This is a genomic window from Rhodohalobacter mucosus (assembly GCF_003150675.1).
GTDB lineage: Bacteria > Bacteroidota > Rhodothermia > Balneolales > Balneolaceae > Rhodohalobacter > Rhodohalobacter mucosus.
This window is the reverse complement of record NZ_QGGB01000005.1, coordinates 461,370-517,931: the sequence shown is the minus strand read 5'-3', so window position 1 is coordinate 517,931 and position 56,562 is coordinate 461,370. Positions and strand designations below refer to the sequence as shown.

Sequence of the window (56,562 nt, the reverse complement as noted above, 5' to 3'; positions counted from 1 at the left end):
TTGTTAAAAAAATTGCGCAGCAGAAGGAGTATTTTTGATTCATCTAAGGGCGTAGGTCATCTGTTTATGTAAGAATGTTGAGTTCTTGATTTATAACGGTTTGGCAAATAAGCGGCACGGCTAAGTATTTGAGCGTAAGGCACTAACCGCAAACGTGTCCGCTTGATTTGCATTGTTATAACAAAAAAAGCCCAGAATCAGTAAAGAAACCAGGCTTTTTTAAAATTATAATACACGGCTACAATATAAATTTATGTTGCATTGAGTTTATTTTTTATAAAAAGAAAATAAACTGTAAAACCCAAAATTATAGTAGTTATTCCAGAAACAATTGTTGCTTTTAATATACTTAACTCAACATAGTATATATTGATTAAAAGCAAGGCAACAAAAGCAAATATAATTTCTATTATAAAATGAACTTTCATGTCTACGAATATTAAAGTTTTAGTTAAAACCAGCTTAACACAATTGATGCAGCTGATGCTCCCACAGAACCTGCTATACCACCACTTACTGCGCCAGATACGGCTCCAGGCAAAGCACCAACACCTCCTGCTGTTGCTCCGGCAATAGCACCAGCTCTGGCTCCCATTGCACCTCCAACTATTCCACCTCCGATATCTGCTCGAACGTGTGTTCTCCAAGAACTGGATGACGAATTGGCTGTATGCAAACTTTTTGTCATGGAATTTCCGTCATCAAAATGCAGTGCTTCCCAATCGTCATTATTGTATGTCCAGTATTCATTTGAATAATAAGCAGTATAAGCTCCTGTGAACAACGCTATTTTTTCTTCTTCAATTATAGAAGAAGATTGGACAGACATTACGAAATTCTCAATAGAGAAATATAGTTGACTTAAGCTATTATATGAGTCATGAATTTCAGACAATTCAATGACAAAATTTCTTGCAGTTGAAGAAAATTGATTCCATAATGTATCTGGAATCAAGCCTGATGGGTCTGATATTGAATTAGCCGATAATAAGTCAGTGCTTTTATCATTGTCGAATTTTTCATCGACAAAATTAATTGTCGACAAAGATATAACATTAAGATCAATAAGAGGAAGTGTATTAATTTCCTCATCAATGTTACTTGAAAGCACAGATAACTCATTAATTTTATTGATGAGTTTATCGCGATCTCTTAGGATATCTCTATTTTCACTAATGTAATTTTTAATTAAATCTAGCCCTTCATTATGAATTACTCCAACTTTTTCAAAGTCAGCAAAAGATAGTTCGAAATCAGTCTTTTTGTCATCTGTTTGAAAAATATTGCAAGAAACTATGGTTAAGGTTAAAAGTAATACCGTAATTGTAATTGATAAATACTTTCTCATGGTTTTCATAATATTAGTTAATGTTTTAGCATTACACATGTTTTATCCCTGTGCGCCTTTACATTACTTAAAAATTATCAAGTGGATAGAGAAATAAGTATTGAATTTTTTATTGAAAAATGCATCTATTAATTCCTCTGAAAAGCTTTCGTGAATGTAGATGGCTTATCATACCCTACTAAAAATCCGATTTTTGCCTTAGAGAGATTTATTTCATTAGACCTTAATATTAATTTAGCAGCTTGAATCCGATGGCTTGATAAGTATTTCATTGGTGATTTGCCCACATAGTTATTAAATCTAGATGAAATATTTTGTTGTGATATTCTGCATTTTTCTTTCATGTCTTTAACGGTAGTATCTAACTCAAAAAGATTTTCATTAAGATAATTAAGTGCTCTTATAATATCATTAGGCCAATTTTCATTAGGTTTTGTTAAATTCAATTTTTTATACTCTGATAATAGCTTTTGTGCAATCTCTGTATCTTTGTCAAACATTATTTAAATGATGAAATGAATAAGAACTAAAGTTATAACATATATATTAGCAACATTGCTTATGGATGATAATGTCAAAATTTTCATTTTCATACAACTAAATAGAGCTTAAACAGCGAAATCGGTCATAGAATGTTCGATAAGAATCTTTGATAACTGCTTTCAGTTTTGGACTGTTATCGAAGATCTGTTTACAAGGGATTCACCATTTCCGGTTCAGCCAATGAAAAGTATGATGAGCCGCCTTCCTGATTCTCTGAAAAAATGCCGGGCACAGGGCTTATGACTGTAAAACGGGACAAGCCTCTCAAATCCAACCTAATCCGGACCATGCTCTGTGTGTAATTGTGCAGGTTGGTGTTGCAACTATCTCCTGGGTTCTGATTATTGCTCTTATGCAATGATGCTTCAGTCACGTTGCCTGCGGCCGGAGAAACAATTGGCCCGGGAAGTCTCTCATCTCATTCCAATTCAATTCAATAAACATACCATTTCGGTATTGTTGAAACCGAAACGACTCAGAAATTCTGAACCGTTATAGCTGACAGCTGATGGCTGAAAGCTGACGGCTCACAAGCAAATAATAGCCCGACAGGATTTCGTCCCGCCGGGCATGATTTAAACTATTGACATGTCAGTCGTCGTCTGTGTATCCGTTCCCGGTTCCATTCGGGACGGATTTTTTGCTTGGTTGATTGCTAAATCAGGAGCATCCGGTTGTTGACCCGCAGGTAATGCATTTCAAACATGTACCGTTGCGGATCATGGTCATGCTCCCGCACTCGGGGCACGAGTCGCCTGTATAGCCCAGTTGTTTAGCGCGGTCGTAGTCGGACTCCGCTTCGTCGGCAGCCTGTTGCTGCTGCGCCGCTGCGGCGGTCACCTCCTCACTAACCGGCTTCACCTTTTTTTTTGTAACCCGCCGCGCTACCTCTTCAGCAATTTCATCCTCTTCGGAGGGACGCAGTTTGCGGGTCAGAATATCTTCGGGGGCAACGTGGGCCAGGTCTTCACGCTCCAGGTAGGTTACCGCCAGCTCGCGGAAGATGTAGTCGATCACCGAGGTGGTCATCTTCACGTGCGGGCTGCCGCTTACCATGCCGCTCGGCTCAAACTTGGTGAACACAAACGCATCCACAAACTCCTCAAGCGGCACACCGTGCTGCAGGCCGAGGGAGATGGAGATCGCAAAGCAGTTCATCAGGCTTCGGAATGCCGCGCCCTCGCGGTGCATGTCGATAAAGATCTCGCCCAGCTGGCCGTTGTCGTACTCGCCGGTTCGCAGGTACATGCTCTGTCCGCCGATCTTCACCTTCTGCGTGTAGCCGCTTCTGCGGAACGGCAGACGCTGACGGCGCGCCACATACTTGTGGATGATCTTCTCGGCCGTCTGCACCACTTTGTCCTGCGCGGCCGCGGTCATCTCGTCATCCTCCTCCTCGATCTCCTCGAGCACGTCGCTCATCGAGTTGAGCGGCTGACTCAGCTTGGAGCCGTCGCGGTAGAGCGCATTGGCTTTCAGCATGTGCTGCCAGGAGAGCATGTACGCGTCTTTGATGTCCTCAACCGTAGCCTCGTTGGGCAGGTTGATGGTCTTCGAAATGGCGCCGGAGATAAACGGCTGTGCCGCGGCCATCATGTTGATATGGCCTTTCGGAGAGATGTACCGGGTTCCGATGCGTCCGCACTTGTTGGCGCAGTCGAATACGGCCAGGTGCTCGTCCTTCAGGTACGGAGCGCCTTCCACGGTCATCGTGCCGCACACATAGTCGTTGGCTTCCTGGATCTGCTCCCTGGAGAAACCGAGATAGCGCAGCATATCGAAGTTAAAGTCGGAAAGCTGCTCTTCGGTGATACCGAGCACCTCGGTGCAGAACTCTTCGCCCAGGGTCCACTGGTTAAAGGCGAACTTGATGTCGAAGCTTCCGGGCAGGGCCTCTTCAACCGCCTTGATCTTCTCTTCGGTGAATCCTTTCTCACCCAGGCTTTCGGGATTGATATGCGGACAGCCTTCCAGCGATCCGTGACCCTTGGCGTACTTGATAATCTCGTCGATCTCTTTCGGCTTGTAACCCAGGTTCTTGAGAGCAAGCGGCACGCTCTGGTTGATAATCTTGAAGTATCCGCCACCGGCCAGTTTCTTGAACTTCACCAGGGCAAAGTCAGGCTCAATGCCGGTGGTGTCGCAGTCCATCACCAGCCCGATGGTTCCCGTCGGGGCGATCACGGTGACCTGCGCATTGCGGAAGCCGTGCTCCTCGCCCATTTTCACCGCGTTGTCGCTGTCTTCGCGGGCTGCCTTCAGCAGGTAATCGGGACAGAGATTGGCGTCAATTCCTTTCGGTTTGATGGTGAGGTCTTCATACTCTTCGGGAGCTACATTCCAGGCGGCGCGCCGGTGGTTTCGCAGCACGCGCTGCATGTGTTCGCTGTTTCGCTCGTACCCTTCGAAGGTGCCCAGCTCATCGGCCATCTCCGCACTTGTAGCGTACGACTTCATGTGCATCATGGAGGTGATGGCTCCTGCAATGGCGCAGCCGCGCTCACTGTCGTACGGTACGCCCTGCACCATCAGCGCTGCACCCAGGTTGGCATAGCCGAGGCCCAGCGTACGGAAGATGTAGGAGAGCTCCGCGATCTCTTTTGATGGGAACTGCGCCATCAGAACGGAGATCTCGAGGACAACGGTCCAGATGCGTGTGGCGTGACGGATGGAGGCAACATCAAACTCCTTGCCGGTCTCATCCGTAAAATATTTCATCAGGTTGAGCGATGCCAGGTTGCACGCGGTGTTGTCGAGGAACATGTACTCGGAGCACGGGTTGCTCGCCTTGATCTCGCCGTCTTCGGGGCAGGTGTGCCATTCGTTGATGGTGTCGTGATACTGGGTACCGGGGTCGGCGCACGACCATGCCGCATAACCGATCTGATCCCAGAGTTCACGCGCCCGCAGGGTGTGCATCGGCTGCGGATCACGGTTCTCCTCTTTCGCTTTCCGCTTCTCGATGCGGCCGTACAGGTTCCACTCCTTGTCGTCGATCACCGCCTGCATAAAGCTGTTCGGGATGCGAACGGAGTTGTTGGAGTTCTGACCGCTCACCGTATTGTAGGCTTCCGAATTCCAGTCGGTGTCGTAGGTATCAAATTCAAGGTCCGTAAAGCCCTGGGCTGCAAGCTGAATGACGCGCTCGATGTAGTTGAGCGGTACCTGCTCGCGCTTGGCGCTTTTGATGGCCGTTGCCAGCTCCTTGTTTTTAAGCGGATCGCGGCTGATGGCGCCGTTGTACATCTTGCCCTCGATCTCGATCGGCTGGTGGCAAAGGCTGATGATATTCTTCAGGTGCTTCTGTACAACCTTGGAGCCGGCCACGATGGCGGCCACCTTCTGCTCCTCCTTCACCTTCCAGTTGATGTAGGCTTCAATGTCGGGGTGGTCCAGGTCAAGGGTCACCATCTTGGCCGCCCGGCGTGTGGTTCCGCCCGACTTGATGGCGCCGGCTGCACGGTCGCCGATCTTGAGGAAACTCATCAGTCCGGACGATTTACCGCCGCCGCTCAGCTGCTCTCCCTCTCCCCTCAGTGCGGAGAAGTTGGAACCGGTTCCGGAGCCGTACTTGAACAGGCGCGCTTCACGCACCCAGAGATCCATGATGCCGCCTTCGTTCACCAGATCGTCGTCGATGCTCTGGATAAAGCAGGCATGAGGCTGCGGATGGGTGTAGGCATCCTTTGATTTGGTGAGCTTGCCGGTCTTCGCATCTACATAGTAGTGCCCCTGTGCAGGACCGTTGATGCCGTAGGCCCAGTGCAGTCCGGTATTGAACCATTGCGGACTGTTGGGTGCCGCCATCTGGTTGGCCAGCATGTAGCAGAGTTCCGAGTAGAACGCTTTGGCGTCCTCTTCGGATTTAAAATAGTCGTGTTTCCATCCCCAGTAGGTCCAGCACCCTGCCAGTCGGTGGAAAACCTGACGGCTGTCAATTTCATGGGAGTACCGCTCCTCCTCATCCAGTTTCTCAAGTGCTTTGGTATCCGGCTGAGAACGCTGCAGCCATACCGGAACGTCTTTCTCCTTCACCTTTTTCAGCTTCGCAGGTACGCCCGCTTTCCTGAAATATTTTTGCGCGATGATATCCGTGGCAACCTGCGACCAGCTGCTGGGCACGATCACATTCTCCATCTGAAAGATCAGCGAACCGTCAGGATTCTTTATTTCAGATTTTCGCTTTTCAAATTTGATTTTACCATATGGATTCTTCCAGTCAGACTTGGTGTAGAGACGTTCAAATTGCATAAATCGGGTTAACTCTTAAAAGGTGATAAAAATAACGTTTTGGGGAGGGCAAATGGGTGTGCCCGAAGCGTAATATTGTGCCTTGCAATATATCCGAGAGAGCAAGAGACAGCAAGAAAAAAAATGAATACTTTTCCACAAAAAGCCTTAATTATCCACACCGGCTCTTCAGCGCGGCTCAGGGTCAAACTGCAACCTGTTTCACCCTGATGAACGGACACCTTCCAGAGCCCTCCGGCCACTCTTTCAGATCGGGCAGAAAAAGCCTTCAGGGCTCAAAATCCCCTTCAAATGTGCTAAAATCGGGGATTTCGATAAGGGACGTCAGTTATCCACAAATTCCCGATGTTATCCACAAAGCACTGGATCAATACCTTCTATAGCTTAAAAATCATTTCATTTTGAACGTTAATTTAAAGGTGTTTTCCATCTTTATATCCACTCCGGCTTTTCGCCAGGCTCCACTGTGAATCCCATTTTTATCCCCTTATCCGCCTCTCGGTACCTTCAGGAGCCGCTTCAGTCAGCGAACACCTTTTTTCAAGTCGCTTCAAGTTCGTTATTTTCCCCGTCGCACCACCGATCCACTCTTTTTTTATATTAACACCGATGAACCACGACAACTCTCTGCAGCGTGAATACACCGTACCGTTCAAAGTCCGCTCTTATGAAGTGGACGACCGCGGACGGGCAACCACTGCGTCTATCTGCAACTATTTTCAGGAAGCGGCCGGCATTCATGCCGATCATCTGCAGTTCGATATTTCACAGCTCCGTAAAGAGGGGCTCACATGGGTACTCTGGAAAATGAATATTCATCTGTACCGGTACCCTTCGAGGTGGGATGAGGTTATTGTAAAAACACGTCCGTCAGAGGGTGACGGCCTTCGCGCGATGCGGGATTATGAACTGCTCGACCCGGACGGGCAGCGGCTGGCAGCAGCGGTAAGCCAGTGGATGGTGCTCAATCTGAAAACCCGCCGGCCTGTACGTTTACCGGGAGAGATCCTGAAGCTGGGACTTAAAGAACCGTCCCATATCGTCGAGCCCGACAAAAAACCGCTTAAAACAGTTCCTCTCTCACCTGAAGAAGAAACCACGCCGGTTACGTGGGTCGGGAAGCATCATCTTGACATGAACGGGCACGTTAATAATGTGGCGTACATCAGCTGGTTTACCGGCTATCTTTCAGACAGCGCAACCAACGGACGCGCCTGCAGAGAGCTCAACATACAGTATATGGCAGAATGCGTTGAGGGAGACGAGATCTATATCGCACAAAAGGCAGAGCAGGCAGACAGCGGCGTGAACGTATCCCAGACGCTCTACAAAGGTAAAGGTGACGGTGAGAAATTTGAGCCCATTTCTGCCGCAGTTTCTGTCTGGCTATAGGCTTTCATCGTCATCGTCAGACACAATTTTGGGGTCTGACGTCCTGTCCAGTCTGTATGACTCCGGATGATCATACATCTCGCCGAACTCTTTAAAGGTGAAGAACAGGCCGATTCCTACCAGGATAACGACGATAATACCGGATGAAAACAGAAAAGGAATGCTCATAATTTACTCCTGTACTGAATAATTTTAAAATAGGCGCCAAATCCCAGGATAGAGGGGACCCAGATTCCTACAAATAGTCCGGCATCCTGCTGGCCGCTGAACCATAAATAGATCGAGAGGATCATGGATGCAAGTGCCGCAGAGAGTATGAGGTAATCTGATGTTTTAAGCATGTGTGATTCAATTATTAAATGTTGTTCAGTTAATACTATAAAAATCAGATCCGCAATATCGTTCCGCAGCGCCTTGCAGCGGAGTTACGTGACAGGCGCTAAACGGATGCCCGGCGTTGCATGCATATCGCATTCAGCCTGGTCAAAAGACCCTTAAAGCCTTTTTATACAGGTACGTGTAACCCGTTATCGGCACATGCCCGAAGGTTCACGATCCCCAGTCGGGAGCAAAGCTGGGGTTGACGAGGCGCCGGTTTTTTTCAATCTCATCGATCGTTTCAAACTGCTCATCGGTCAGTTCAAAATCATAGATATCAAGATTCTCCTTTAGATGATCTGCACTCGATGCTTTAGGTATGGCAATCACATTTTCCTGCTCAATAAGCCAGCGAAGCGATACCTGTCCGGCAGTTTTGCCATGCTCTTCACCGATTTTTTTGAGCGTTTCATTCTGGAATACCTCACCCTGGGCAAGCGGACTGTAGGCCGTAATCAGAAAATCATGATCGTAGGAATAATCCAGCAGATCGAACTGGGCCAGAAAGGGGTGATATTCAACCTGATTTGTAAAGATCGGTATCCGCAGGTCTTCAACCACTTTACGCGTCAGATCCATTGGGAAATTGCAGATGCCCACGGCTTGTGCCTTGCCTTGATCACGGAGCACCATGAGCGCTTCCAGTGTCTTTTCGAGAGGATACATTTTATTCGGCCAGTGGATCAGCAATAGGTCGACATAGGGGGTTTGAAGCGCCCTCAGGCTGTCTTCCACCGTCTGAAGCACATCATCGTGTTCCAGGTTGGTGTGCCATACCTTGGTTGCCAGAAACAGGTCCCCGCGGTCCACTTTTGAAGAACGGATCGCATCCCCGATCTCCTGTTCGTTTTTATACATTTGAGCCGTATCGATATGCCTGTAGCCCAAATTAATTGCTTCAGTAACGACCCTCTTGCATTCTTTTCCGTAAAGTTTATAAGTACCAAGCCCTATTTCAGGGATATCTAACCCCTGAGCTGTTTTAAACTGCATTGAAGAGTAAAATAGTAATTGAGTTTGAAATTAAATGACGATGTGATATTACATCCGTAAGATTCAGGTTTCTTCTTACTTAATCAATGTTATTTTTCGGGTAAATACCTGATTTCCGGACTCAAGCTGAACTATATAGATTCCGCTTGGCATGTCGGATGCATTCCATGTTGCTGTATGCTCTCCGGCGCTCATTACTTCATCGACCAGCGTAGCCACCTGCTGCCCTACAACATTGTAGACCCCGATCTTTATCTGCCGGTTATCCGGTATAAAATAGACAATATTTGTGGCCGGATTAAACGGATTCGGATAATTCTGCCTCAGTTCAACGCTTCCCGGCTGCTCAGCCTCTTCCTGCAACCCCAATGGCGACTCATATGGACTGATCAAAATACTGAACCGGTCGTCTGACTGCGGCGGCAGCTGCAATACGCTAACCGGTGAGCTTCCCTCAGCATCTTCATCTGTAACAATAAGATCCCCGGCTGCGTGCCTGTACCGGTAACTGGACTGCCCGCGCATATCGATCTGCTGGCCCGTAAAGCGGTCTGTTAGCGTAATCTCCCATTCGTCGGGTATTTCATCTGTCAGCGACCATCTTAATACCGTCTGCATACTGCGCTTTGTTGAACGGAGATCTGCGCTTATCCTGTAATCCTGAGAAGGCTCAAATGGAAGGTGGGTAAAACTGTTTCCCTGCTGGTTGCTTTCCGCATTCCTCAGATAAAAGAGCGAGATCTCCTTGTCACCGGCGGACTGAACATCTGCTGAGAGCGGCAGAAGTTTCGGCAGGTCGTACCTTCGGCCTGATTCGGTCCAGTAGCCGGGCATAAACGTAAGATAACTTTGATCCCGGAGTATTTCGCTGCTACCGTCTTCCTCGTACAAGCTGAATGTAATCATTCTCTCAAGCGGCGCTCTCGAGGCTGTACCCGTCCTGGCCTCCAGAGGCTGCGGCACATTCTCATTGATGATCATTGCATTCCAGCTGTTGAGTTCGACATCATCAGAGTAGATTACATCAAACCGTTCTTTATCCGGATCCCAAACCTGTACTGCGGGCACAACCGGCTGACTAAATTCATTTATCAGTCCGGAAAGCGTGAGTCCCGTAACAGGCGGAAGCGTCAGAAAGGAGTAAGCACTGTTTCCCTCTGCGGTTTTTAGCGGCCCTCCGGAGTAGAGTGCGGCAGCCGACTCTTCAGCAAAAAGTCGAATCTGCTGAGCGGTTTGCCCTGACCGGAAAAGGTAGGGCTGCCCGGGAAGCATGTCACCGGGCCTTACAGCTTCACCATCAAGGTTCAGGATTTGCGCTTCGGTATACAGCAACCGGTTCATACTTTCGGGCAGCAAACCGGGTATGGATGCAAGATATGGATGACCTGCCTCCAGCATAGTGGAAAAGTGACGCACGGAATTGCCACGGTACCCGGGCGACCCGTTCATCCCGTTACCCAGGTCAGACATCGACGAATTGAAGTCCTGCATGCTGGAATATCCATCAAAACCGCTGATCGTCCGGCCCAGCTCTACGGAAGAGAAGGGTTCGGAGATATCGTAAGCGGCCCTGGCCGCCTCCTCGCCGCCCATATAAAGTTCAATAAAACCGCTGCCTGAGCTCAGAATGCGTCCATAGTAAAGGTAGCGGGGTGTCGATTCCAGGATCGGCTCCATTCCCGATTCGGCGAGAACATAGTAACTGTAGGGTTTTACCTCCTCGTCTCGCTGTACCACAAACGAATTGTCACCCGAGCGGACGCTGAGGCCTGTCAGCGATACACTGCTCGCGGTGGGATTATAGAGCTCAATATATTCGGAGCCATTCTGGTCGGGCCCGGCAAAAATTTCGGTAATAATCAGGCTGCCCGGCTCGAGCGGTTCGGAAACGGTTGTCTCCGCCCGTACTTCTATCGCCTGGATCACAAGAGGCAATGGTGTGCCGGGCGCAGAATCCAGAACCCATCTGAATTCAATTGAATCCCCCTGCCGGGTATAGATATTGTCGATGGTTGTCTGAATGGAGAACGATTGCCATTCATCGGGTCCGTCAGACGACAAATCCGAGAGCCTCGTTTTGCTGCCGGCCACATCCAGCCACGGACGGGTTCCCGTTTTCACCTGGAGGGTCAGCTCTCCCCTCATTTCGTCATTTGCGCGGTAGAGAAAATCGAAAGCGGCATTGAGTCCGGACAGGGCATAGTCCGTTTCGTTTATAAGGGGAAGGTATGCATATACATTGTTATCTGTGGCAGTGCCTGACGGATTGAGCGCAGATACCGCAACCCTGCCGTTTGCCAGCTCCAGGTAGAAGTAAGGCGGGAGTTCCGCTTGCCGGGCCGGGCCGTTCACATTTACATAGCTTAAGGACGCATCGGCTTTCGCCATGTCATCAACCGAAAGCACGGCCCTTCCGTTATCCGTCATCGTCTCACCCAGAGTAAACGACACCCGGAACAGCGATGCATCGGTGAGAGCAACCTGTGCCTGTAAGTTCCCTGAAAAAAAGATCGATAAAAGGACCGTAGTCAGTGCAGCTATACGTGTAAAACTGAACGGTAGCATTACCCCCATAGGCGATTTTCTGTAGTGAAAAATACCATATGTGATTTAATAAAAAACCGACAAAAATTGAACCTTTCAGAGCGTTTTCTAATGTTAATCAGCCATGCCCGATAACTCACGAATCTTTTCACTGCTGAGGCTTCGTATTCTGCCGAAACCGCTGTTATTCATCTGAGTAACATCTTCGTAAAACGCGATCGCCTGATCAATGTTGCCGGCATTCTCATGAATTTCAGCCGTTTTATACCTGAATATGATATTTCCGGGAAATTCATTGGTCAGCTTCTCTGCATATTCAAGCGATTCATTAAATCTCTCCTCCTTGTTGTAGAGGTACATAAGCATCATTTTGGCGTCGATGCTTACGTGGCTGTCACTTTCGGCCGCCCTTTTCAGTTCATCAAATCCCTGTTCCGCATCCGCCCTGAACCCAACCATGTTGCTTGCCCACCGCATTTCTCGCGGTATGCTTCCCACCATGTAATAGAACATGCCGCGTCCGATCCGGGCATCCGGACGATCGGAGCCCAGCGAGAGCAACTTGCGCGTGAAGTTAAATCCTGCAAGACCGCTGCTGATAGCAACCCGGTATTCACTCTCCCCTGCAGCTACAAGACTGCGGTAGCCGTGCAGTCCGCTGAGCAAAAGCACCATTGTTGTATCGCTTGGCTGGCGGTCTAACTGCTGTTCGCTCAGCTTGACGGCTACTTCGGACTCTTCCAGAAACTCTGCCGCATTTTCCGGCGTCTGTTCAATAAAAAAATACTCCCAGAACGGCATCATGGACGAAAAAAACCAGGGCATCGGGTCGTCGGGGTGTTCCTTCTTAAGCTCGCTGAAAACGGAATCTGCCGTTTGCCAGTCTGTTCTGTAAAAGGCATCCACGCCTTCATTAAATCTGCTGTCGGCTAGCAGAGTGGTTGTGCTGTCTGATGGTGTTGATTCATGCTGCGCAGTGATCGCTGCGGAGCTTTCAACACCGCCGGCAAACAGCAGTAATCCAAGAACTACAGTAGGTAACATACGTGTAAAAACCGGTTTGATCAGATAATTGGATTTAAGATATCAGGTAGTGATAACTCCTGAAGAGCTCACTTGTTTCATTCATCGTCAGGAAATTCATCTTCTTCATCGAAGTGGAGAGCTCCCAGTTTACCTTCCGTATGGGCAACTGCAACAGATACCGCCGCATCACCGGTGATATTTACGGCCGTACGTATCATGTCCAGAATTCTGTCGACACCCAGTATCAGCGCTATTCCCTCAACGGGCACTTGTATGGCCTGAAGTACGATAACCAGCATGATAATTCCGGCGCCCGGCACCCCGGCTGCCCCGATCGATGCAAGTGTGGCGGTTATTACAATGGTTAGCTGCTGGGCGATCGATAAATCCATGCCCAGAGCCTGTGCAATAAATACGGCCGCCACCGCCTGGTAGAGGCTCGTGCCGTCCATATTGATGGTGGCTCCCACGGGCAGTACAAAACTGGAGACCTCTTCTTCAACGCCCAGGTTCTTTTCCACTCTCTCCATGGTAACCGGCAGGGTGGCTGCACTCGAACTGGTACTGAACCCAAGAAGTACAGCAGGCTGTATGGCCTTGAAAAAGTCACGCAGCTTCATCTTGCTGAACACTTTGAAGAGACTTGAGTAAACAATCAGCACGTGAAGAAAAAGCCCGATCACTACCGCCAGACAGTACCAGCCCAAGGCACTCAGCAAATTCAGCGCCTGCCCCAGGTCATCGCCCGCCAGATCAACAATGACAACCGCCATAAGTGCAAATACACCATAGGGAGCCGTTTTCATAATGAGGTCCACGATCTTGATGATCACTTCATTCAGCGAATCAAACACATTGATAAGCGGTTCCCCCTTCTGTAAGGGGATGTTGACAATACCAAGCCCCAATAGAATCGCCACAAACACGACCTGAAGCATATTCCCGTTGTCGGATGCGGCCTCAAAGAAATTTTCCGGCACAATATCGACGATAAACTGCAGGTTACCGCGATCAAGGACTTCCTGAGCGGCCTCACCCCTGTCGCCCACATCCTGCGTATAACTCTCCATCAGGCTGGTCCGCGTCTCCAGCGGCAGGGTTTTGCCCGGCTGCATCACATTCACCACGGTAAGCCCGATCACAATAGCCAGGGTTGTCGTGATCATATAAATTCCGATCGTTTTACCCCCCATCCTGGACAGTTTAGACATATCATTCAGGTTGGAAATACCCACAACCAGTGATGCAAGAACAAGCGGAATGGCGATCAATTTCAGAAGTGTGACAAAAATATCTCCGAACGGCCTGATATACTCGCTGGTGAACTCATTGAGCCCCGCAACGCTTGAAAATAACCCCCAGATCAGACCCAGCACAAGGCCGATAATAATTTGCCAATGAAGTTTTTTATACCACTTCTTCATAAAGAGATGATGTTTAGGATTATGAGTGTGAGAAGACCTCCGGTTCCGGTGGCAACCCAGTTTACTAAATTGTTCCGCTGTACTTGCGGAGATCTGGAGAAATGCCCGCCAGACTCCTCAAGCTCGTTCTCTTCCCTGTTCTGATACACAGCGCCAACCATTGAATCGATCAGAGACCCGAGAAAGCCGGATACAAATACGATGGTCGCCGTTATAACGATATACCCGAACACGGGAAGAATAAAGAGTGCCGTCGAAAAACTGCCCAGCAGTGCAGCCAAAATGCCTTTGAAACTGATGCCGCCATCCGTTCCGGGCTCAACAAGCCTGAAGGTATCGATACGGCGGGTTTTTCCGGGGCGGATGGTGCCTATCTCCGTCGCCCAGGTATCGGATGTTGCGGCGGCAATGACCGCAAGTGAAGCAATCCAGAACGTGTCTATACCGGTAAGAAACCAGACTGTTACAAATGTGGCAAGCCAGAAGCCATTGGCCCAAACCTGGAATCCGTCTCTCCTGTAGTCAGGCGCAGACGTGGTTCCGGGAGTAAAGTCGAGTTCCTCTTCAGGATTCAGCCGTTTCCGAAGCATGGAGAGCAGGCTGCTGCTCAGGAAAAAGTATATCAGTGCAAGTGCAAGCCACCATCCCCCGAACCCCAGGGTAACCGTACCCAGTATGATCACGGGTTTTACGGCGTCAAGTGTAATCCACTTCAGCAGAAAAGCCAGGTATGCAATAACCATGGACAGGCCAAGGCCGGTCAGAATCATCAGATGATCGTTGGCTCTCCCCTCCATGATGAACAGGTAGATAATCAGTAAACCGAAAAAATAGTTGGTCAGTCGGTCCAAGAATCAGAATCAGGTGGTAGCGTTTTCGGATGGCTCGTCAAGCTTGTGGTCTTTTTTCAATATGGCATAAATTACGGTAATGTAACCGGCCAGGATAACCACGGGCGAAATATAAAGGGATATCAGTCCATATACTTCATTTTCAAGTTTCATTGCCGTAAAGCCGGCGGCTATCAGCATAACGCCGAGTCCAATCAATTTATAGTTGAGAGGAGAAAAGAGCATCGGTTTGGCATCCTGATTTTTGGTTTTCCTGGCTGACATGGTATCCGTTTGATCTGTTACTTATTGCCCGGCAGCAGTCGATTCTCCGCGAACGGCACCGGAATTCATTTTAAGACATTCCGCCTGCAGATATCTGCAGGCACTAACTGCAAAAGCAGTGACTGGAATAAATTCTGTTTACTGATGGTCAACGATTCGTTAAGTTATTCAATTCTTTGAATAACAGAAAAAATTCATCTGTAACGTCAGGCATTTTATGAAAATCATACTTGCATCGGCAAGCCCCAGGCGGGCTCAGCTATTCAGGCAGATGAACCTTGAGTTTGAAACAGACCCCTCCGGTCTGGATGAAGTGATTGACCCGGCCCTCGCTCCCTCCGACATCGTCATCTCTTTGGCGGAACAGAAAGGCAGGGATGTCTCAGCCCGGCATCAAAACTCGCTGGTAATAGCCGCAGACACAATTGTGGTGGCAGGCTCCGATATTCTGGGGAAACCCGTCTCTGAAAAAGAAGCAGCAGAGATGCTGTCCGGGCTTTCCGGCAGCACGCACGAGGTGTTCAGCGGAGTCTGGGCAGGGACGCTTGGACATAACGGTGCAATCGAATACTCCTTTTCTCTGTTTGAGAGAACAAAAGTAACCTTTTCACCGTTAACGCAGGAAGAGATCGCTTTCTATGTACAAACCGGCAGTCCGATGGATAAAGCAGGCGCATACGGGATACAGGATGATCTTGGAGCCCTCTTCATACGTGAAATTTCAGGCGATTATTACAATGTGGTAGGTTTCCCGATGAACGCTTTCTACCAAAAATTAAAGGCGGAGATGCCTGCTGTTCATAAAGAGATATTTTTGCATCTGATAACATGAAAACCCTTACACCCAAAACGGCACTTGCAGTTGTTCTGCTGCTCCTTACAGCCACCGGCCTGCAGGCCAGGCAGGATACCGGGTCTGATTTTCAGCAGGCTAACCGCCTGATGCAGCAGGAAAATTATGATGAGGCCTTGCCTATCATGAGAAGCCTGCACCAAAGCAATCCGGATGCATTCATCTTTTTTGACCGCTATATCGAGTGCCTGGTTGCACTGAACAGACTGGATGAAGCGGAGGAAACGGCACGCGGACAGCTCGAAAACGATCGCCTGAGGCTTCAGCCCTCACTGCGGCTGGCTGAAATTTTGCATATGAAAGGCGAAAAAGAGGAGTCTTTCTCTATCTGGAACCGGGTTCTGGAAGAGAATCCGAAAGACATTCAGACCTACTATTCCGTGGCATCGTCCATGAAGAACCGGCGGGAGTACGGCAGCGCCGCCGAAACGTATCTTGCAGCGAGGGAGGAGATGCAAAACCCCACTCTTTTCCTCAACGAACTGGCAAACAGCTATATGCAGGCCGGCCGGTTCGAAGAAGCCGTAAAAGAGTTTTTTCGCCTCGTGATCGAAAATCCTGACCAGATAGCGATGGTGCAGCAGCGTTTTTTGAGGAGCCGTGACCAGAGCCTCTACCAGATCGCGGCAATGGAGCTTGAGGATATGCTTCTCGAGGCAGACATCACAACCACTTCATACTCCCAGCTTTATCAGCTGCTCACATGGTTCCTGCTGGAAACCTCTGAATATGAGAGGGCACTTAACTTTGCCAGGTATTATGAAGAGCAAACATCCTACACCATCTATTCACTCATGTCGCTCGGCCATCAGCTGAAGTCTGCCGGACAGTATGAGTATGCCGCAGAAGCCTACACGTATTATGCTGAAAATGACACCGGCATCAACAGGTTCCGTTCGATGGAGGAACTGGCCTTTACCTACTATCAGTGGAGCCGTGATCTCCGGCAAAATAACACTGCGGTTGCACAGATGGTTGAAGAACGTACCATGCGCGCATACCAGACCGCCGCTGCGCTCATTGAAGATGCACCAAACTATGACCGGGCCGACAGGGTTTTTGCGCTGCTGATCGATATCTCCCTCGATCAATTTAAGGATCAATCGCTGGCAAGTGAATGGTACAACAGAATGACCGGGGTTGTTGAACCCGACGACGACTATGCCTACTATGCCGAGGGCCGAATTGCATTGTTTGAAAAGGATTACATAAAAGCGCGTCAGGCGCTCACCCGGGCCGACCGCAATACAGAATCATCCGATTTATCCGAACGGGCGCGGTATTATCTTGGGCTGGCCGATTTTTTTGCGGGCGATTTCGAGTTTGCGGAAATTCAGCTGCGGACGCTGGAGCGCCGTTATACGTCTTTTTATGCAAATGACGCCGTAAAACTGCGTATGTGGATTAAAAACGGTATCCGTGCCGACTCAACCGGTTCGCTTCTTGCCTCGCTGGGAAAATCGATGCACGCTTTCCACTCAGGCGAATACAAAGAGGGGCTTTCCGTTATTGAGCCTGTTCTTGCAGTTCCCGGCAATCCACTGGCCGACGACCTTGTGGCTGAACTATCAACGCTGCTCCCTGCGGAGTACGATCCGCTTACGCTTTTGCTTCTGGAGCGGCAGATTGAATCACGGCCCTACTCACCGCTTCTGGAAAAAATGATGTGGGATCGCGCGCTCATTGCGGAACAGCTTCTTGACCGCTTGATAGCAGAATCTATTCCGGAGCCGCCCTTTTTATACGATTTTATGCAAACCTCATACCGCGACCGCCTCAACCGGATCTCATCACAACTGACGCCCCAATATGTTGCGAACCTCTATGAGGAGCTGGTCATCAGGTATCCGGATGGCCTCTATTCATCCTACGCCAGGGAAAAACTCCAGACTTTTGAATCCATAGCGTTATGAACACACTGAAGCGAATTTTTCTTTTCACTCTGTTCACTGTTTTCTTTGCAGCCGGCTTGCTCGCACAGAGCCGTGTCCTTATTCCCATGGATGCCACTCAGACCAATCACCTCAAGGCGTATGGAATTATCTTTAACCACCTTGGTGAGGGAGAAACCGGACAGTGGCTGCTCAACTACAGGGGCGGCAGTTTCCTGACGACCAACACGGCGGATATTGTTCGCAAAGCCCGCGTCAGGAATGTGCGAATCGATGTGATATCCGAGCTTGATGCTGCAGGTATCGTGAATGAAGTGGAACAGCCGAATGTGAACATGGCAGCCATCAATCTGGAGGCAGCTCCATCCATTGCCGTCTATACCCCGCCCGATGCCCTGCCCTGGGATGATGCGGTGGTGCTTGCACTCGATTATGCCGAGATCCCCTACGATCGCCTCTACGATGAGGAAGTGCTTCGGGGCGATCTGGAGCAGTACGACTGGCTGCACCTTCACCATGAAGATTTTACGGGACAGCACGGCAAGTTCTGGTCCATTTACAGGAATGCTCCCTGGTATATCAGCAGCGTACAGAAGCTGGAACAGCTTGCGGAGAGCCTGAACTACGACTCCGTCAAAGAGCTGAAGCTCGATGTGGTCTACGAGATACGCGATTTTGTTGGCAACGGCGGATTTATGTTTGCGATGTGCTCAGGCACCGATACGTTCGATATTGCCCTTGCGGCAGCGGCACTCAATATTGTACCGCCTGAAATCGGTGGAACCGCCCTGTCTGCCGATATCAATGAGAGGCTGGACTTCACCTCCACATTTGCTTTTGAAAACTTTGAAGTTTTTCTGGATCCCTACCTTTACGAGCACTCCTCCATTGACATCGAAGTGGATATCAACCGAATCAGTGAGAGCCTGGATTACTTTACGCTGTTCGATTTTTCAGCCAAATGGGATCCTGTTCCCACCATGCTTACACAGAATCATGTGAGCAGCATCCGTGGATTTTACGGTCAGGCAACCGCCTTCCAAAGCAACACTGTGAAGAACAGTGTGGTTGTGCTGGCTGAATCGCCGGGGCGCAATCAGGTAAAGTACCTGCATGGCAATCACGGTCAGGGTACATTTACATTCTATGGAGGACACGACCCCGAAGACTATACGCACAGAGTGGGCGATGCACCTACGGATCTGAGCCTGCACACCAGCAGTCCAGGATACAGACTGATTTTAAACAATGTTTTATTCCCCGCAGCAGAGAAAAAGAAACGCAAAACCTGACAGACGATTTCCGGTAACTGAATGAAACCATCATCACAATTTGAAGACCTGGTAAAGCTGATCGCCATTCTCAGAAAAGAGTGTCCATGGGACAAAAAACAGACCCATCAATCCATTAAAGACAATCTTATTGAAGAAGCGTATGAAGCTGTTGAAGCCATTGAAGAAGAGGATTTTCCGGAATTAAAAAAAGAACTCGGCGACCTGCTTTTGCACGTCATTTTTCAAAGTAAAATGGCTGCTGAAACGGATACGTTCACCATCGATGACGTTATCTACTCCATCTCTGAAAAACTGATTCGGCGTCATCCCCATGTATTTGACGATACCCATGCCCGCGGTGAAAAAGAGGTAGCCACAAACTGGGAAGCCATCAAGCTTAAAGAGGGCAAAAAGTCTGTACTGGACGGCGTTCCGCGCCATCTTCCGGGCCTGATCCGCGCACAGCGCATGCAGGAGAAGGCATCAAATGTGGGATTCGACTGGACCGAATGGGAGCTTGCATGGACAAAACTGAATGAAGAGATCGACGAATGGCGCGAAGCTGTGGAAAATCAGTCTATCGCTGAACAGAAAGATGAGTTCGGAGATTTACTATTCAGCCTGGTCAATGTAGGACGCTTGCTGGGTCTTCATGCGGAAGAGTCTATACGCCTTGCCAATAAAAAATTTGACACCCGTTTCAGGTATATCGAAGAGACGCTCCGCACTCAGGGCAGATCCATTGTGGAATCCAACCTGGATGAAATGGATAAACTCTGGAACGAAGCCAAAGAGCTAAAGCTCTGAGAGCTTACGATTCTTTACAGGATACGGGTTGAAATTACTTCTAATTTCCCCGTCTGTTTTGTATTTTTTCTGTTCTGTAAAGTTTTTCATTTCTGCGTAAAACATATCAGAACGACTGCAATCCGGAACCGATAGGATTTCATAAAAATCTGCCCCCTATCTGCTTCTGCAGCGTTGCCTTTTGAGCGAGGCGGTTTATAGAACACGCAGTGGCAGGGATAAAAAAATTAACTATATAAAAGACAGCGAATACGAATGGCGCAGCACAACCTGGAACAAATTGACAAAACCGAGTATCCCCATATCAACAAAGGCCTTGACGGCATTGTGGCCTTCTCGACAACCAAGAGTTTTATTGACGGTAAAAGCGGAGAACTGATCTACTCCGGCTACAATATTGATACACTTGCAGAAAACGCTACGTTTGAGGAAGTCTGTTTCCTTTTATGGAACGACAGGCTCCCCAATCAACAGGAGCTTGAGAACCTCAAAAATGAACTGATCTCGCAACGCGAGCTGCCATCACCTGTTCTTGAATACATTAAAACCACAAGCAAGGATGCAGAACCCATGGCTGTGCTGCGATCAGCCGTTTCCATGCTGGCAGATTTTGAAAAACCGGATACCGGATCCGGCGATGAAGAATCAATACACCATGCGGTTTCAATTACAGCGCAGATGCCTACAATTATTGCCGCATTTGACCGCGTTCGCAATGGCAAAGACATTATCGCTCCCAAAAAAGAAGGCAGTACGGCATTCAATTTCCTATACATGCTGAATGGCGAAGAGCCGGGCGAAGCGGCGGAAAAAACCATGGACCTATGCTTGATTCTCCATGCGGAACACGGCATGAATGCTTCCACATTTACGGCAAGAACCATCTGTGCAACAGAGTCCGATATGTTTTCGGCGATCACAGGAGCGATCGGTGCCCTGAAAGGCCCTCTCCACGGAGGTGCCAATACGGCTGTCATGAATATGCTTCTGAACCTGAAAGAGCAGGGAGAAAAGGCCGACCCGGTGGCTTTCACCAAAGAAAAACTGAGCCGCAGGGAAAAAATCATGGGTTTCGGGCACCGTGTATACAAAACGTTTGACCCCCGTGCGTTTCACCTTCGAAAAATGTCGAAAAAACTTTCTGAGGAGACCGGTCAGCAAAAGTTGTACGAGTGGTCTGAGGCCATGGTTAAAACCATGAAGGAAGAGAAGGATATAGATCCGAATGTAGACTTCTTCTCTGCAACGGTGTACTACAGCATCGGGATCAAACCGGACCTCTATACCTGTATTTTTGCCATGAGCCGTATTTCGGGCTGGTCGGCGCACTACATGGAACAGGCAGCCAATAACCGGCTTGTTCGTCCGCGGGCACTCTATATCGCTGAGAAAAACCTGGATTGGACCCCGGTCGAAGACCGTTGATACTATCCATTATCAGAGAATCCGGCTTTAAGCTTGCCCAGGCAGACTGATACCTGGTGAGTTCTCTCTATTCCGGTATCGCAACACAGTAAAGCGGCCTTTCACGGGCGTCACCTATTCCGCCCGGAAAGACCGCTTCCCGTTGAGCTGCCCTAATCTCAAAGTCCGGTGTTATTTGATCAACACCATAGACCTTGTCTTTGTAAAGTTCTGCGTTTGCAGCCGGTAAAAGTACACCCCGCTCGACAGGCTCGATGCATTAAACGGAACAACGTACTCACCCGCCGACTGAGACTCCTCTACAAGTGATGCCACTCTCCTGCCTGCTGCATTATAAATGTCGATACGCACCTGAGAAGGTACCGCCAGCGTATATCGGATGTTGGTGGCTGGATTGAACGGATTCGGAAAATTCTGCATCAGCAGGGTTTTTTCAGGTATTTCGGTAACTGGACCAACTGAACCGCCGTCACGGGTCTCACTGATCGTTACATGCTCAAGCGGTGTCATCTCCCTCCCGTTCAGGGCGGTTACCCTTATCAGCTCTGCGCGCGCCCCCTGATGCAAGTCACTGAGAGCCCTGATTCGGATTTCCGCCAGAAGGGACACCGGCTCATCTGAACTCATAACACCGCGATATGCCACCGAGGAGGAGATTCCTCCATCATTCTTCAGGGTAAACTCCATAAGTTTACCGCTTTCTCTCCATTGCCGGCTCCATTCTGCCCCTTCTGCCTGTACAACGTCCCAGTCCTCTTCTGCTGCATTGCCAAGACGAAGCCTCACAGACACCCCGCTTACGGGAATCGGTTCGTCAGAAAATATGAAGAAGCTTTTCTCCTCACCGGCATTCAGTTCTCCAACTTCCAGCGAAGCCATGGGCGTACCCTGTAAAGATTGATTTCCCCCAATACGAGACTCTCCGAAGTGCAGGCCAATGGGTAGCAGGTCGTTCTGATTAACAACACCATCGCCATTAGCGTCCGCATAGGTGGCCTCTATGGGGATCCAGGCTTCTGCATCCCTGCCAGTCCATGCACGTGTAGGGTAAACGGGTAGCGGACCCCTGCTGTTCCAATAGGCTGACAGGGGAAGAACATCCTGTTCGTCAACCGTCTGGTCGTTATTTGTATCGCCGGCCCAAACCTCTGTCCGGGCTGCACCGGGATTTGTACCCGATATTCGAATATCATCGATACGGTTCGACCCGGTTGTCACGATCGAATCACCATCAACCCTGAAATCAGATGTCTGAAGCCAGCGAACATACAGGTCGGGTGCATTATCGGCAAAATCTGGAAGTGGTAAATTTTCGACTGCAGCGTCGTTAAAGCTGGTGGTCATGGTAAGGGATCCCCCCGGTACGTCTGACCACAGAGTACCGTCAGTACTCACCTGAATCTGAAAGTCGCGCGGGCTGCTTGACGTACCCGCGTGTTTCGAGGAAAGCTGAATATCATCCAGCCCTTCCGTTGATACCCGGATAAGCCAGTACTTCGGGTTTTCCGGATCATACCCGCTCCACCCGCTTGCGCTTGCCGCCCTTCCATCCGCTCCGGCTGCAAAGCCCGGGCTTCCGGCACCCGTTACCGAGATCGCAGATCCGTCATTTTGAGGTATTGACTCAGTTACAGTCAACCTCTCATCGTCAAAATTCCATGCAGCAATGGTATAGCGAAATGGCGGCTGATCGAAGAGAGTAAGTGAAGCGGAGGGGTTGGTCGCTGCATTCCAGAAATCCCCGATACCTCCGTAGAAAAACTCACTGTTTGTATCCAGCTCGGCTCTTGCAGCCACATAGTAGGTGCCAACGGGTGTCAGCAGCGCTGCCTCCGCCTCGTATTGATAGAACGACTCTGCCGAACCCGTATACTCCATGATCCGCCAAACCGATTCATCCCATCCGGCAGGATCCGTATCTTCACTGTTCAAACCGATCCATACAGTCAGTCGCCCTTCATTGCCATCCGATGAGGTTATACCCGAGGCAAAAAGCTCGGCAGTCGCAATAAACGAGTCACCTTCCGTAACCTCAATTGCAGCCGGAGTGGTCAACCTCACGTGTGAAATTACCTCTTCAACGTCAACAGAGGCATCGGCAATTGCATTGTGATCAATCAACTGATCCAGGGAGTTCACAAGCTCGGAATTTTCAAACCGAATCAGTGTCTCACCCGAAGCTGAATACCTGTTAACTTCAAAGAGAATGCTCATCATCTCACCCGGTGCAGCAGCTGCAAGTGGTGAGGTTCTTACTGCCGATGCCCCGATCCGGCCGGCAGACAGCTCATTCGAAATACTAAGGCCGTCTGAAAAAATACCGGTATGGCTGGCACTGATAAAAGTAAGAACATCCGGATCGTATACGATTTCAGCAGAGAAAAAATAGGCATCTTCCGGACTGTCAAGAGATACCAGTACCTCAACCTGTTCACCCGGTCTGTATAGCGGTTCTGAGACATTAGCTGAAACAGCCGCCTGCGCATAACAAAATGCCGGCATCAGAATTGTCACTGCCGGCAGAATCAGATATAAATATAGCTTGTACCCCATATAGATCACCTCTTGTTTGATTGTTTGAATTGAATATGGATTCTCTCTTAATCTTGTTTAAAATAGCGCCTGTAACTCGTTGTCACTGTTCATCATCACATAAAAAAGCTCTAAAATTTCGCATCAGACCTGCTGGCTGCTGCCACTCATACCGAAGCCCGGGACGTGCCCGGTTTCATAGTTTTCCGATTTTGTTGCATTTTCGGTACACGCAGGTACTCCTATATTTCAAAAAACACACTCTATGAGCCGCAAAGCCACATCCGGACATGCCGCAACAAGCCTCTTCAACCGAAAGCACCTAAAACAGGTGGTACGGAAAAAGCCGGGCGGCGTGCCGGGCACCCCCGTCCATACTGGAGCGAAGCGGGTCGAAGACATTCAGATGATTGTTCATGACTTTGATGAGGATTTCTACGAAGCCATTCCCATAACCAAAATCGAAAAGTCTGAACCGTACCTCACAAGTAAATCAAAAACATGGATTCAGGTGAACGGACTGCATGATGTTGATAAACTGAAATCCGTTTGGGAGTACTTCAGCCTGCACCCTCTTGTTCAGGAAGACATTGTAAGTACCACGCAGCGCCCCAAGACCGAACTCTACCCCGATCATATGTACATGGTACTCAGGCTGATAACAGACAAACAAACTGCCGATGGGCCTGTTGATCTCCACACAGAGCAGATCAGCATCGTCCTGGGTACCAACTATGTTCTCTCATTTCAGGAAACGGATGAACCCGTTTTTGCCCCCATACTGAAAAGGCTTGAAATGTCGACAACCCGCCTTCGCAGATATGGTACGGATTACCTTGCATATGCGTTAATTGACGCGGTTGTTGATCACTATTTCAATGCTCTGGATCATATTGGTGAATCCATCGAGCAGACCGAAGATCTCATTATTTCCGGTGACACTGACAGACAGATCCAAAGAATTCATTCTCTCAGGCATGACCTCGTTTTCTTCAGAAAATCCGTATGGTCCCTCCGTGATGCGCTGAATTCACTAATCCGTGACGACGTACCGCTCATTTCTCCCGAGGTTAAACTTTTTATTCGCGATGTATACGACCATGCCTCCCAGGCCATTGACAGCATCGAAACCAACCGCGAAATGGTATCCGGCCTGTACGAAATGTATATGTCTACACTCAGCAACCGGATGAATGAAGTGATGAAAGTGCTCACCATGATTGCAACCATTTTCATCCCCCTAACTTTTATTGCCGGAATTTACGGCATGAACTTCAATACGGACATGAGCCCGTATAACATGCCCGAACTGAACTGGCAGTACGGATATCCATTTTCCATTGCACTCATGGCCGCTGTTACACTGGGACTTATTTACTTCTTTCGGCGGAAGAAATGGCTTTAACCCGGCAGGCTGCGGCTCCATTTGCGACTACGGTTGTTACGTTTCGCAATCAGGCCGGAATTCTGAACTGATCCTCCGTCGGGTAGCTGTTATCCTTGTCACCGTTAGCCTTTATGATCTTTTCAAACAGAAAAGAAAGGGCCGACTTCGCCTGCAGGATTTCAGCCGCCGGATACTGCTCATCTTTTTTCAGGTTAGCGATGAAATAATCTGCCTGCCAATCCATAAGCTGCCGCGAATGCGTAATGGATAACTCTTTCAGAAATTTTTTCACCCACTGCCGTATCGCTATTTCCGTTCGATACTCTGCTCCCTTTCGTCTTAGCTCCACCCGTAAGGTGGACAGGATCTGTGATCGGTTCATCTGATATCTCCCCTTTTATTTGTATGATCCCAAAAACAGAGATTCCTTACAGAAAAGATTCAATTTTTTTATTTCATGCGGGGAAACTATCGCCCAGAGGACGCGGCGGGGCTATGACCCTTTCGGGGAACGCGGCTTACGGTACACCGGCACGTTGGAACAGGCTTCTCCGTACATTAGTTTGGAGACATGGGGAAGGAGTTGCTTGGTGGCTTTCATGTAAATGGAGGGGGGCACATTGATTTTACTGCAGCCTTTTAAAAGTACAAATTTGTCACTGTATTGAGACCAGTCGAATCTGTCAAGGCGCTCTTTTAATACGGTTTCCGTCACATCATCCCGGGTACCGAAAAGAACGTCGGCCGCCAGGTTCTGTAGACTGCTTACCACAAGCATGTACGCCCACTTGGGAATGATTGCATCGGTTGAGCAAAAAACCGCAACATAGCTGTCTTTATATTGTTCCCAGTCATGATTTGAGATATTCTCCCGGTACTCTTTCTCTTTGAGAATCATTCCGTGGAACAGGAAGTCCTTTAGGTCGAGCTCCTTCACTGAAATATCTGAGGCAAATTTTTCAAGATCCACCGTTTCCAGCCTGGACTGTTGAACTTTATTTACTATTTCAGACATTTTTTAAAGTAGTGAGTCGTGTGTTTTGGGTATCGGGAAGTTCATTGCTGAAGAATCGGCTGAATGTGATTTTGAGTACAAGCATTTCATCTCAATACTCAATACCGGAATCTCGATACCCGATACTGGGTTTACAGAGAAAACGATTCGCCGCATGAGCAGCTCCGAACCGCATTCGGATTGTGAAAGTGAAAACCCTGGCCGGTCAATCCGTCGGTATAATCCAGATTTGTGCCTGCGAGATACAGAAAGCTTCTCATGTCAACAACCATTTTGACGCCATGATCTTCAAACTGCTTATCCTCTGCAGTGATCTCCTTTTCAGAGTCAAAATTCAGGTCGTATGTGAGTCCGGAACAGCCTCCGCTTACAACGGACACACGCAATGGAGTATCAGATGAGATATTCTTCTCTTTCCTGATTTCTCCAATCCGTTTGGCTGCTCTTTCGCTGATTGTGATAGACATGAATGATCCTGCTTGCTGCTGTTGCTTGGGTTCACATTACGTGGTGAATATTCCTGCTATACAGAGATAACCTGAATTTCAGGGTCTATTCGTTTTACCATGCTTTCAATGGCATAAAGTGTACCGGAAGTAGCCGTAGGACAGGTTCCGCAGGCGCCCTGGTAGTGCACTTTCAGACGATTGCCATCCAGGCCGATTATTTTCAGTCCTCCGCCGTCGGCAAGCAGATACGGGCGTACCTGTTCATCAAGCATTTGATTTATCTGCTTCAGGCGTGGATCTGAAGTTTCCTGAACTTCCCTGGTGGCATGTACCTCATCATCTTCTGCAACATCAAGCTGCGGAGTTGCTTCACGGATTGGCGGAGCAAGTTTTCGGAGCAGTTCGCTCCAGACAGCACCGCCGTCCTGCGTTACAGTGATATACTTGTCAACATAATAGACGTTGATCACATGATCGATGCTGAACAGTGCTTTTGCAAGCTCATCATGCTCTGCTTCCCCGCTGTTCTCAAATGAGCGGGTTACACCGTTGGTCAGAGGTTCGGCCAATACAAAGCGCATGGCGTCCGGATTCGGTGTTCGTTCGATTTCTTTTATTTTTGGCATAATACGTTGTCTTTTTTATTCAAAGAATGACTTGGCATAGTGGATGCCGTCAACCAATCTGTCAATATCCTCTGTTGTGTTATAAAACGATACAGATGCCCGTGTTGTTGCCGGCACGTTAAATCTTCTCAGGATTGGCTGCGCGCAGTGATGGCCCGTTCGCACAGCGATTCCGCGTTTATCAAGAATTGTGCCCAGGTCGGACGCGTGAATGTCATCAAAAACAAAGGAACAGACTGACGCACGATTTGATGACTCGCCTATCATCTGCAGCCCTTCAATTTCTCTGAGCCTTGATACGGCGTAATCCACCAATTCGTATTCACGATTGGCGATCTGTTCCATACCGATCTCATTCAGGTAATCAATTGCGGCGCCGAGGCCAATACCTGCAGCAATGGGAGGCGTTCCCGCTTCAAACCGAAATGGAACCACATTGTACGTCGTCTCTTCAAAGCTCACTTTGTCGATCATGTCGCCCCCACCGCGATACGGTGGCATTTTGTCGAGCAGGTGTTTTTTACCGTACAATATTCCAAATCCCGTGGGACCGCACATTTTGTGTGATGAAAATGTAAAGAAGTCACAATCGATATCCTGCACATCTACCGGCTGATGAGGAACGGACTGAGCACCGTCAATAACAACCACTGCATGATGCTCATGGGCTAGTGCCGTAATCTCTTTAACCGGATTCACGGTTCCCAGCGCGTTCGACACATGGATAACGGAGACTATTTTCGTGCGTGGGCCCAAAAGCTCTTTGTAGGCTTGCATATCCAGCTCGCCATTGTCAAGTACGGGTATGACCCTGATCACGGCTCCTGTTTTTTGTGCAACCATCTGCCAGGGTACAATATTGGCATGGTGCTCCATCTCCGAGAGAATGATTTCATCACCCTTCTGAAGATTTTCCATCCCGTATGAGTTGGCCGCCAAATTAAGCGAATCCGTAGTCCCGGTTGTGAATACAATTTCGTCTGATGAAGATGCACCGATAAACTGCTGTACTTTTCTTCGGGTCATTTCAAAGGCGTCCGTTGCCTTTTGGCTTAACGTGTGAATGCCCCTGTGTACATTGGCGTGTTCGTTGCGATGGTATGCATCGAGACGATCCGCAACCGAAACAGGCATCTGGCTCGACGCAGCATTATCAAGATAGACGAGCGGGTGCCCGTTTACCTGCTGGTCCAGTACGGTGAAATCTTTCCGTATCCTGTCGAAATCAACTTTCGGTATGGCGGCTGTGGGTTGGGTCATCTGTTGTTGCTATTGCTAAACCGGTACTTTCTCTGCGGTGTTTGCTTTTGTATATCTGTACACTTCATCAATCAGCAGCTGATGGACGGAGTCTACCTTCATATTTTCAATCGTCTCCAGGGCAAATGCATACGTAAGCACTTCCTTGGCTTTCTCTTCGGTCATGCCCCGGCTCTGGAGATAAAATACCTCTTCAGGGTCCAGCTGCCCGATAGTTGCTCCGTGGGAGCAGAGTACGTCATCAGCGAATATTTCAAGCTGCGGCTTGGTGTTTACAAGCCCGTCATTTGAAAGCAGCAGGTTTCTGTTCTCCTGAAAGGAATCAATTTTCTGCGCGTCTTTTCTGACAAAAATTTTGCCATTGAAGATGCTGTGTGCGTTGCCGTTTACAACTACCTTGTGCAGCTGGTGGCTGTTGGCGTGAGAAAACCTGTGATCCATTACGGAGTGCGTGTCGGCTACTTGTTCGCCGTCGATCAGAACCAGTCCGTCGAGTGTAAAGTCCACTTCCTCTGCTTCCTGCACAACCCTGGGCTCATTCCTTGAAAGAGCCGCTCCAAGCGTAATGGTGTAGCTGTGATACTCCGAATTCTTTTCTACGTAGGCAATCGGACGCGATACGTGAAAGGCTTCCGTGCTGTCGCGCTGGATGCGTACGTGGTGAATATGGGCACCCTCCATGGCTTTAACTTCACAAACGGGAATGGTCAGGTATGTATTCTGGGCAAGTCCGATATGGTCTTCGATAATTGTGACATCCGATCCCTTTTCTGCGACAACCAGCATTCTGGGCGCAGCTATATACGCTTTGCCCGCATCAGTGTACAGATTCAAAATCTGTATGGGGGCTTCAGCCTTTGCGCCCTCTTCGAGATGGATAAAAGCACCATCCTCGAGCATAAGATTGTTGAAGGGGACGAAAACGTCATCTTCGTAATTCACCAGTTTATTCAGGTACTGCTCTACCGCACCATGGTCTTCAAATTCGGCAAGATTGCCGACCGTAACGCCCTTACCCAATCCGCCGATGGATGAGTATTTTTCATGGTAGCGGCCGTTGATAAAGACCAGTCTGCTGCGGTCTGATTCCGGTATGTAATACTGCTCAATATCGGCAGCTGGAAGTGTTCCGGCCTCATTTATCGGAAAAAAATCTGTCCTGGACAGCGGCTTCAGGTCTGTAAATCTCCACTCCTCAATTTTCCGATGAGGAAAAGAGGCGTGATTCAGGGTTTTAAGCCCTTCCCTGCGAATTTCTGACCAATGATCATTTTCCGGCGCATTCTTGGCCAGCCGGTGCAAAAAGGATGGTTCAATGTCTGTTGGATGTGCCATTAACTTGCTTCTCCGTTTACGGTTGCGTGTGCTTCGAGCCAGTCGTACCCTTGCTCCTCCAGTTTGAGAGCAAGCGTTTTGTCACCGCTTTTTACAATTTTGCCGCCCATCATAACATGCACAAAATCGGGCTCAATGTAGTTTAACAGACGCTGATAGTGAGTAATTAATACCACGGCATCCTCGTCTCCGTGCAGTTTGTTGATACCGTCCGATACAATTTTAAGCGCATCGATATCCAGTCCCGAATCGGTTTCGTCAAGCAGTGAAAGGCGGGGCTGAAGTACGGCCATCTGGAAAATCTCGTTTCGCTTTTTCTCGCCGCCTGAAAATCCTGTGTTAACGCTTCGTTCAAGAAAATCAGGTTTCATCTGTACCAGGTCGAGCTTATCCTTGATATAATCGTCAAACTCGAGCGGATCGAGTTCTTCACGTCCTCTCGATGCCGCAATGGTATTGTAGGATTCCCTCAACAGAGTGGTATTGGTAACACCCGGAACTTCAACCGGATATTGGAAGGCCAGAAAGATTCCGGCATGTGCCCGCTCATCGGGGTCCATCTCAAGAACACTTTCACCATCATAAAGAATGTCGCCTTTGGTGACTTCGTACTCGGGGTGTCCCGCCACAACCTTCGAAAGCGTGCTTTTGCCGCTTCCATTCGGGCCCATGATGGCATGAATTTCCCCCTTATTTACTTTCAAATTGACACCTTTGAGGATCTCAATACCTTCACCCTCAACTTCTACATGTAAATCTTTTAATTCTAACACGGTTATTTCTTTTTTTTGATGTTTAAACGATTGTGATACAACATGTGATTCTTTCTGATCAAGCCGTACTTCGGTCTGAATATCATCTCAGTTTTCATGGCCTGATGCCGGCAGTATGCAAACCGGCTTCTTTCCTGCTGACCTGTTATCCAACACTGCCTTCAAGCTTGATGCCAAGCAGTTTGTTGGCCTCAACGGCAAATTCCATCGGCAACTCCTTGAGCACCTCTTTGCAGAAACCGTTCACAATAAGGGAGATGGCATCGTCCTCGCTGATGCCTCTCTGCTGAAGGTAGAAAATCTGATCTTCGCCCACCCTTGAAGTTGTGGCTTCGTGTTCGATTTTCCCGGTTGGGTTAGCCGACTCGATATATGGGAAAGTATGAGCGCCGCAGGTTTGTCCGATCAGCATGGAATCGCACTGGGAATAGTTTCTGGCGTTATCGGCCTTCTTGCTGAACTTCACCTGTCCGCGATAGCTGTTGTTGGATTTACCTGCAGAGATACCCTTGGAGATGATCGTGCTCTTGGTGTTTTTACCCAGATGGATCATCTTAGTACCCGTATCGGCCTGCTGCATTTTGTTGGTTACGGCCACAGAGAAAAATTCGCCCACCGAATTGTCGCCCTGAAGAATGACGCTGGGGTATTTCAAGGTAACCGCCGATCCGGTTTCAAGCTGTGTCCAGGAGATTTTGGAGTTGTCGCCCCGGCATGCTCCTCTTTTAGTTACAAAGTTATAGATGCCTCCCTTGCCCTCTTCATCGCCGGAATACCAGTTTTGAATGGTGGAGTATTTAATTTCTGCGTTATCCATTGCAATAAGCTCCACAACCGCCGCATGCAGCTGGTGCTCGTCGTACATGGGAGCAGTACATCCTTCCAGATAGCTTACATGACTGTTATCCTCTGCGATAATAAGTGTTCTCTCAAACTGTCCGGAATTCATATTGTTGATCCGGAAATAGGTGGAGAGCTCCATCGGGCAGATCGTGTCTTTGGGGACATAGCAAAACGACCCGTCTGAAAAAACAGCGGAATTCAGCGCGGCATAAAAGTTATCGCGCGCCGGTACAACGGACCCCATATACTTTTTCACAAGCTCCGGATAATCCTGGATAGCTTCGGAGATGGAGCAGAATATAACTCCGGCCTCAGCCAGCTTCTCCTTGAATGTGGTAAAAATCGAAACACTGTCGAATACGGCGTCCACGGCAACACCCGACAACATTTTCTGCTCTTCGAGAGGTATACCCAGTTTCTCATATGTCTCCCGTATGTTGGGGTCCACTTCGTCAAGACTGTTGAGTTTGGGCTTATTCTTGGGAGCAGAATAATATTGCAGCGTATCAAATTTTGGCTTCTCATACGTAGCATTGAACCATTCCGGCTCTTCCATCTCGGTCCATGCTCGATAGGCTTTCAGGCGGAATTCTGTCATCCACTCCGGTTCACCTTTCTTTTCTGAAATCAAACGGACAACGTCCTCATTGATTCCCTTGGGAAAATCTTCGTATTCAACATCCGTGGTGAAGCCATACTTGTACTCTTCACCAATCATTGTTTCGAGAGCTTTCGTCTCACTCATTCTGACTGCAATTTTTTAATGTTTTCGCTTTGTTCGATCGATTAACACAAATCCGCGCCGACAAGTTCTGTCAAAACAAACGGATTTATAGGTAATGCTTATTTGGAATGAATAAATATAAGCAATATCAATACGATCTTAAAGCGGATTTGGCTGTGCTATAAGAACGGCATTTACCGTAAAAAGCTCCAATTGAAAGCACCTATAGGCGCGATAGGCAGGCTATGCCATATTTCATTTCACAAGCCGCCATAGCAAGTTCAAAACCGGGAAACAGTAAGAGTACCGATTCGAATGAGGTTATTTCTGAAAACGGCCGGTTTTTGCAATAAATCTTATGTAGCTGCCAGCAATGATGCCACGCAGGCAGTGTTCACAATATCATCCACTGAACATCCTCTCGATAGGTCCATTATCGGTTTTTGTAATCCCTGCAGCAATGGCCCGGTGGCACTTGCCCCTGCAAGGCGTTCCGTAATTTTATAGGCGATATTGCCGGCGTCCAGATTGGGAAAAATGAAAACATTTGCATCACCCTTCACATCAGAATCGGGTGCTTTCCTTTCTGCCACAGTTCTAACGGCTGCTGCATCAAACTGCAGCTCGCCATCCATTCGCCATCCCGTTTTTTTCGACTTAGCAAGACGAAGTGCCTCCGTTACCAGGTCAACACGTTCGTGCCGTGCACTGCCTTTCGTTGAAAATGAAAGAAATGCTATCACCGGTTCAACTCCGGTCAAAAGCTGATGCGTTTTCGCTGCGTCGAGGGCAATGGATGCAAGTTGCGGGGCATCAGGATACGGAACCACCCCGCAATCGGCATAGGTAAAGACACGACCGTCGGGCATCTCCATTAAAAATGAGCTGGATACCAGCTCAGAGCTTTCGGCAACACCAACGGTTCTCAGTGCGGAACGGATCACATCGCCTGTTGAAGCTACAGAACCTGCTACGGAGGCATCAGCCTCACCGGTATCCAAAAGCCAGCCGGCTGTATAGAGAGGATGTCTGCTCAGCTCCCTAAGCTGTTCTTCCTCTGGATTTTTATGCTTTAGTTTCTCTTTGAAATAGAGAAATTTCCGCTCGTCCTGTACGGGATCGGAATAGGTATTCACCTGCAGTGAGTCGGGCAGCTCCACCCCTTCCGTTTCAGCCAGTTTTTGAATACTGCTACGGTTACCGAGAAGAACCGGATCGGCATACCCGCCCGCTTTCAGCATAATTGCCGCCTTGATAACGCGGATATCTTTCTCCGCTTCGGGAAGAAGCACTTTTCTTTTTGTTTGGGATGCTCTGGAACGAATTTTGTCGATCTGACTCATGGTGAATATCTGTAAAATTAGATTAAAACAGGATGCTGCTCACAACAGCTTTTCTGAAGTTAAAAATATTCTGAACTGCATTATCAGGTAATCATTAAACCTGAAGCGGTTTTTGTATTCGAAGCTGATTAACGTCAGTTCGATATAAGAGGTTGAACCGAAAAAGTCACTTTCCCCTCAGTGATCTTCTCGGGAAACTCACGTTAAATAAGCAACAGAATTGAAATGAGTGTGAACACAATGCCGGCCCACTGAAACGGCTTCAGCCGGTCGCCCCACCTCAAAATACCCAAAAGTGTTGCACCCAACACGGTTATCACGTTAACTGCACTGTACACCACCGCGCCATTCATCCTCTCAAGGGCTTCAATCAGGAAAATCGACGTATAAAGATTTGGAATCCCAACTGCTGCACCCATCCATAAATCATGCCTGTTGAACCGTACGTCCCTGCGCAGAATCAGCACCCCCATACCGATTAAGAAAGCCGTCAAAAATACCACTCCCATAAATTGCTGCTTTGCCCAGATATCGGAAAAGTCCGATTCATATATTTTTAGCGCAGCGTCACCTACGCCTGTCCCAATAAACAGAAGTACAAGAAGCCATCCCGCGCTGAAAGGCTCACGAAGCAGTTTGCGTTTATTGGGCAAAAGCAGAAAAAGAGTTACAAAAACCAGCATCACTCCAACCCATTGAATCGCGCTGATATACTCCAGATACCATAGCGTTGAAAGCAATACGGGAACAATCAGTGAAATACGCATCGCTGCAACGCTGATTCCCACACCGTTGTGATTTACGGACTTGCTGTAGATAAAAAAGTTGGCTATAAAAATGAACCCGGTAACCGCTCCAAGAAGTACGGCCGCAAGGGAGTCATTTTGAGCAAAATCAGGAATTATTGCAGATTCGGTTGTGGCGAAGGCTGTAACCGTAGCCACAAAATAGTTCACCGTTAGAACTTTTACGGTGTGAATTTTCCTGAACTCTGTAACCTTCAGAAGGTGCGCAATCAAAATCGAGAAGGAGGAACTGAGCAGAATGTAAATCCATCCACTCATCAGTCGGAGATTTGGAGGGTAAGATTTCCGTATGCCTGGATTTCCTGGGGTCGGTCGTGCAGCCTTCTCGACATGTAGTCCACGTTGCTGTCAAGATGGTTTACCAGGTCTGATAGTCTGGTTTTTCTCTGCTGAAGGGCCTCTGCCCAGTAGTAGGCGAATATGTGATGGCGCATATTTTCACTATTCATACCTGAATACAGGCCTGACTGCTGCCCCGGGCGGTTGCTGAACACAATGGCTGAATTCGGAAGCATTCGCAGAAGCATACCTGATGCCTCGCTGATCAGTGAAATGAGCTCCCGTTCCGAACTATTGCCATTCGGGTCTGTCAGGTAATCAAGATCGATAAACAGGTACAGGGTTTCCGGCGACAGGTCTGCAATCTCGCTGAATAGTTCCAGCAGTGGAATCTCACTCACCTCGCCCGCACGGTCTTCATATACCATTACCACCTCGCGGCCTGAAGCACCTGTGCGTATATCCGCAAAACCTGTGACAAAGATATACAATGACCCGCTGTCGAACATGGAACCGGCCGTTTCACTCAAACGAAGCAGTTCGCCGCCTCCCCTTTCTCTGAATGTATGAATCTCGCTCTCTTCAACCTGGAACGCATTTCTGCTGTAGTGCCTGTAAAGATCATGATCGCGGCCCAGGTACTGCCGGGCTCCTGCCTGATTACCTATTCCATTGGTTACGATAAGTGCCTTATCAGACGGATTGGACTCTTTCAATACCGGAACACCGCTTTCAACGTCAATTCCGCCAAATGGTATCTCCGCAAACTCATAAACGAGAGATGATTCACTGCCGGAAAGCGCCATCCATTTTCGTTCTCCCGCATCATCCCTGATATACGCTTCCGTATTTTCGTATCTCACCCTGTACCAGCCATCTTCACCCTCAGCAAGGATCTGCATTTGACTGTCACGCCCAACTTCTGAAACCACATTGATTTCTGAATCCTCAGCTGATGAATGGAGAGTTGCAACGGGTTGTGTTATTCGAATGAAGGGTGCCATAAACTGATCTACGCGCACATTTTCAGCATATTCGCTGCCGCCATACTCAATCAGCACGTTGACCTGTGAATCTCCCTGAATCTCGTCGCCAAGATCTCCCGATAGCGATGCGAGATTAATTTCGAGTCCGTTTTCAGGCAATGCAAGGTCGGTTTCACGGAAAAGAACACTGTCGAGGTATGTTATGGATACAACATCAAGAACTCCCGATTCAACACCCGGTATTGATGTGGAGTCGACCAGTACTTCAACACCGCTGCGCCTCATCAGCTCCGACTCGCCAGTGTAAATGGGGTCACCGGATGGCTGTAAATTTACAAATGAAAGTATCCCGAGAACTCCCCCGGTCACATTAAGAATCACTTTTTGTGATCTGCTCACATCAGTCAGAATGGTATTTGAATTGGCAGCCGCGAAGGCGAAAAGGGTTCCTGCAAGGCCCAGTAACATAAACCCCCATCTGGGCCTGTACTTTTGAACGGTTCGTTCCATTTCGACCCTGAGAGGATACTGCTCCTGAATAACTTCATACGGGGTATAAAGCAGCACAGGATTCTCCGGAGTAGGTTCTCTCTCCAGAACGAGGATATTTGTACGGTCAACGATTTCCGGTTCTGCACTGCTGTCGAGCGCAAACTCATCGGTAACAACCCAGCGGCTGGTCGTACAGGATGCGGTCAGGAATAGGAACCCGGTAAGTAAGAAAATGACTCGCATGCCTCAATCCGATTCAGTCGGTTCAAAATGAAAAAATGGCTCCAAATCCAAACAAGTGCCTGAGCCTGAAAGCATCCTGCATACCCGGTTCGGACAGCCAGAATGGTAGTTCATAACGCAGAACAAAGCCGCGTGGTTTACCCAGATAGTCAGGAATATTCAGCGACAGCGAAAATCCGGCTCCTGCATCTGCAAAAAGCGTTGAATTGTCGCTTTCCAGCGATCTTCCGGCATCCATAAACAGGTAGGATCCAAAGCTTGTAAATTCTGACACATAGGGGATCCGCCTGAAAAGCATTCCAATTGGGTTGGGATAGTCAAACTCTGCATTCACCGAAACAAACGATTTGTAGAGTGCAGGTCCTGCAGCTTCTGTAAATGATTCAATATCCTGGCCCGTATATCCTCTCAAATTGGGTCCGCCGGCAAGATGAAAGTTTCCGCTTTCTATCCAGGGCTGCGGTATGGTGCCTTTTGCTCGGGTGATGCCCGATTCTATGGATTCAATCGAAGGCTGTGTGCTTCTGGAGTACAGATATTCAGGATCCGCATCCGAACCGGCTGCACCCAGAAATCCCCTCAGCCGGAATCCCCAGTAATCGTTGAATGGAATGTTCTGAATCGCTGCCAGTGATGCGATCGGGTAGAGTTCATTTAGATATTGCACTGCTGCCGATCCTGACAGGCTATACCAGCCCAGGGAATTGTCATCCTGCAGTTCCAGGTTGAGGTGGGTGAGCAGTTTGCTCTCCGTACCCCACAACCGGGGAAAGGCAGCGTACTCAAGGTCAAATCTTTTTTCGAACGTATTCAGCACCCTGACCTCGCGGTAGCGCCGTTCATCAAACCCCTGCTGCCAGCGCTTGTTAAAGGCGGCGCCGTGTATATGATATCCCGTTCTTATTGAACTGATCAGCTGTATACTTGCCTCACTGCCGTATTCCGACCAGGCCGGTATAGGCTCTGTGTACGAGATGTAATAGGAAACCGGAAGGTCCGGAAACCAGGTTCCAACCCAGAAGCCCGCATCCAGTCTGTGCGGTCCGTCTTCAAACGTTCCGGGTACCTGTCCCAGAAGCCTGACTCCCACGCGTATTCCGTCCACGTCATTATACCAAAGGTCGGGAGCCGGAAGAATTTCATAGCTTTTACTCTGACCCCGCACGTCAGCAGGCCAGATCAAAGCAGCCAGAATAACTGTAATAAATGATATCAGCGTAAGGGTACGAGCCACTCTTCAAGGATTTGATCGTGCATTAAAATGGATTCTGTTAACTCAACAAGACGTTTTTGTTCCGGCCAGTGAAGATTTTCCACAGCCTTAGCGGAATCAAACCAGCTGCATGCAGTGTGCTCATCATCCAGAACAGGCTCTGAAGAGTGCAACAGTTCGGCTGCAAACGCCGGAATGTGATGAACAGTGTCTGTCTTGTACTCATAAAATGTATTTACCGAGGGGATCGTCCAAAATCTTTTTGGCGCGAGGCCGGTTTCCTCCATCAGTTCCCTCAATGCTGCCTGCCAGGACGTTTCTCCGGACTTTACCTTTCCTCCAACCATTCTCCACTGGCCGTGGTATATTTTTCCCTTTGCACGCCTGAGCAAGAGAAATTCAGGGCCGTGATCGGTCAGGCGGTAGGGATATAGATCAATCAGGCGCTTCATCATGCAATCACAACTTTCCGAGTTGTTCCTTAAAGTAATCCATTGTCCTGCTGAGTCCCTCCCTTCGGTCAACCTCAGGATACCAGTTCAGTAGCTTTTGGGCTTTTGAAATATCCGGTTGACGAATTTGTGGATCGCCCTCCGGAAGATCCTCAAAAACAATTTCACTATTCGAGTCTGTCAGATCCAGTATTTCACGCGCAAACTCCAGTATTGTTACTTCCTGAGGATTGCCAAGGTTTACCGGTTCGGTTTCATCACTTTCAGCCAGCCGTACAATTCCCTCCACAAGATCATCCACGTACGTAAACGAACGCGTTTGCGAGCCGTCACCGAAAACCGTCAGAGGCTGATTTTGGAGTGCCTGCCGGAAAAAAGTGGGCAAAGCCCTCCCGTCCCGAAGCCTCATCCGCGAACCGTAAGTGTTGAATATTCGCACAATGCCCGTTGGAATTCCGTGGTAGCGGTGATAGGCCATGGTCATGGCTTCCGCGAAGCGTTTGGCTTCATCATATACGCCCCGGCTGCCCGTTGGGTTCACATTTCCCCAGTACGACTCTTTCTGCGGATGTTCGAGCGGATCCCCGTACACCTCGCTGGTTGAAGCGAGTACAAATTTTGCATTTTTTGCCTTCGCAAGGCCCAGAGCCTTGTGCGTACCCAGCGAGCCCACTTTCAGCGTCTGAATGGGCATTTCCAGGTAGTCTATGGGCGACGCAGGTGAAGCAAAGTGCAGGATCAGGTCCAGGTCGCCTTTGACGATAATGAAGTTGGTTACATCATGCTTAATAAAACTGAACCTCTCCTTCCCGAAAAGATGCGCAATATTTGACTCTGAACCGGTGACAAGGTTATCCATACAGATAACATCCCACCCATCGCTGTGATATCTGTCACAAAGATGTGATCCGAGAAACCCGGCTCCGCCTGTTATGAGAATTCTTCTGGACAATATGATTTGGTTCTATAGGATATCCGGTCGGTCAACACCTTTCCGGCATATGGTTACTCTACACCAACTGAAGGCCGCCCTACACTAACGTAGATCAAACCGGCATCTTTTGCGCGCTTCAGGTCATAGAGATTACGTCCGTCAAATATGACCGGGGTTTTCATCATTTTGGGGAAACGATCCAGGTCCGGCCTTCTGAACTCATTCCACTCGGTGCAGATCACCAGCGCGTCAACTCCTTTCAGCACTTCATCCCGGTCGGTGGTGAACTCCATCGCCTCCAGGGCGACCGATGTGGCCGCCGCCTGAAACGTCTCGTTGGCCTCCGGGTCGTAAGCGATCATCGTTGCACCGGCTTTGGCCAGGGCATCGGTGATGTAGAGTGCAGGAGCCTCGCGCACGTCGTCGGTCTCCGGCTTGAAGGCCAGTCCCCATACGCCAATCCGCTTGCCGGCCAGGTCCCCGTCGTAGTACTCCTTCATCTTCTCCACGATCGACACCTTCTGCAGCTCGTTCACCTTCATCACCGAATCCAGGATCTTGAAGTCGTAGCCGTACTGGCCCGCCGTGTGGTGAATGGCCTGCACATCTTTCGGGAAGCAGCTGCCCCCGTAGCCGATGCCCGCAAACAGGAACCGCTTGCCGATCCGAGAATCCGTTCCGATCCCGCGGCGCACGTTGTCCACGTCGGCGCCCACGCGCTCGCAGATATTGGCAATTTCGTTCATAAAGGTGATCTTGGTGGCCAGGATGGCGTTGGCCGCATATTTGGTCAGCTCCGAGCTGCGCTCATCCATGATGATGATCGGGTTGCCGCTGCGAACAAACGGCTCATACAGGGTTCGCATTGCGTCGGCTGCCCGCTGCGTGCCGGCTCCCACCACCACTCTTTCGGGCTTCATGAAGTCCTCCACTGCGGCCCCTTCGCGCAGGAACTCCGGGTTGGAAACCACATCAAACTCCTCGTCGGTTTTGGCCGAGATCGCCTCGCGAACCTTGTCGGCCGTACCCACAGGCACGGTGCTCTTGTTCACCACCACCCGGTAGCCGGGATACTTGTTGAACAGCTCGCCCAGGTCGTCGGCCACATTCAGCACAAAGCTCAGGTCGGCCTGCCCGTCGGCCCCGGGCGGGGTGGGCAGGCAGAGAAACAGTATTTCGCTCTCTTTAAACGCCTCCTCCAGCGAGGTGGTAAAGCGCAGGCGGTTCTCGCGAATCGAGCGGTCGAACACGCGGTTCAGCCCCGGCTCATAAATCGGCACCTCGCCCTTGCGCATGCGCTCCACTTTTTTCTCGTCAATATCCACGCAGATTACGTCATTGCCGCTGTCTGCAAAACACGCTCCTGATACAAGGCCTACATAACCGGTTCCTACTACTCCTAATTTCATTTCTAAATTTTATTCGATTTAAGTTTTGTCGTAATTACGTGTTGAACGTTACAAGTTAAAGGTTAAATGTTGATCATAATCAATCTAATGATCCAATCGTCAATGCCTTCAAACTTTGACATGTAACGTGTATCCCAAAAAAATCTGCATGATTAAACATCATACCCAAATCCGGCTTCCTGTACACGATCATTCGACTCATATTTTTCTAAATACTGAATGAGTCGCAATGTTTTGGATGAAATTTTTTCACATTTCTGACGAAGATCATTGAATTCAGCTTTCGAGATATAGTTCTGATCCAGTGCTGCGTAGAGCACAGAACGAGTTTCACCGCAGGATCCCTTGGACCTTCCCAAATAATCGATAAAAAGCTTCACTGTACGGCTTTCAAATCCTTCACTTATGTTATTCATCACTCCAACAGAGGAACGTCGGATTTGATCCTTCAAACCGTAGTCCTTAGAAAAAAGTGCCTTATTCGAAATTTCATAAATCATCGCTACAAGCTCACGCGCAAGTTGCCATATCTCTAAATCTTCGAACCTTTTCGCGGTTGACATGCTTAATTCAAGTGATTCATTTATTAATCTTTTGGACTCGGTATTACAATTTGAAGAATAAATGTTAAATGTTCTCTTTCTACACGCTGATGAATCAACCATCAAAAACCTTTAACTTTCAACATTTAACCTTCAACAATCCTCAACCTAAACCTCAACCTAAACCTCAACCTACCGTTCGATTTTTTGAATTTTGAGTTCAAGCTTACCCGCCGGAACATCCACGGTGAACTCTTCTCCCACTTCGCGGCCCAGTATGGCTTTTCCGATGGGGGAATCAACCGAAATCTTACCTGCTTTAAAATCTGCCTCATCTTTCGAAACAAGGGTGTATTTCATCTCCTTCCCCATTTTTTGATTTAAAATGGTAACCGTCGACAGCAGATACGCTTTGGAAGTGTTAATATCCTTTTCATCAATTATGCTGGAAGTGGCAAGCGTATTTTCGAGTTCTGCAATCTTTTTTTCGAGGTGCCCCTGGGCTTCCTTGGCAGCGTCATACTCTGCGTTTTCGCTCAGGTCGCCCTTAGCGCGAGCTTCCGCAATCTCCTCGGCAATTTCTTTTCTGCCTCTGGTTTTAAGATCTCTCAGTTCTGCATCCAGTTTCTCGTATCCTTCCCTGGATAGATAATTTTTCTTCATACCTTATATTCCGGTTCAACTTTCATAAACAGAAAAAGCAGTTTTCACTGCTATTTTCCTTTGTTTTAATAAATATCTTAGCTCGGTAAAAATAGGGTGTTCATGGCTGTTTCCCAACCACTTTTTTAACCGGGAACTACATATCATCCGATAATTTGATCCGCATCAAAACACTTTCAAAGAACGGCACACGGCTTGAAGAAACTGACCACTCGCGAGATACTTGAAAAAAACCTCAAACGAACTTCACCTTTGGGAAGCCATTTCATTTTGTGGATGCACAATATCCGCAGTCTGCATAATGTCGGCGCCGTATTTCGCTCTGCCGATGCATTTGGCATTCGTGAACTCAGGCTGTCCGGCCACACTCCTGTCCCCCCGCGGCCCGAAATCACCAAAACAGCCATCGGTGCTGAACAGTACGTTGAATGGAAAGAAATCAATAATCCTGTTGAAGAGATCAATACTCTGAAACGTGCGGGCTATACCATTGCGGTTCTGGAGCAGACTGACCGGAGCACACCGCTGAACGAATGGACTCCTGAATCGGATAAAATCTGTCTTATTCTGGGCAATGAGGTGACGGGCGTGGACGACGAGCTGATAGAGTTGGCCGACCTCTCCGTCGACATTCCGCAGTTTGGCAACAAGCACTCCCTGAATGTGTCGGTTGCTGCGGGTGTGGCACTTTACGGTATTCTCGAAAAATTTTATTCAACCTGACTGGCTCCTACCCGGATCGGCGACTTGCATTATGTGATCATCATGCGTTCCGAACCCGGAAAGTATCGCCGGGCACCGATATCTGCGGGTATTAAGCTGATGGAAGAAAATTGCCTGCCAATTTGGTAACTTAGCGAGCTGAACCGTAATTTCTTCAGCTTTTTTTAAATCGATTTTTTTGATCTATGCCGAAACGAATTTTAGTCACCTCTGCCCTGCCCTACGCAAACGGACCCATTCATCTCGGGCATCTCGCCGGGGCTTATCTTCCGGCCGATTTATACACACGGTTTCAGCGTTTAGATGGCAGAGAGATCCTTCACATTTGCGGTTCGGATGAGCATGGTGTTCCGATTACCATCGCCGCCGAAAAAGAAGGTGTGTCTCCTCAGGAGATAGTGAACCGCTATCATGAGGGCAATAAAGCCGTTTTTGAGAGTTTCGGTATCAGTTTCGACTACTACGGCCGCACAAGTTCTGAAACGCACAAAAAAACGTCCCAGGATTTCTTCCTTAACCTCTACGAACAGGGTGTTTTTAAACAGAAGACCCAGGAACAGTACTATGACGAGGAAGCCGATATGTTTCTTCCCGACCGGTATGTTAAGGGTACGTGTCCCCACTGCGGCCACCCCGAAGCTTACGGCGATCAATGTGAAAAGTGCGGCACATCACTTTCTCCTACCGACCTCACGGATCCCGTCAGCGCCATTACAGGCAATAAACCCGTGATCAAAGAGACCGAACACTGGTTTATCCCGCTGGGCGACTATCAGGAAAAGCTCGAAGAGTGGATCGACTCCCGCAAAGACTGGAAAGCCAATGTGGTTGGTCAGTGCAAAAGCTGGCTCGATGGCGGACTTGGAGATCGTGCGGTAACACGCGATCTCACTTGGGGCGTGCCCGTTCCCCTTCCCGAAGCCGAAGGCAAGGTATTGTATGTCTGGTTTGATGCTCCCATAGGCTATATATCGGCAACCAAGGAGTGGGCCCAAAACCTGGGAAAACCGGATGAATGGAAAACATGGTGGCAGGATAATGAGACATCCCTGGTCCACTTTATTGGAAAAGACAACATTGTATTTCACTGCATCATGTTCCCGGCCATGCTGATGCAGCATGGGGATTTTGTTCTGCCTGAAAATGTGCCTGCAAATGAATTTCTGAACCTTGAAGGCCGCAAGCTATCCACCTCGAAGGGATGGGCCGTTTGGCTGCAAGAATATCTTGAGAAGTTTGATGCCGATCTGCTGAGATATGTAATCGGATCAACCCTGCCCGAAACCAAGGATTCTGATTTTTCATGGAAGGATTTCCAGACCCGCGTAAACAGTGAACTTGCCGACATACTTGGAAACTTTGTATTCAGAACCCTTAGTTTCACCGAAAGATTTTTTGACGGCGAAGTGCCCGAAATGAAAAATCCCGACAGCAGGGATCAAGCCGCACTTGCCGAAATTGAACGGCAAAAAAAGAAGATCAGCACCTCCTACAACAGTTTTCGCTTCAGGGAAGCAATAGCTGAAACCATGTACCTGGCCAGGGCCGGTAACCGCTATTTCACGGAAACTGAACCCTGGAAAACACGCAAAGAGAATCCACAGGCCTGTGCCAATACACTCTATGTTTGTTCCCAGATCACGGCTGCACTTTCCGTTCTTTTTGAACCCGTACTGCCGGGCAAGATGTCGAAACTGAGAGAACAGCTGGGTATACCCGGTACGGCCGGCTGGGGTGATGTGAGTGCTTCTATGATAGCCGCAGGGCAGCTTATCACACCGGGCGACATCCTCTTTGAAAAAATTGAGGACGAGGCCGTTGAGCATGAAATTGAGATTCTGAAAGAGCGTTCCTCTGCAGCCGACTCTGCCGATAATCCTTATGAAGACTTAAAAAAGGAGACTGACTTCGGCACATTTTCCAGGATAGACCTCAGAGCCGGACGCATTCTGGAGGCAGAACCGGTCAAAAAATCAAAAAAACTGATTCAGATCACCGTTGACCTCGGTTTTGAAAAACGAACCATTCTGTCGGGCATAGCCGAATATTTTAAGGCAGAAGAGATCGTGGGGAAATCGGTTGTGGTGGTTGCCAATCTGGCGCCAAAAAAGATGATGGGCATCGAGAGCAACGGAATGATTTTGATGGGCGAAGACAGGGAGGGCACTCTGCATTTTGTTGAAACAGAAGCCGAACCCGGCAGTCCTGTTATGTAAGTAAAATGACATCTATGAAAACGGCCATCAAACGGGAAAATCCGGGGGTAACCCTCCGCGAAAATGAAACGCATTTCAGCATCTACTGCCCCGGGGCAGAAAGTATGGTCTGCATACTTTACGACAGCCACGATTCAATTGAGGGTGACCGGCACTTCATGGATAAGAGTGATGCGGGATATTGGTCTCTTACTCTGAAAGACCGTCTGAACGGGAAATGGTATGCCTACCAAGCCGATTTCGAAGAGCTTGAGAAGGCGCCCGACACACCCTACGTAAATTATCCCTTTGCGGATCCCTACAGCCGTCATGTTTGTGTTCGAAACACCTACAGACAGGAAGCCAGATCTCTGATATTTGAGGATGATTATGACTGGGAGGGCGACACTCACTGCTTTCCGGATGACCTGCGCGACCTCATTATTTATGAGACGCACCTCAAAGACCTTACTGCACACCCCTCCAGTTCTGCGAAAGGCAGCGGGTCGTATCAAAAATTTATCGATACCGGTCAAAGAGGCGGCATTCCCCACCTTCGTGAATTGGGCGTAAACTGTGTGGAGTTTCTGCCGCTGCAAAAATTTCCCCCGATAGAACCTCCATACGGAAAGCGAACGGATGAAGGGTTTCATAATACCTGGAATGTGTATTCGGCCAACTACTGGGGATATATGACATCGTTCTTTTTTGCCCCGGAAAGCTCGTATGCCTCAGACTGCAGCAGAACCTTTTCGGGTAAGACCGCCGCTGCCGTCAGCGAGTTCAAGGACGTGGTAAAATCACTGCATCAAAACAGAATATCGGTCATTATGGACGTGGTTTATAATCACACATCCCTGTTTGACGTGAACCCGCTCTCCCACCTTGCCCCCGATGAATATCTGCGTTTTAATGAACAGGGCGAGCTGATGAACAGAAGCGGAACCGGAAATGAGTTTCGGTCTGAAAATCCCGTTGCCCGGCAGATGATCATCGACTCTCTGCTCTATTGGATTGAGGAATATCATATCGACGGCTTCCGATTCGACCTTGCCGCTCTTCTCGACAAGAAAACCTGGGAGGTAATTCGAAATGAAGTTCATAAAAAGTACCCAAAGGCGGTACTGATCGCTGAACCCTGGGGCGGATATTACTCCCCTCACCACTTCTCAGACTACGACTGGTCTTCCTGGAATGACCGAATCCGGAATTCCATTAAAGGATCTGATCCGCTGCACGATAAAGGATTTATATTTTCCGACTGGCAGCGTGAAACCCGCCGTGAAAGGCTTGAAAACATTTTCAAGGGAACACTTAATCACGGAGAAGGCGGACTCTACAACACGTCTGAGCATAGCGTCAATTACCTTGAAAGCCATGACGGGTACACGTTGGGTGATTTCATCCGGATCGGCATAAACCCGGAACTTCAGGACCAGGTGATAGAAGATCGCAGCGAGCATATCGAACTGAGCGACGAGGAGATGAATATCGCAAAACTGGCTGCTGTCAGCCTCTTTACCGCTCAGGGTATCACCATGATACATGCAGGTCAGGAGTTTGCAAGAAGCAAGATCATTGCCAAAACACCCTGCAAAGACCCGAACGTAGGAAAAATCGATCACAACAGTTACGAAAAAGACAATGAGACGAACTGGATCAATTTTGACGATATCGCGCTCAACAAGCCTCTGTATGACTATTATCGATCACTGATCCGCATCAGAAAACAGGCGCCTGCCCTGCGGAAGTGTGACCCATCGGAAGTCTGCTTCGATCATTACGCAAACCCTCTTATCATAAGCTTCTATATCAGCGGAGCCAATTCGGGTGACTTGTATGACTATTATGTTATCCTGAACGGCACAAAATCGGAGACGGCCCATGTGCACCTTCCCGCCGGAACCTGGGAGGTACTGGTGAATAATGAGCTTGCATCCACTCAGATGGTCGACCTTGTGAGCGGACAGGCAGAATCAAAACCCCAGTCGGGCCTGGTGCTGAGAAAACTGAGACACTCGTAGCTGTCAAAAAACTAAAGTTGGAATTTTTCAGCTTCACGAATATTTTACCTCGTCTTCACACCTAATTCTAATCCGACGCACTCTTGGCTACAACATCTGCTGACAACCGTGGTACATGGAACTCTAAATTCGGATTCATTCTGGCCGCTGCCGGCTCCGCAGTAGGCCTTGGCAATATCTGGCGTTTCCCTACAGAAGCTGCCTCAAACGGCGGTGCCGCCTTTTTAATCATCTACCTGATCTGCTGTTTTTTAATCGGATTTCCGATTATGATTGCAGAATTATCCATTGGGCGAAACTCGCAGAAAAACCCGGTCGGGGCGTTTAAATCCCTGAGCAACAATAAATTTTTCCCGCTGGTGGGTATGTGGGGTATTTTATGCGGTGTGATGATCCTCTCCTTTTACACCATTATTGCGGGCTGGACCTTCAGCTATGTTTTTGTGGAGATTTTTACGTTTACAGGAATGAACGAGGCAGCCGCGTTTATTGGTGATTTCAACAACGGTTTTGTTAACGCCATCTTTGCAATCCTTTTTATGGGTTGCACCATTGGAATTATTCGCGGTGGGGTAAGCGAAGGCATTGAAAGGGCAACAAAATTGATGATGCCGCTTCTGGTACTCATACTTATCATCATGACCGTCTATGTTCTGTTTCAGCCGGGCGCTCAGGAAGGCATCAGAGCGTATCTGCTGCCCGACTTCTCCAAAATTACTACCGGCCTGGTGCTGGCTGCTCTCGGGCAGGCCTTCTTCTCTCTTTCACTTGGCATGGGTGCCCTCATAACCTACGGATCGTACCTGAGTAAAAAAGAGAACATTGTTGAAGCGGCCGGATATGTGACCATATCGGATGTGGGAATTGCATTTCTTGCAGGCCTTCTGATCATGCCGAGCATATTCCTGGCTCAGTCGCAGGGGGTGGTGATATATAATGAAGCCGGTGATTTTCTTGCCGGTCCGTCGTTAATTTTTCAGATTCTCCCTGAGCTTTTTTCACAAATGGGTGGAATTCTGGGACTCGTATTCGGTGTATCTTTCTTCTTCCTGCTTAGCCTTGCGGCACTCACCTCAACCGTTTCGCTGCTCGAAGTACCCACCTCGTATGTTATTGACGAACATGGTGTCCGAAGAAAGAAAGCGGCTTTGGGTGTTGGCCTTTCCGTACTCGCCGTCTCGCTTATCATCTCATTTAACACATCACTGATCGATCATATCGACTATATTTTCAGTACAGTAGGCTTGCCCCTCGGCGGCCTGCTTATCTGTATTTTTGTTGGTTACTACTGGAAAACAACAAGTGCCATCGATGAAATCAAGAACGGTTTTAAAGATGCCGCCGATTCATGGTTCACTACCGCATGGTCCGTATTCATTAAATTCATATGTCCTGTTCTGATCCTGATAATTCTGATAAGGACCATTTTTTAAAAAGCCAAAATCCCTGAAACCAAAGAATCTGGTAAACTTTCAGCAGTCAGGTTGTTATCGAACAACAGCCGCCTTATTTTTCGATTCTATCTTGAATTTTAATTGAATTATGGCAAAAATCAGTACTTCCGATTTCCGCAATGGCCTGAACATTCTGGTTGACGGTGAAATCTACACCATCGTCGAATTTCAGCATGTAAAACCCGGCAAGGGCCCTGCATTTGTTCGCACCAAGTTAAAAGGTGTCGAAAATGAAAAGAACATCGACAAAACATTCCGGTCCGGTGAAAATGTCGAATCCATCCGTGTTGAGCATCAGCCCTATCAATTTCTTTATGCTGATGGTGATATGTTCTTTTTCATGCATCAGGAAACGTACGAACAGATTCCGCTTGAAAGGTCGAGAGTTGAAAATGAAAAGTTTGTTACCGACGGCATGATCTGTACACTTGTCATCGATGTTGACAATGACAATGTTCTCTATGCAGTGCCCCCCGATCAGATTGAAGCGGAAGTTATAGATACCGATCCGGGTGTAAAAGGTGACACGGCACAAGGCGGCAGCAAACCCGCCACGATTACAGGGGGTGCGGTAGTTCAGGTACCCCTCTTTATCAGCAAGGGTGAAAATATACGCGTGGATACACGCACCGGTGATTACCTGGAACGAGCTAAATCAAAATAAATACGTCTTATGGATTTAAAACTTGTTAAGAAACTTCTGGACATGATTTCTGAAACGGAACTCAATGAAGTGTCCATTGAAGAAGGGGACTTTAAACTGAAAGTGAAAAAAGCTTCCGAAAGCTCCGCTGCGCCCATGCAGTTTCAGATGCCCGCACAGAGTGCTCAGCCACCACAGGGTCAGCCTGCTGCTCACGCGAAGCCGGCACCTGCAGCGGAAGAGCCCAAACAAGCTGCAGACGATAGCCAGCCCGACGGCGATGTCGTAAAATCACCGATTGTCGGCACGTTTTACGAAGCACCCTCTCCCGATTCCGATCCTTTTGTAAAAGCTGGAGATAAAGTTGAGAAGGGTGAAACGCTTTGTATCGTCGAAGCAATGAAAATAATGAATGAAATAGAAGCTGAATTTTCAGGCACCGTTCAAAAAATATTGGTTGACGACGGTCAGCCCGTTGAGTTCGATCAGCCTCTTTTTATCATTAAAAAATAACATTTCATGTTCAAAAAGATTTTAATTGCAAACCGTGGTGAAATCGCTCTTCGCATCATACGGACTTGCAAGGAGATGGGGATTAAAACCGTCGCGGTCTACTCTACCGCTGATGAGCACAGTCTGCATGTAAAGTTTGCGGATGAGGCTGTTTGTATCGGCCCCGCACCCAGCAAAGACAGTTATTTGAAAATTCCCTCTATCCTGGCAGCCGCTGAGATCACCAACGCAGAGGCAATCCATCCCGGCTACGGGTTTCTGGCCGAAAACGCGGAATTCAGCCGTATTTGTGCCGAACATGATCTGAAATTTATAGGCCCTTCACCTCAGATGATTAACCAAATGGGTGATAAGGCTACCGCGAAAGCGACCATGATCAAAAATAAGGTACCCGTTGTTCCCGGATCGGACGGAGTGATTGACGATCTGGATGAGGCCAAAAAAATTGCCTCCGATATCGGATATCCGGTGATCATTAAAGCAAGCGCCGGCGGCGGCGGACGCGGTATGCGGGTGGTTCAGGACGAAGACGGATTTGAAAAGGCATTCCGAACCTGCCGCAGTGAAGCGGAAACGGCTTTCAGCAATCCGGCCGTTTACATTGAAAAGTTTGTTGTGGATCCGCGCCACATAGAAATTCAGATTTTAGGCGACCAGCACGGAAACGTTATCCATTTGGGTGAACGGGAGTGTTCGCTTCAGCGCCGACACCAGAAAATCCTGGAAGAGGCCCCATCCCCCGTTATGACGCCTGAAGTGCGCGAAAAAATGGGTACTGCCGCAATCAATGCCGGAAAAGCCATTGATTATGAGGGCGCCGGTACCGTCGAGTTTATCGTTGACAAGGATCTCAACTTCTATTTTATGGAGATGAATACCCGGATACAGGTTGAACATCCGGTAACAGAAGAGATTACAGGCTACGATCTGGTGAAAGAGCAGATATTGGTTGCCGCAGGTGAAAAAATCGATACCAAACCGCTGAAATTACGCGGCCACTCGATCGAGTGCCGGATAAATGCGGAAGACCCGGAGCATAATTTTCGTCCGACTGCAGGTACAATTACATCCTTTAATATTCCGGGCGGGCACAGCGTAAGGGTCGATACACACGCCTACTCCGGATACAGGATACCCCCAAATTACGACTCCATGATTGCCAAGCTTATCGTGAGCGCGCCAAGCAGGGATGAAGCCATCATGCGAATGCGCCGTGCACTTGAAGAGTTTGTTATTGAAGGGGTGAAAACAACCATACCCTATCATATACAGCTTATGGATGACCCCAACTTCCAAAGCGGTAATTTCAATACGCAGTACCTGGAAAAATCTTTTACATTCACACCTGATAAAAATTAACCTGTAAAAAAATCAGTTTTCTATGAATTTTCCTGATGACCTGAAATACACCCGGGAACATGAATGGGTACGTGACAATGGAGACGGTACCGTAACAGTTGGCATTACCGATTTTGCCCAAAGCGAGCTCGGCGATATTGTATTCGTGGAACTTGAACCGGAAGGTGAAGAATTTGACCAGGATGACGTTTTTGGTACCGTGGAAGCGGTGAAGACGGTTTCCGAACTATTTGCGCCCGTATCAGGCGAGATCACAGAAATAAATGAGTCACTTGAAGACGATCCGGAACTGGTGAACAACGACCCATACGGCAGCGGATGGATGGTTAAAATAAAACTGTCAGACGCTTCCGAACTGGAAGCCCTGCTTTCGGTTGACGATTATAAAGAGGTAGTGGGGTAAGAGGTTTCACAAACTTATGTGATTCGCTTATTAACAGGAACCGGCGGATCGCTGCTATTTCTTTCACAACGAACATTTAACCGGAGTTTATTTACAGGGACCTATTCACTGCACGGTCCAAAAAGTACACTTCAACATATTTATACAGGTATACATGCAAATGCATCATGATGAGTGGGTGCTTATCCTCGATTTCGGTTCTCAGTACACGCAGCTCATTGCACGAAGGTTGAGGGAACTGAATGTATATTGTGAAATCCATCCGTTCAATACCTCTCCCGATGAGTTCCGCAGCCAGCCGCCTAAAGGCATTATACTATCGGGAGGCCCTAAAAGCGTGTACGATCCGGGAGCCCCTGCGCTGAACATGGATTACATTGAAATGGGCATTCCGGTACTTGGTATCTGTTATGGCCTTCAGTCCCTGGCACATTCCATCAACCCCTCCAGCGTAGAAAAAGCCGATAAACGTGAGTTCGGACGCGCCAAGCTCAATATTGATGACCGCTCCGACTTATTCAGCGGAATTTATGAGGAATCCGTGGTATGGATGAGTCACGGCGATCATATCAGGGAACTCCCCTACCCCTATCACATCATCGCCCATACTGAAAATGCCCCGGTTGCAGCGGTTAAGCACGACACAAAACCGATTTTTGGCGTACAGTTTCATCCCGAGGTAGCCCATACGGATCAGGGCAGTGAAATTCTGGAAAATTTTGCCATCAATATTGCAGGGTGCAGCGGCGACTGGACGGCCGCTTCCTTCATTGAAACCGAGATTGATGAGATCCGGCGCAGAGTGGGCAGCGAGAAGGTTCTTTGTGCTCTCTCAGGCGGCGTCGACTCAACCGTTGTGGCCACACTGATCCACAAAGCCATCGGTGATCAGCTGGAATGTATTTTTGTGGACAACGGACTGCTTCGAAAGCATGAATACGAAAATGTTCTGACAACGTATCGCGAACATCTTAAACTGCCCGTGAGAGGCGTGAATGCCTCCGACCTATTTCTTAAAAATCTCAGCGGTGTGATTGACCCCGAGGAGAAAAGAAAAATTATCGGCAATACATTTATTGAAGTATTTGAAGACGCTATTTCCGCCGAAAACAATTTTAAGTTCCTTGCCCAGGGAACGCTCTATCCGGATGTAATCGAAAGCGTTTCCTTCAAAGGACCATCGGCCACCATTAAATCACATCATAACGTGGGCGGCTTGCCCGAAAAAATGAAGATGGAACTGATTGAACCGGTTCGTGAACTCTTCAAAGACGAAGTAAGAAATGTGGGTCGCGAACTGGGGATTCCCGAAAGCTTTATCGGCCGGCATCCGTTTCCCGGGCCGGGCCTTGGAATCCGTGTGATCGGCGAGTTAACAAAAGAGCGGCTCGATTTGCTCAGAGAAGCAGACGACATTTTTATCAGTTCTCTGCGTGCTCACGGCCTTTATGACGACGTCTGGCAGGCTCTGGCCGTACTCCTTCCTGTTCAATCGGTGGGGGTTATGGGCGATGAGCGAACCTATGAGTTTACCGTTGCCCTGCGAGCGGTAACGAGCGTTGACGGTATGACGGCCGACTGGGCACATCTCCCCTATGAGTTTCTGTCTGAGGTAAGCAACCGGATCATTAATGAAGTACGCGGCATAAACCGGACGGTTTACGATATCAGTTCAAAACCGCCATCGACCATTGAGTGGGAGTAGAGGGAACAAACAGACCCGGATCGAATTTACCGGAATGTATCAATACCACGCTTTGAGACTATGAAAAAAGTTCTACACCTGATTCCGCTTCTTGCACTGTCACTTATTTTCTCACCTGAGGTCCGCTCTCAATCTTTTAGTGAGGGTGTAGAGCTTTACAGGGCCGAGCGATTTACCGAAGCACTGTCCGTTTTTTCTGAACTTCCGGACCAGAATGATCAGACACGCCTTTTTCTGGGCAAAACGCATCTTGCCCTCGGCAATTACCATACAGCTCTCAATCAACTTGCCGGGGCCTTTGACAGCAACAATACCGATCTTTTCGCCGAAGCACTCTATACGTCCGCAATCGCACGTTTCAGACTGAAACAGTACGATCTTAGCCTTGAGCTGCTCTACAGAATCATTCAGACCAACAGCCGCAGCGGCGTGCGTTTTGATGCACAGCGTTTGTATCGCCAGATCATAAACTATCTTTCCGAAACCGAACGTTTTGAAACACTTCAGAGAAGTGAAAACAGCACTATACGCTATGACCTTGTCAATCAGGCGCGCAACCTGGTAAATCCATTTACCTACAACGCCCTGGTTACTGAACTCCTGGAGATGGAGAGCGACTCTTCTGCCATTGCGGAATTGTCTGATCGTCTCTTACCCGACAGCGCCGCTCCGATCAACCGGCCGTCATTCCGCTACCCGAATGCTCCGCAGGGAATGGTTTACCATGTGGGGGTGGTACTTCCCGTGTTTGATGAACAGGACCCCGATTTTACCATCCCAAGAAACCTGTACCAGGGAATGGTTTTAGCTGCCGAAGAATTTAACAGCCGCAACCCGGACAAGAAAGTACAGCTGTTGTTCAGTAACTCACACGAAAACCCCGATTCAACGGCACAGGCGATTACTGAACTTGCACTGAGCCGGAATGCCGATGCCGTGATAGGTCCGCTGTTTTCAGAACCGGCAATGAGAATGGCTGCTCTGTCAGAGCAACTGCAGGTTCCGATGCTGGCACCGCTTGCCAATTCAGACAGCCTGAATATGGATTACAATTATGCTTTCCAGCTGAACCCCACCTTTGAGGTGCACGGCAGGAATATGGCCCGCTTTGCGGTTAGGGAACTGGGACTCGATACGCTTGCCGTGTTTACTGAAAAAGGATCCCTGGGTGCCGCTGCCGGCAACAGCTTCCGGCGAGAGGCAGAAAGGCTGGGCGCCTTCATATCCTACCATATTGAAGAGGACTTTGCCAGCCTTGGATACGATATATCCGATTTTACACAGGTTTTCACTCCCGACAGCGTATTGATCGACTCCCTGAACTACATCCCAAGCGAGGGCATCTATGCGCCTTTTACGGGGCAGGCAGCTGCCACTCTTGCCGACCTTCTGCTTAACGATCTTGAAGCGATGAGAAGCGAAGTTGTGATTATGGGGTCCGAAGGGTGGGCGCGCGCCACTCCATCTGCATTTCAGCGCCGCTTTTTTGAGATTTACTATTCAGAACCTTTTTCACCATTTTCAATGCAAGCCGACACAGCCGCTGTTCAATTTTTCGAAGAGGATTATGAGACGCGTTTTGGGGAGGAGCCTGACCGTTTTTCCGGTATCGGTTATGATGCCGCTACATACCTGCTGCAAAGCCTTGAAACCGCCGGCAATCCCCAATATCTGAACCGGGCTCTCAGAGAATCTCCGCCCTACAACGGCTTGTCATTGACAATCGATTTCAGCGGGAACAGGGTCAACCAGTCAGTATTTATCAGGGGCCTGACCCCGGAGGCCGCCGACAGGCTTCGGCCTGAGCCGGTTCCGGAGGCTGAAACTGAATCTATCGATGCATCAGATGATACCGCGGATGCTGCGGGTGAGTCCGGTTAGAAAGGAACCGGAAAGTGAAAGCATACACGAGGATCCCGCTCACCCGGTATGTAACGGCGCCAGTGATTTTCATTCGCGATTCTAAGCCAGGCCAAGGTTGCCGGCTCTCTGCCAAGCGGTGGCCTGATTCATAAATTCATTTTTCGGCCATACTCTGGATGCTACACCTCAACGGCGAGAAATTGTTGTCTAATCAGACTGAGACTGAGCCGACTCTTCCCTCTCTCTCTGATCCCGAATTCTATACTGCTCGCGGATCCATCTTCGCCACTCGTCGCTTGCCCTTCGGTGTTCTTCAAATGTTCTGGAAAACCTGTGCGACCCATCAGGACTGGCTACCATATAATAGTAATTGTGTTCTTCTGGGAAGAGAACGGCACCTATCGACGATTCATCAGGGTTGGTAATCGGTCCCGGTGGGAGGCCTCTGAAAAGGTATGTATTGTATGGATGCTGGTACTGATAATCTTCAAACAGAAGACGCCTTCTCTCACCCAGCGCATAGAGCACGGTCGGGTCAGCCTGAAGCGGCATGCCCCTTCGCAGGCGGTTCAGATAAAGCCCTGCAATTTTTGGTTTCTCATCCCGGATCTTGGCTTCAAGCTCCACAATCGATGCCAGCGTTACTACTTCCTGAAGCGTGTATTCGCTGTTTTCCAGTTCCTCTTCATATTTTGAGGCAATTGTCCGCTCAAATTCATCTGCTACTTTTCGTATTACATCCTCGGCACTGCTTGTCCAGTACACCTGGTATGTATTCGGCAGCATGCGCGAAAAGAGTTCTTCCCCTGTAAGGCCCAGGTCGGAGGCAACAGATGATGAATCGGTTAACAGAAGCCTGAAATCAAGGCTGTCTGCCAGAAGGACCTGCCCCAGCTGCCTGGAGAACCGCTCCGGATCCGTACCCGGAAGGATGGTCACTTGCGTCGGGTCCTGAATTCCCCTTGCAAGTTTCGAGAGAAAATCCGGATAGGATGCAGTTTCATCAAGAATGTAAAATCCCGGCCTGAAAAATCTCCATCCGTGGATGCGCCCCGCCCAATACAGCTCTTCCTCGTCAAACCGTACACCCAGGCTGTCCAGCTTTTCGCTCAGCTCCGGCAGACCAATGCGGGAATTGATTTTAACCTCACTCAATCCTTCAGAAGAAAATGCATCGGGCTTATAAAGCCTGTAGTTTCTGTAACCCGACACAACAATGGCCGTCAGCACAAAAAGTATGAGCAGGATGATGGTTTCTTTTTTTGAAAACGCTGATTTCAAAATAACAGGTTCAGTTGCAGTTCCGGGATTTTGTCAAATTAGACCCTTATTTAAAGATTATTAAAAAGGACAGTCCGCAATCGATTTTGTAACCATACGGCCGATGATTGCAGACCTGAGACAAAATGATGTTGATCAAAGAGATAAATATAACGTTTTCCTGCCTTCCCTCGTACCCTCTCTGTTTATCCGCCGGGTCTGTTTTTTTTAACACCCTTTAACGTATCTATTTTTATGGCTGGCAACATTTTCCGGGGAAAATAGTTATTTTATTAGATGAATTTTGGTTACCGCAAGGTACCAAATGCCCTAAAGACAGCCTCAGACTTTGAACGGTCTGAGGCTTTTGTTTAAAAGGTAGGATTGAAACGGATCCAAAGGGCGGGCGACTTGTCAAATGTTTTCAGCGGCCAGGCAACTTCTACGCGGAATGCACCGCTTCCGATACCGGCTCCTGCGTCATGCTGCATATCTCCGATAGAAAACTCATCAAAACCGGAGAATGCGCCGGATGAATCAAATAGATCAGGAATTTCACGCACCCAGCCGGAATCCAGAAACAGCAGAAAATGGATGTTATAATCTCTCATCCACTCTCCCGACCTGCCGGATGGCTGTCCGAACTTAACTTCAAGGTTACTCGCAATCATCTGATTACCGGAAAAGAATTTATACGGTGTGCCCCGCAGGGTACCGATGCCGCCAAGAAAGAAATTTTTAAAGTCAGGTGCATTTCCTGTTATCCCGCCCGCCTGAACACGCCATCTTAAAACCGACCCGGGTTCAAAATTGTAGTACATTCTCAGAGTGGTCTCATATTTATTGTAC

At 48.6% G+C, this 56,562-nt stretch carries 48 protein-coding genes (1 of these 48 cut by a window edge); 17 read left to right on the top strand and 31 right to left on the bottom strand.

Features of this window, described 5'->3' with window-relative positions:
* Positions 1-451: 451 nt before the first annotated feature.
* The 3 genes from DDZ15_RS07760 to DDZ15_RS07750 form a co-directional block, all read right to left on the bottom strand.
* A complete protein-coding gene (locus DDZ15_RS07760; RefSeq protein WP_109646498.1) occupies positions 452-1,357 on the bottom strand; it encodes a hypothetical protein in 906 nt (301 codons plus the stop codon).
* A gap of 119 nt (positions 1,358-1,476) precedes the next feature.
* A complete protein-coding gene (locus tag DDZ15_RS07755) occupies positions 1,477-1,848 on the bottom strand; it encodes a helix-turn-helix domain-containing protein (RefSeq protein WP_109646497.1) in 372 nt (123 codons plus the stop codon).
* A 703-nt stretch (positions 1,849-2,551) separates the two neighbouring features.
* Positions 2,552-6,142: a vitamin B12-dependent ribonucleotide reductase gene (locus DDZ15_RS07750; protein ID WP_109646496.1), complete on the bottom strand. Its 3,591-nt coding sequence runs from the start codon at positions 6,140-6,142 to the stop codon at positions 2,552-2,554.
* A 609-nt stretch (positions 6,143-6,751) separates the two neighbouring features.
* On the opposite strand from DDZ15_RS07750, the gene DDZ15_RS07745 reads away from it, so the two are divergent.
* Positions 6,752-7,534: an acyl-[acyl-carrier-protein] thioesterase gene (locus DDZ15_RS07745; protein WP_109646495.1), complete on the top strand. Its 783-nt coding sequence runs from the start codon at positions 6,752-6,754 to the stop codon at positions 7,532-7,534.
* Here DDZ15_RS07745 and DDZ15_RS16705 read toward each other — a convergent pair.
* The 8 genes from DDZ15_RS16705 to DDZ15_RS07715 form a co-directional block, all read right to left on the bottom strand.
* Complete coding sequence (locus DDZ15_RS16705; protein ID WP_158278645.1) at positions 7,529-7,702, bottom strand: hypothetical protein; 174 nt, start codon at positions 7,700-7,702, stop codon at positions 7,529-7,531. The genes DDZ15_RS07745 and DDZ15_RS16705 overlap by 6 nt on opposite strands.
* Positions 7,699-7,875, bottom strand: coding sequence for a hypothetical protein (locus tag DDZ15_RS16820; RefSeq protein ID WP_199222907.1), 177 nt, complete (start codon positions 7,873-7,875; stop codon positions 7,699-7,701). Before DDZ15_RS16820 ends, DDZ15_RS16705 begins: the two co-directional genes overlap by 4 nt.
* A gap of 208 nt (positions 7,876-8,083) precedes the next feature.
* Positions 8,084-8,905, bottom strand: a complete 822-nt coding sequence (locus DDZ15_RS07740; RefSeq protein ID WP_109646494.1) for an aldo/keto reductase — start codon at positions 8,903-8,905, stop codon at positions 8,084-8,086.
* A gap of 75 nt (positions 8,906-8,980) precedes the next feature.
* Positions 8,981-11,479 (bottom strand): T9SS type A sorting domain-containing protein, encoded by a 2,499-nt coding sequence (locus DDZ15_RS07735; protein ID WP_109646493.1) that lies wholly within the window; start codon positions 11,477-11,479, stop codon positions 8,981-8,983.
* 84 nt (positions 11,480-11,563) lie between these two features.
* Positions 11,564-12,493, bottom strand: coding sequence for a tetratricopeptide repeat protein (locus tag DDZ15_RS07730; protein ID WP_109646492.1), 930 nt, complete (start codon positions 12,491-12,493; stop codon positions 11,564-11,566).
* A 77-nt stretch (positions 12,494-12,570) separates the two neighbouring features.
* Entirely contained in the window at positions 12,571-13,899 is a 1,329-nt protein-coding gene (locus DDZ15_RS07725; protein ID WP_109646491.1) for a dicarboxylate/amino acid:cation symporter, read from the bottom strand.
* Positions 13,896-14,750 carry a DUF92 domain-containing protein gene (locus DDZ15_RS07720; RefSeq protein ID WP_109646490.1) on the bottom strand — a complete coding sequence of 285 codons (855 nt, stop codon included), beginning with the start codon at positions 14,748-14,750 and terminating at the stop codon, positions 13,896-13,898. Before DDZ15_RS07720 ends, DDZ15_RS07725 begins: the two co-directional genes overlap by 4 nt.
* A 9-nt stretch (positions 14,751-14,759) precedes the next feature.
* Positions 14,760-15,014 carry a DUF3098 domain-containing protein gene (locus DDZ15_RS07715; protein WP_109646489.1) on the bottom strand — a complete coding sequence of 85 codons (255 nt, stop codon included), beginning with the start codon at positions 15,012-15,014 and terminating at the stop codon, positions 14,760-14,762.
* Positions 15,015-15,231: 217 nt separating this feature from the next.
* Between DDZ15_RS07715 and DDZ15_RS07710 the strand changes: the two genes are divergently transcribed.
* The 5 genes from DDZ15_RS07710 to DDZ15_RS07690 all read left to right on the top strand — a co-directional run bounded on the left by DDZ15_RS07710 (position 15,232) and on the right by DDZ15_RS07690 (position 21,265).
* The gene (locus DDZ15_RS07710) at positions 15,232-15,846 is read left to right on the top strand and encodes a Maf family protein (RefSeq protein WP_109646488.1); all 615 of its coding nucleotides are present in this window, start codon (positions 15,232-15,234) and stop codon (positions 15,844-15,846) included.
* Positions 15,843-17,780 carry a tetratricopeptide repeat protein gene (locus DDZ15_RS07705; RefSeq protein WP_109646487.1) on the top strand — a complete coding sequence of 646 codons (1,938 nt, stop codon included), beginning with the start codon at positions 15,843-15,845 and terminating at the stop codon, positions 17,778-17,780. The genes DDZ15_RS07710 and DDZ15_RS07705 overlap by 4 nt, the downstream gene beginning before the upstream one ends.
* Positions 17,777-19,051, top strand: coding sequence for an asparagine synthetase B (locus DDZ15_RS07700; RefSeq protein ID WP_199222906.1), 1,275 nt, complete (start codon positions 17,777-17,779; stop codon positions 19,049-19,051). The genes DDZ15_RS07705 and DDZ15_RS07700 overlap by 4 nt, the downstream gene beginning before the upstream one ends.
* A 21-nt stretch (positions 19,052-19,072) precedes the next feature.
* Positions 19,073-19,840, top strand: coding sequence for a nucleoside triphosphate pyrophosphohydrolase (gene mazG / locus DDZ15_RS07695; protein ID WP_109646486.1), 768 nt, complete (start codon positions 19,073-19,075; stop codon positions 19,838-19,840).
* Positions 19,841-20,095: 255 nt separating this feature from the next.
* The gene (locus DDZ15_RS07690) at positions 20,096-21,265 is read left to right on the top strand and encodes a citrate/2-methylcitrate synthase (protein WP_109646485.1); all 1,170 of its coding nucleotides are present in this window, start codon (positions 20,096-20,098) and stop codon (positions 21,263-21,265) included.
* Positions 21,266-21,436: 171 nt separating this feature from the next.
* Here DDZ15_RS07690 and DDZ15_RS07685 read toward each other — a convergent pair whose 3' ends face one another.
* Entirely contained in the window at positions 21,437-23,818 is a 2,382-nt protein-coding gene (locus DDZ15_RS07685; RefSeq protein WP_109646484.1) for a T9SS type A sorting domain-containing protein, read from the bottom strand.
* Between the two features lie 244 nt (positions 23,819-24,062).
* Between DDZ15_RS07685 and corA the strand changes: the two genes are divergently transcribed.
* Complete coding sequence (gene corA / locus DDZ15_RS07680) at positions 24,063-25,202, top strand: magnesium/cobalt transporter CorA (protein WP_109646483.1); 1,140 nt, start codon at positions 24,063-24,065, stop codon at positions 25,200-25,202.
* Positions 25,203-25,251: 49 nt separating this feature from the next.
* On the opposite strand, the gene DDZ15_RS07675 is transcribed toward corA, so the two are convergent.
* From DDZ15_RS07675 to greA, 17 genes are all read right to left on the bottom strand, one after another.
* Positions 25,252-25,566 (bottom strand): phage integrase N-terminal SAM-like domain-containing protein, encoded by a 315-nt coding sequence (locus DDZ15_RS07675; protein WP_109646482.1) that lies wholly within the window; start codon positions 25,564-25,566, stop codon positions 25,252-25,254.
* 111 nt (positions 25,567-25,677) lie between these two features.
* Complete coding sequence (locus DDZ15_RS07670; RefSeq protein ID WP_109646481.1) at positions 25,678-26,199, bottom strand: DUF2480 family protein; 522 nt, start codon at positions 26,197-26,199, stop codon at positions 25,678-25,680.
* 131 nt (positions 26,200-26,330) lie between these two features.
* The gene (locus DDZ15_RS07665; protein ID WP_109646480.1) at positions 26,331-26,666 is read right to left on the bottom strand and encodes a HesB/IscA family protein; all 336 of its coding nucleotides are present in this window, start codon (positions 26,664-26,666) and stop codon (positions 26,331-26,333) included.
* 56 nt (positions 26,667-26,722) lie between these two features.
* A complete protein-coding gene (locus DDZ15_RS07660) occupies positions 26,723-27,274 on the bottom strand; it encodes a NifU family protein (RefSeq protein WP_109646479.1) in 552 nt (183 codons plus the stop codon).
* Positions 27,275-27,289: 15 nt separating this feature from the next.
* The gene (locus DDZ15_RS07655; protein ID WP_109646478.1) at positions 27,290-28,534 is read right to left on the bottom strand and encodes a cysteine desulfurase; all 1,245 of its coding nucleotides are present in this window, start codon (positions 28,532-28,534) and stop codon (positions 27,290-27,292) included.
* Positions 28,535-28,549: 15 nt separating this feature from the next.
* The gene (gene sufD, locus DDZ15_RS07650) at positions 28,550-29,869 is read right to left on the bottom strand and encodes a Fe-S cluster assembly protein SufD (protein WP_109646477.1); all 1,320 of its coding nucleotides are present in this window, start codon (positions 29,867-29,869) and stop codon (positions 28,550-28,552) included.
* Positions 29,869-30,642 carry a Fe-S cluster assembly ATPase SufC gene (sufC, locus tag DDZ15_RS07645; RefSeq protein ID WP_109646476.1) on the bottom strand — a complete coding sequence of 258 codons (774 nt, stop codon included), beginning with the start codon at positions 30,640-30,642 and terminating at the stop codon, positions 29,869-29,871. The genes sufD and sufC overlap by 1 nt, the downstream gene beginning before the upstream one ends.
* 145 nt (positions 30,643-30,787) lie before the next feature.
* Positions 30,788-32,230 carry a Fe-S cluster assembly protein SufB gene (gene sufB / locus DDZ15_RS07640; RefSeq protein WP_109646475.1) on the bottom strand — a complete coding sequence of 481 codons (1,443 nt, stop codon included), beginning with the start codon at positions 32,228-32,230 and terminating at the stop codon, positions 30,788-30,790.
* 335 nt (positions 32,231-32,565) lie between these two features.
* Positions 32,566-33,552, bottom strand: coding sequence for a phosphotransacetylase (locus tag DDZ15_RS07635; protein WP_109646474.1), 987 nt, complete (start codon positions 33,550-33,552; stop codon positions 32,566-32,568).
* Positions 33,553-33,755: 203 nt separating this feature from the next.
* Positions 33,756-34,616, bottom strand: coding sequence for an EamA family transporter (locus DDZ15_RS07630; protein ID WP_109646473.1), 861 nt, complete (start codon positions 34,614-34,616; stop codon positions 33,756-33,758).
* Positions 34,616-36,358, bottom strand: coding sequence for a hypothetical protein (locus DDZ15_RS07625; RefSeq protein WP_109646472.1), 1,743 nt, complete (start codon positions 36,356-36,358; stop codon positions 34,616-34,618). The genes DDZ15_RS07630 and DDZ15_RS07625 overlap by 1 nt, the downstream gene beginning before the upstream one ends.
* Positions 36,359-36,380: 22 nt before the next feature.
* Positions 36,381-37,592, bottom strand: a complete 1,212-nt coding sequence (locus DDZ15_RS07620; protein ID WP_109646471.1) for a hypothetical protein — start codon at positions 37,590-37,592, stop codon at positions 36,381-36,383.
* Positions 37,571-38,026: an NUDIX hydrolase gene (locus DDZ15_RS07615; protein ID WP_242978934.1), complete on the bottom strand. Its 456-nt coding sequence runs from the start codon at positions 38,024-38,026 to the stop codon at positions 37,571-37,573. Before DDZ15_RS07615 ends, DDZ15_RS07620 begins: the two co-directional genes overlap by 22 nt.
* Before the next feature lie 4 nt (positions 38,027-38,030).
* Positions 38,031-38,975, bottom strand: a complete 945-nt coding sequence (locus DDZ15_RS07610) for a UDP-glucuronic acid decarboxylase family protein (protein WP_109646470.1) — start codon at positions 38,973-38,975, stop codon at positions 38,031-38,033.
* Between the two features lie 53 nt (positions 38,976-39,028).
* Positions 39,029-40,366 (bottom strand): UDP-glucose dehydrogenase family protein, encoded by a 1,338-nt coding sequence (locus tag DDZ15_RS07605; RefSeq protein WP_109646469.1) that lies wholly within the window; start codon positions 40,364-40,366, stop codon positions 39,029-39,031.
* 152 nt (positions 40,367-40,518) lie between these two features.
* Positions 40,519-40,929, bottom strand: a complete 411-nt coding sequence (locus DDZ15_RS07600) for a four helix bundle protein (RefSeq protein ID WP_109646468.1) — start codon at positions 40,927-40,929, stop codon at positions 40,519-40,521.
* A 171-nt stretch (positions 40,930-41,100) separates the two neighbouring features.
* The gene (gene greA / locus DDZ15_RS07595; RefSeq protein WP_109646467.1) at positions 41,101-41,571 is read right to left on the bottom strand and encodes a transcription elongation factor GreA; all 471 of its coding nucleotides are present in this window, start codon (positions 41,569-41,571) and stop codon (positions 41,101-41,103) included.
* Between the two features lie 195 nt (positions 41,572-41,766).
* Here greA and DDZ15_RS07590 point away from each other — a divergent pair, with 195 nt between their 5' ends.
* From DDZ15_RS07590 to DDZ15_RS07545, 10 genes are all read left to right on the top strand, one after another.
* Positions 41,767-42,294: a TrmH family RNA methyltransferase gene (locus DDZ15_RS07590; RefSeq protein ID WP_109646466.1), complete on the top strand. Its 528-nt coding sequence runs from the start codon at positions 41,767-41,769 to the stop codon at positions 42,292-42,294.
* 185 nt (positions 42,295-42,479) lie between these two features.
* Complete coding sequence (metG, locus tag DDZ15_RS07585; RefSeq protein ID WP_109646465.1) at positions 42,480-44,510, top strand: methionine--tRNA ligase; 2,031 nt, start codon at positions 42,480-42,482, stop codon at positions 44,508-44,510.
* 14 nt (positions 44,511-44,524) lie between these two features.
* The gene (locus tag DDZ15_RS07580; protein ID WP_158278644.1) at positions 44,525-46,513 is read left to right on the top strand and encodes an alpha-amylase family glycosyl hydrolase; all 1,989 of its coding nucleotides are present in this window, start codon (positions 44,525-44,527) and stop codon (positions 46,511-46,513) included.
* 83 nt (positions 46,514-46,596) lie between these two features.
* Complete coding sequence (locus DDZ15_RS07575) at positions 46,597-47,946, top strand: sodium-dependent transporter (RefSeq protein WP_109646463.1); 1,350 nt, start codon at positions 46,597-46,599, stop codon at positions 47,944-47,946.
* A 109-nt stretch (positions 47,947-48,055) separates the two neighbouring features.
* Entirely contained in the window at positions 48,056-48,631 is a 576-nt protein-coding gene (efp, locus tag DDZ15_RS07570; RefSeq protein ID WP_109646462.1) for an elongation factor P, read from the top strand.
* Between the two features lie 9 nt (positions 48,632-48,640).
* Positions 48,641-49,123, top strand: a complete 483-nt coding sequence (gene accB, locus DDZ15_RS07565; RefSeq protein ID WP_109646461.1) for an acetyl-CoA carboxylase biotin carboxyl carrier protein — start codon at positions 48,641-48,643, stop codon at positions 49,121-49,123.
* 6 nt (positions 49,124-49,129) lie between these two features.
* A complete protein-coding gene (gene accC / locus DDZ15_RS07560) occupies positions 49,130-50,482 on the top strand; it encodes an acetyl-CoA carboxylase biotin carboxylase subunit (RefSeq protein WP_109646460.1) in 1,353 nt (450 codons plus the stop codon).
* A gap of 22 nt (positions 50,483-50,504) precedes the next feature.
* Positions 50,505-50,885 carry a glycine cleavage system protein GcvH gene (gene gcvH, locus DDZ15_RS07555; RefSeq protein WP_109646459.1) on the top strand — a complete coding sequence of 127 codons (381 nt, stop codon included), beginning with the start codon at positions 50,505-50,507 and terminating at the stop codon, positions 50,883-50,885.
* Between the two features lie 154 nt (positions 50,886-51,039).
* Positions 51,040-52,590, top strand: a complete 1,551-nt coding sequence (gene guaA / locus DDZ15_RS07550; protein WP_199222905.1) for a glutamine-hydrolyzing GMP synthase — start codon at positions 51,040-51,042, stop codon at positions 52,588-52,590.
* 60 nt (positions 52,591-52,650) lie between these two features.
* Positions 52,651-54,471, top strand: coding sequence for an ABC transporter substrate-binding protein (locus DDZ15_RS07545; protein WP_109646457.1), 1,821 nt, complete (start codon positions 52,651-52,653; stop codon positions 54,469-54,471).
* Between the two features lie 189 nt (positions 54,472-54,660).
* Here DDZ15_RS07545 and mltG read toward each other — a convergent pair whose 3' ends face one another.
* Both mltG and DDZ15_RS07535 read right to left on the bottom strand, forming a co-directional pair.
* Positions 54,661-55,734 carry an endolytic transglycosylase MltG gene (mltG, locus tag DDZ15_RS07540; RefSeq protein ID WP_242978932.1) on the bottom strand — a complete coding sequence of 358 codons (1,074 nt, stop codon included), beginning with the start codon at positions 55,732-55,734 and terminating at the stop codon, positions 54,661-54,663.
* 350 nt (positions 55,735-56,084) lie between these two features.
* Positions 56,085-56,562 carry the end of a BamA/TamA family outer membrane protein gene (locus DDZ15_RS07535; protein ID WP_109646455.1) on the bottom strand. 917 nt of this gene lie beyond the right edge of the window, so the window shows 478 of its 1,395 coding nt (coding positions 918-1,395); its start codon lies beyond the right edge, outside the window; the stop codon is at positions 56,085-56,087.

Bases quoted from the DNA above. Each gene is read 5' to 3' on its own strand.
- DDZ15_RS07760 (WP_109646498.1), bottom strand. From the start codon at position 1,357: ATGAAAACCATGAGAAAGTATTTATCAATTACAATTACGGTATTACTT.
- DDZ15_RS07755 (WP_109646497.1), bottom strand. From the start codon at position 1,848: ATGTTTGACAAAGATACAGAGATTGCACAAAAGCTATTATCAGAGTAT.
- DDZ15_RS07750 (WP_109646496.1), bottom strand. From the start codon at position 6,142: ATGCAATTTGAACGTCTCTACACCAAGTCTGACTGGAAGAATCCATAT.
- DDZ15_RS07745 (WP_109646495.1), top strand. From the start codon at position 6,752: ATGAACCACGACAACTCTCTGCAGCGTGAATACACCGTACCGTTCAAA.
- DDZ15_RS16705 (WP_158278645.1), bottom strand. From the start codon at position 7,702: ATGAGCATTCCTTTTCTGTTTTCATCCGGTATTATCGTCGTTATCCTG.
- DDZ15_RS16820 (WP_199222907.1), bottom strand. From the start codon at position 7,875: ATGCTTAAAACATCAGATTACCTCATACTCTCTGCGGCACTTGCATCC.
- DDZ15_RS07740 (WP_109646494.1), bottom strand. From the start codon at position 8,905: ATGCAGTTTAAAACAGCTCAGGGGTTAGATATCCCTGAAATAGGGCTT.
- DDZ15_RS07735 (WP_109646493.1), bottom strand. From the start codon at position 11,479: ATGGGGGTAATGCTACCGTTCAGTTTTACACGTATAGCTGCACTGACT.
- DDZ15_RS07730 (WP_109646492.1), bottom strand. From the start codon at position 12,493: ATGTTACCTACTGTAGTTCTTGGATTACTGCTGTTTGCCGGCGGTGTT.
- DDZ15_RS07725 (WP_109646491.1), bottom strand. From the start codon at position 13,899: ATGAAGAAGTGGTATAAAAAACTTCATTGGCAAATTATTATCGGCCTT.
- DDZ15_RS07715 (WP_109646489.1), bottom strand. From the start codon at position 15,014: ATGTCAGCCAGGAAAACCAAAAATCAGGATGCCAAACCGATGCTCTTT.
- DDZ15_RS07710 (WP_109646488.1), top strand. From the start codon at position 15,232: ATGAAAATCATACTTGCATCGGCAAGCCCCAGGCGGGCTCAGCTATTC.
- DDZ15_RS07705 (WP_109646487.1), top strand. From the start codon at position 15,843: ATGAAAACCCTTACACCCAAAACGGCACTTGCAGTTGTTCTGCTGCTC.
- DDZ15_RS07700 (WP_199222906.1), top strand. From the start codon at position 17,777: ATGAACACACTGAAGCGAATTTTTCTTTTCACTCTGTTCACTGTTTTC.
- mazG (WP_109646486.1), top strand. From the start codon at position 19,073: ATGAAACCATCATCACAATTTGAAGACCTGGTAAAGCTGATCGCCATT.
- DDZ15_RS07690 (WP_109646485.1), top strand. From the start codon at position 20,096: ATGGCGCAGCACAACCTGGAACAAATTGACAAAACCGAGTATCCCCAT.
- DDZ15_RS07685 (WP_109646484.1), bottom strand. From the start codon at position 23,818: ATGGGGTACAAGCTATATTTATATCTGATTCTGCCGGCAGTGACAATT.
- corA (WP_109646483.1), top strand. From the start codon at position 24,063: ATGAGCCGCAAAGCCACATCCGGACATGCCGCAACAAGCCTCTTCAAC.
- DDZ15_RS07675 (WP_109646482.1), bottom strand. From the start codon at position 25,566: ATGAACCGATCACAGATCCTGTCCACCTTACGGGTGGAGCTAAGACGA.
- DDZ15_RS07670 (WP_109646481.1), bottom strand. From the start codon at position 26,199: ATGTCTGAAATAGTAAATAAAGTTCAACAGTCCAGGCTGGAAACGGTG.
- DDZ15_RS07665 (WP_109646480.1), bottom strand. From the start codon at position 26,666: ATGTCTATCACAATCAGCGAAAGAGCAGCCAAACGGATTGGAGAAATC.
- DDZ15_RS07660 (WP_109646479.1), bottom strand. From the start codon at position 27,274: ATGCCAAAAATAAAAGAAATCGAACGAACACCGAATCCGGACGCCATG.
- DDZ15_RS07655 (WP_109646478.1), bottom strand. From the start codon at position 28,534: ATGACCCAACCCACAGCCGCCATACCGAAAGTTGATTTCGACAGGATA.
- sufD (WP_109646477.1), bottom strand. From the start codon at position 29,869: ATGGCACATCCAACAGACATTGAACCATCCTTTTTGCACCGGCTGGCC.
- sufB (WP_109646475.1), bottom strand. From the start codon at position 32,230: ATGAGTGAGACGAAAGCTCTCGAAACAATGATTGGTGAAGAGTACAAG.
- DDZ15_RS07635 (WP_109646474.1), bottom strand. From the start codon at position 33,552: ATGAGTCAGATCGACAAAATTCGTTCCAGAGCATCCCAAACAAAAAGA.
- DDZ15_RS07630 (WP_109646473.1), bottom strand. From the start codon at position 34,616: ATGAGTGGATGGATTTACATTCTGCTCAGTTCCTCCTTCTCGATTTTG.
- DDZ15_RS07625 (WP_109646472.1), bottom strand. From the start codon at position 36,358: ATGCGAGTCATTTTCTTACTTACCGGGTTCCTATTCCTGACCGCATCC.
- DDZ15_RS07615 (WP_242978934.1), bottom strand. From the start codon at position 38,026: ATGATGAAGCGCCTGATTGATCTATATCCCTACCGCCTGACCGATCAC.
- DDZ15_RS07605 (WP_109646469.1), bottom strand. From the start codon at position 40,366: ATGAAATTAGGAGTAGTAGGAACCGGTTATGTAGGCCTTGTATCAGGA.
- DDZ15_RS07600 (WP_109646468.1), bottom strand. From the start codon at position 40,929: ATGTCAACCGCGAAAAGGTTCGAAGATTTAGAGATATGGCAACTTGCG.
- greA (WP_109646467.1), bottom strand. From the start codon at position 41,571: ATGAAGAAAAATTATCTATCCAGGGAAGGATACGAGAAACTGGATGCA.
- metG (WP_109646465.1), top strand. From the start codon at position 42,480: ATGCCGAAACGAATTTTAGTCACCTCTGCCCTGCCCTACGCAAACGGA.
- DDZ15_RS07580 (WP_158278644.1), top strand. From the start codon at position 44,525: ATGAAAACGGCCATCAAACGGGAAAATCCGGGGGTAACCCTCCGCGAA.
- efp (WP_109646462.1), top strand. From the start codon at position 48,056: ATGGCAAAAATCAGTACTTCCGATTTCCGCAATGGCCTGAACATTCTG.
- accB (WP_109646461.1), top strand. From the start codon at position 48,641: ATGGATTTAAAACTTGTTAAGAAACTTCTGGACATGATTTCTGAAACG.
- accC (WP_109646460.1), top strand. From the start codon at position 49,130: ATGTTCAAAAAGATTTTAATTGCAAACCGTGGTGAAATCGCTCTTCGC.
- gcvH (WP_109646459.1), top strand. From the start codon at position 50,505: ATGAATTTTCCTGATGACCTGAAATACACCCGGGAACATGAATGGGTA.
- guaA (WP_199222905.1), top strand. From the start codon at position 51,040: ATGCAAATGCATCATGATGAGTGGGTGCTTATCCTCGATTTCGGTTCT.
- DDZ15_RS07545 (WP_109646457.1), top strand. From the start codon at position 52,651: ATGAAAAAAGTTCTACACCTGATTCCGCTTCTTGCACTGTCACTTATT.